Source organism: Streptomyces sp. NPDC034084 (genome assembly GCF_055575535.1).
This window is the reverse complement of the sequence record NZ_JBVISK010000001.1, coordinates 404,750-460,337: the sequence shown is the minus strand read 5'-3', so window position 1 is coordinate 460,337 and position 55,588 is coordinate 404,750. Positions and strand designations below refer to the sequence as shown.

General features: G+C 73.4%; 50 protein-coding genes (2 of these 50 cut by a window edge). 17 read left to right on the top strand and 33 right to left on the bottom strand.

What is annotated here, in order from left to right; translation table 11 throughout:
- From ACZ51I_RS02095 to ACZ51I_RS02080, 4 genes are all read right to left on the bottom strand, one after another.
- Positions 1 to 375 carry the beginning of a metal-dependent hydrolase gene (locus ACZ51I_RS02095; protein WP_468870899.1) on the bottom strand. 510 nt of this gene lie to the left of the window's left edge, so the window shows 375 of its 885 coding nt (coding positions 1-375); its start codon is at positions 373 to 375; the stop codon falls past the left edge of the window.
- Between the two features lie 102 nt (positions 376 to 477).
- Entirely contained in the window at positions 478 to 2,634 is a 2,157-nt protein-coding gene (locus ACZ51I_RS02090) for a hypothetical protein (RefSeq protein WP_468870898.1), read from the bottom strand.
- A gap of 51 nt (positions 2,635 to 2,685) precedes the next feature.
- Complete coding sequence (locus tag ACZ51I_RS02085) at positions 2,686 to 3,486, bottom strand: tyrosine-protein phosphatase (protein ID WP_468870897.1); 801 nt, start codon at positions 3,484 to 3,486, stop codon at positions 2,686 to 2,688.
- A 113-nt stretch (positions 3,487 to 3,599) separates the two neighbouring features.
- On the bottom strand, positions 3,600 to 4,598 hold the full coding sequence (locus ACZ51I_RS02080; RefSeq protein ID WP_468870896.1) for an NAD-dependent epimerase/dehydratase family protein: 999 nt from the start codon (positions 4,596 to 4,598) through the stop codon (positions 3,600 to 3,602).
- Positions 4,599 to 4,849: 251 nt separating this feature from the next.
- Here ACZ51I_RS02080 and ACZ51I_RS02075 point away from each other — a divergent pair, with 251 nt between their 5' ends.
- Both ACZ51I_RS02075 and ACZ51I_RS02070 read left to right on the top strand, forming a co-directional pair.
- Positions 4,850 to 5,476 (top strand): hypothetical protein, encoded by a 627-nt coding sequence (locus tag ACZ51I_RS02075; protein ID WP_468870895.1) that lies wholly within the window; start codon positions 4,850 to 4,852, stop codon positions 5,474 to 5,476.
- Positions 5,477 to 5,526: 50 nt separating this feature from the next.
- On the top strand, positions 5,527 to 6,939 hold the full coding sequence (locus ACZ51I_RS02070; RefSeq protein ID WP_468870894.1) for a PepSY-associated TM helix domain-containing protein: 1,413 nt from the start codon (positions 5,527 to 5,529) through the stop codon (positions 6,937 to 6,939).
- Here the strand turns inward: ACZ51I_RS02070 and ACZ51I_RS02065 are convergent, their stop codons facing one another.
- The 4 genes from ACZ51I_RS02065 to ACZ51I_RS02050 form a co-directional block, all read right to left on the bottom strand.
- Positions 6,940 to 7,488: a winged helix-turn-helix domain-containing protein gene (locus ACZ51I_RS02065; RefSeq protein ID WP_468870893.1), complete on the bottom strand. Its 549-nt coding sequence runs from the start codon at positions 7,486 to 7,488 to the stop codon at positions 6,940 to 6,942.
- A gap of 354 nt (positions 7,489 to 7,842) precedes the next feature.
- The gene (gene glnII / locus ACZ51I_RS02060; RefSeq protein WP_468870892.1) at positions 7,843 to 8,874 is read right to left on the bottom strand and encodes a glutamine synthetase; all 1,032 of its coding nucleotides are present in this window, start codon (positions 8,872 to 8,874) and stop codon (positions 7,843 to 7,845) included.
- Between the two features lie 156 nt (positions 8,875 to 9,030).
- Positions 9,031 to 10,182, bottom strand: a complete 1,152-nt coding sequence (locus ACZ51I_RS02055; protein WP_468870891.1) for an ARPP-2 domain-containing protein — start codon at positions 10,180 to 10,182, stop codon at positions 9,031 to 9,033.
- The gene (locus tag ACZ51I_RS02050) at positions 10,179 to 11,783 is read right to left on the bottom strand and encodes a hypothetical protein (RefSeq protein WP_468870890.1); all 1,605 of its coding nucleotides are present in this window, start codon (positions 11,781 to 11,783) and stop codon (positions 10,179 to 10,181) included. Before ACZ51I_RS02050 ends, ACZ51I_RS02055 begins: the two co-directional genes overlap by 4 nt.
- On the opposite strand from ACZ51I_RS02050, the gene ACZ51I_RS02045 reads away from it, so the two are divergent.
- A complete protein-coding gene (locus ACZ51I_RS02045) occupies positions 11,782 to 12,687 on the top strand; it encodes a Gfo/Idh/MocA family protein (protein WP_468870888.1) in 906 nt (301 codons plus the stop codon). The genes ACZ51I_RS02050 and ACZ51I_RS02045 overlap by 2 nt on opposite strands.
- A 189-nt stretch (positions 12,688 to 12,876) precedes the next feature.
- On the opposite strand, the gene ACZ51I_RS02040 is transcribed toward ACZ51I_RS02045, so the two are convergent.
- A complete protein-coding gene (locus tag ACZ51I_RS02040; RefSeq protein WP_468871670.1) occupies positions 12,877 to 13,323 on the bottom strand; it encodes a MarR family winged helix-turn-helix transcriptional regulator in 447 nt (148 codons plus the stop codon).
- A 75-nt stretch (positions 13,324 to 13,398) separates the two neighbouring features.
- On the opposite strand from ACZ51I_RS02040, the gene ACZ51I_RS02035 reads away from it, so the two are divergent.
- Positions 13,399 to 14,292 (top strand): alpha/beta fold hydrolase, encoded by an 894-nt coding sequence (locus ACZ51I_RS02035; protein WP_468870886.1) that lies wholly within the window; start codon positions 13,399 to 13,401, stop codon positions 14,290 to 14,292.
- A 2-nt stretch (positions 14,293 to 14,294) separates the two neighbouring features.
- On the opposite strand, the gene ACZ51I_RS02030 is transcribed toward ACZ51I_RS02035, so the two are convergent.
- On the bottom strand, positions 14,295 to 14,654 hold the full coding sequence (locus ACZ51I_RS02030) for an arsenate reductase family protein (RefSeq protein ID WP_468870885.1): 360 nt from the start codon (positions 14,652 to 14,654) through the stop codon (positions 14,295 to 14,297).
- Between the two features lie 149 nt (positions 14,655 to 14,803).
- Here ACZ51I_RS02030 and ACZ51I_RS02025 point away from each other — a divergent pair, with 149 nt between their 5' ends.
- Positions 14,804 to 15,079 carry a hypothetical protein gene (locus ACZ51I_RS02025; protein WP_468870883.1) on the top strand — a complete coding sequence of 92 codons (276 nt, stop codon included), beginning with the start codon at positions 14,804 to 14,806 and terminating at the stop codon, positions 15,077 to 15,079.
- Positions 15,080 to 15,135: 56 nt separating this feature from the next.
- On the opposite strand, the gene ACZ51I_RS02020 is transcribed toward ACZ51I_RS02025, so the two are convergent.
- From ACZ51I_RS02020 to glnA, 3 genes are all read right to left on the bottom strand, one after another.
- Complete coding sequence (locus ACZ51I_RS02020) at positions 15,136 to 16,329, bottom strand: cytochrome P450 (protein ID WP_468870882.1); 1,194 nt, start codon at positions 16,327 to 16,329, stop codon at positions 15,136 to 15,138.
- Positions 16,326 to 17,051, bottom strand: coding sequence for a cyclodityrosine synthase (locus tag ACZ51I_RS02015; protein ID WP_468870881.1), 726 nt, complete (start codon positions 17,049 to 17,051; stop codon positions 16,326 to 16,328). Before ACZ51I_RS02015 ends, ACZ51I_RS02020 begins: the two co-directional genes overlap by 4 nt.
- 236 nt (positions 17,052 to 17,287) lie before the next feature.
- Positions 17,288 to 18,712 carry a type I glutamate--ammonia ligase gene (glnA, locus tag ACZ51I_RS02010; RefSeq protein WP_468870880.1) on the bottom strand — a complete coding sequence of 475 codons (1,425 nt, stop codon included), beginning with the start codon at positions 18,710 to 18,712 and terminating at the stop codon, positions 17,288 to 17,290.
- Positions 18,713 to 18,934: 222 nt separating this feature from the next.
- On the opposite strand from glnA, the gene ACZ51I_RS02005 reads away from it, so the two are divergent.
- Positions 18,935 to 19,402 carry an RDD family protein gene (locus ACZ51I_RS02005; RefSeq protein ID WP_468870878.1) on the top strand — a complete coding sequence of 156 codons (468 nt, stop codon included), beginning with the start codon at positions 18,935 to 18,937 and terminating at the stop codon, positions 19,400 to 19,402.
- A 62-nt stretch (positions 19,403 to 19,464) separates the two neighbouring features.
- Here ACZ51I_RS02005 and ACZ51I_RS02000 read toward each other — a convergent pair whose 3' ends face one another.
- The 4 genes from ACZ51I_RS02000 to lipB form a co-directional block, all read right to left on the bottom strand.
- On the bottom strand, positions 19,465 to 20,169 hold the full coding sequence (locus ACZ51I_RS02000; protein WP_468870877.1) for a DUF4191 domain-containing protein: 705 nt from the start codon (positions 20,167 to 20,169) through the stop codon (positions 19,465 to 19,467).
- A 10-nt stretch (positions 20,170 to 20,179) separates the two neighbouring features.
- Positions 20,180 to 20,395, bottom strand: a complete 216-nt coding sequence (locus tag ACZ51I_RS01995) for an SCO2195 family GlnR-regulated protein (RefSeq protein ID WP_468870876.1) — start codon at positions 20,393 to 20,395, stop codon at positions 20,180 to 20,182.
- A 273-nt stretch (positions 20,396 to 20,668) separates the two neighbouring features.
- On the bottom strand, positions 20,669 to 21,637 hold the full coding sequence (gene lipA / locus ACZ51I_RS01990; protein ID WP_366038069.1) for a lipoyl synthase: 969 nt from the start codon (positions 21,635 to 21,637) through the stop codon (positions 20,669 to 20,671).
- 104 nt (positions 21,638 to 21,741) lie between these two features.
- The gene (gene lipB, locus ACZ51I_RS01985; protein ID WP_468870875.1) at positions 21,742 to 22,563 is read right to left on the bottom strand and encodes a lipoyl(octanoyl) transferase LipB; all 822 of its coding nucleotides are present in this window, start codon (positions 22,561 to 22,563) and stop codon (positions 21,742 to 21,744) included.
- Between the two features lie 288 nt (positions 22,564 to 22,851).
- On the opposite strand from lipB, the gene ACZ51I_RS01980 reads away from it, so the two are divergent.
- Positions 22,852 to 24,309, top strand: coding sequence for a regulator (locus ACZ51I_RS01980; RefSeq protein ID WP_468870874.1), 1,458 nt, complete (start codon positions 22,852 to 22,854; stop codon positions 24,307 to 24,309).
- Positions 24,310 to 24,398: 89 nt separating this feature from the next.
- Here ACZ51I_RS01980 and ACZ51I_RS01975 read toward each other — a convergent pair whose 3' ends face one another.
- Together ACZ51I_RS01975 and ACZ51I_RS01970 are read right to left on the bottom strand one after the other, a co-directional pair.
- Complete coding sequence (locus ACZ51I_RS01975; RefSeq protein WP_468870873.1) at positions 24,399 to 25,760, bottom strand: FAD-dependent oxidoreductase; 1,362 nt, start codon at positions 25,758 to 25,760, stop codon at positions 24,399 to 24,401.
- Positions 25,761 to 25,981: 221 nt separating this feature from the next.
- The gene (locus ACZ51I_RS01970) at positions 25,982 to 26,902 is read right to left on the bottom strand and encodes a TIGR01777 family oxidoreductase (RefSeq protein ID WP_468870872.1); all 921 of its coding nucleotides are present in this window, start codon (positions 26,900 to 26,902) and stop codon (positions 25,982 to 25,984) included.
- A 38-nt stretch (positions 26,903 to 26,940) separates the two neighbouring features.
- On the opposite strand from ACZ51I_RS01970, the gene ACZ51I_RS01965 reads away from it, so the two are divergent.
- Positions 26,941 to 27,474 (top strand): GNAT family N-acetyltransferase, encoded by a 534-nt coding sequence (locus tag ACZ51I_RS01965; protein ID WP_468870871.1) that lies wholly within the window; start codon positions 26,941 to 26,943, stop codon positions 27,472 to 27,474.
- A gap of 75 nt (positions 27,475 to 27,549) precedes the next feature.
- On the opposite strand, the gene ACZ51I_RS01960 is transcribed toward ACZ51I_RS01965, so the two are convergent.
- Positions 27,550 to 28,194 carry a TetR/AcrR family transcriptional regulator gene (locus ACZ51I_RS01960; RefSeq protein ID WP_468870870.1) on the bottom strand — a complete coding sequence of 215 codons (645 nt, stop codon included), beginning with the start codon at positions 28,192 to 28,194 and terminating at the stop codon, positions 27,550 to 27,552.
- 134 nt (positions 28,195 to 28,328) lie between these two features.
- Here ACZ51I_RS01960 and ACZ51I_RS01955 point away from each other — a divergent pair, with 134 nt between their 5' ends.
- Positions 28,329 to 29,123 (top strand): SDR family NAD(P)-dependent oxidoreductase, encoded by a 795-nt coding sequence (locus ACZ51I_RS01955; protein WP_468870868.1) that lies wholly within the window; start codon positions 28,329 to 28,331, stop codon positions 29,121 to 29,123.
- Positions 29,124 to 29,141: 18 nt separating this feature from the next.
- Here the strand turns inward: ACZ51I_RS01955 and ACZ51I_RS01950 are convergent, their stop codons facing one another.
- Positions 29,142 to 29,663 carry a DUF4240 domain-containing protein gene (locus ACZ51I_RS01950; RefSeq protein WP_468870866.1) on the bottom strand — a complete coding sequence of 174 codons (522 nt, stop codon included), beginning with the start codon at positions 29,661 to 29,663 and terminating at the stop codon, positions 29,142 to 29,144.
- Positions 29,664 to 29,762: 99 nt separating this feature from the next.
- Here ACZ51I_RS01950 and ACZ51I_RS01945 point away from each other — a divergent pair, with 99 nt between their 5' ends.
- Complete coding sequence (locus ACZ51I_RS01945) at positions 29,763 to 30,683, top strand: SDR family oxidoreductase (RefSeq protein ID WP_468870865.1); 921 nt, start codon at positions 29,763 to 29,765, stop codon at positions 30,681 to 30,683.
- 30 nt (positions 30,684 to 30,713) lie between these two features.
- Here ACZ51I_RS01945 and ACZ51I_RS01940 read toward each other — a convergent pair whose 3' ends face one another.
- The 6 genes from ACZ51I_RS01940 to ACZ51I_RS01915 all read right to left on the bottom strand — a co-directional run bounded on the left by ACZ51I_RS01940 (position 30,714) and on the right by ACZ51I_RS01915 (position 40,500).
- Positions 30,714 to 31,673, bottom strand: coding sequence for a helix-turn-helix transcriptional regulator (locus ACZ51I_RS01940; protein WP_468870864.1), 960 nt, complete (start codon positions 31,671 to 31,673; stop codon positions 30,714 to 30,716).
- 40 nt (positions 31,674 to 31,713) lie between these two features.
- Positions 31,714 to 34,419, bottom strand: coding sequence for a pyruvate dehydrogenase (acetyl-transferring), homodimeric type (gene aceE, locus ACZ51I_RS01935; protein ID WP_468870863.1), 2,706 nt, complete (start codon positions 34,417 to 34,419; stop codon positions 31,714 to 31,716).
- 303 nt (positions 34,420 to 34,722) lie between these two features.
- Entirely contained in the window at positions 34,723 to 35,346 is a 624-nt protein-coding gene (locus tag ACZ51I_RS01930) for a GntR family transcriptional regulator (protein ID WP_468870862.1), read from the bottom strand.
- A gap of 115 nt (positions 35,347 to 35,461) precedes the next feature.
- Positions 35,462 to 37,249, bottom strand: a complete 1,788-nt coding sequence (gene sucB / locus ACZ51I_RS01925; protein ID WP_468870861.1) for a 2-oxoglutarate dehydrogenase, E2 component, dihydrolipoamide succinyltransferase — start codon at positions 37,247 to 37,249, stop codon at positions 35,462 to 35,464.
- Positions 37,250 to 37,311: 62 nt separating this feature from the next.
- A complete protein-coding gene (gene lpdA, locus ACZ51I_RS01920; protein ID WP_086830968.1) occupies positions 37,312 to 38,700 on the bottom strand; it encodes a dihydrolipoyl dehydrogenase in 1,389 nt (462 codons plus the stop codon).
- A gap of 279 nt (positions 38,701 to 38,979) precedes the next feature.
- On the bottom strand, positions 38,980 to 40,500 hold the full coding sequence (locus ACZ51I_RS01915; RefSeq protein ID WP_468870860.1) for a leucyl aminopeptidase: 1,521 nt from the start codon (positions 40,498 to 40,500) through the stop codon (positions 38,980 to 38,982).
- Positions 40,501 to 40,804: 304 nt separating this feature from the next.
- On the opposite strand from ACZ51I_RS01915, the gene ACZ51I_RS01910 reads away from it, so the two are divergent.
- From ACZ51I_RS01910 to ACZ51I_RS01890, 5 genes are read left to right on the top strand one after another with little or no spacing between them, the layout of a single operon-like run.
- On the top strand, positions 40,805 to 42,889 hold the full coding sequence (locus tag ACZ51I_RS01910; RefSeq protein WP_468870859.1) for a hypothetical protein: 2,085 nt from the start codon (positions 40,805 to 40,807) through the stop codon (positions 42,887 to 42,889).
- A gap of 39 nt (positions 42,890 to 42,928) precedes the next feature.
- A complete protein-coding gene (gene pelF, locus ACZ51I_RS01905; RefSeq protein WP_468870857.1) occupies positions 42,929 to 44,461 on the top strand; it encodes a GT4 family glycosyltransferase PelF in 1,533 nt (510 codons plus the stop codon).
- Positions 44,458 to 45,903 (top strand): hypothetical protein, encoded by a 1,446-nt coding sequence (locus tag ACZ51I_RS01900; RefSeq protein WP_468870856.1) that lies wholly within the window; start codon positions 44,458 to 44,460, stop codon positions 45,901 to 45,903. The genes pelF and ACZ51I_RS01900 overlap by 4 nt, the downstream gene beginning before the upstream one ends.
- A gap of 7 nt (positions 45,904 to 45,910) precedes the next feature.
- Positions 45,911 to 46,531, top strand: coding sequence for a spherulation-specific family 4 protein (locus ACZ51I_RS01895; RefSeq protein ID WP_468870855.1), 621 nt, complete (start codon positions 45,911 to 45,913; stop codon positions 46,529 to 46,531).
- Positions 46,528 to 47,316 (top strand): endo alpha-1,4 polygalactosaminidase, encoded by a 789-nt coding sequence (locus tag ACZ51I_RS01890; protein ID WP_468870854.1) that lies wholly within the window; start codon positions 46,528 to 46,530, stop codon positions 47,314 to 47,316. Before ACZ51I_RS01895 ends, ACZ51I_RS01890 begins: the two co-directional genes overlap by 4 nt.
- Before the next feature lie 21 nt (positions 47,317 to 47,337).
- Here ACZ51I_RS01890 and ACZ51I_RS01885 read toward each other — a convergent pair whose 3' ends face one another.
- A complete protein-coding gene (locus ACZ51I_RS01885) occupies positions 47,338 to 48,102 on the bottom strand; it encodes an adenosylcobinamide-GDP ribazoletransferase (protein WP_468870853.1) in 765 nt (254 codons plus the stop codon).
- A gap of 77 nt (positions 48,103 to 48,179) precedes the next feature.
- Here ACZ51I_RS01885 and ACZ51I_RS01880 point away from each other — a divergent pair, with 77 nt between their 5' ends.
- Positions 48,180 to 48,947 carry a hypothetical protein gene (locus tag ACZ51I_RS01880; RefSeq protein ID WP_468870852.1) on the top strand — a complete coding sequence of 256 codons (768 nt, stop codon included), beginning with the start codon at positions 48,180 to 48,182 and terminating at the stop codon, positions 48,945 to 48,947.
- On the opposite strand, the gene ACZ51I_RS01875 is transcribed toward ACZ51I_RS01880, so the two are convergent.
- The 4 genes from ACZ51I_RS01875 to ACZ51I_RS01860 all read right to left on the bottom strand — a co-directional run bounded on the left by ACZ51I_RS01875 (position 48,887) and on the right by ACZ51I_RS01860 (position 53,792).
- Positions 48,887 to 49,597 (bottom strand): hypothetical protein, encoded by a 711-nt coding sequence (locus tag ACZ51I_RS01875; RefSeq protein ID WP_468870851.1) that lies wholly within the window; start codon positions 49,595 to 49,597, stop codon positions 48,887 to 48,889. The two genes, ACZ51I_RS01880 and ACZ51I_RS01875, sit on opposite strands and share 61 nt — an antisense overlap.
- Positions 49,594 to 51,357 carry a phosphatidylglycerol lysyltransferase domain-containing protein gene (locus ACZ51I_RS01870; RefSeq protein ID WP_468870850.1) on the bottom strand — a complete coding sequence of 588 codons (1,764 nt, stop codon included), beginning with the start codon at positions 51,355 to 51,357 and terminating at the stop codon, positions 49,594 to 49,596. Before ACZ51I_RS01870 ends, ACZ51I_RS01875 begins: the two co-directional genes overlap by 4 nt.
- 107 nt (positions 51,358 to 51,464) lie before the next feature.
- On the bottom strand, positions 51,465 to 52,541 hold the full coding sequence (gene cobT / locus ACZ51I_RS01865) for a nicotinate-nucleotide--dimethylbenzimidazole phosphoribosyltransferase (protein WP_468870849.1): 1,077 nt from the start codon (positions 52,539 to 52,541) through the stop codon (positions 51,465 to 51,467).
- Positions 52,542 to 52,589: 48 nt separating this feature from the next.
- Positions 52,590 to 53,792 (bottom strand): bifunctional adenosylcobinamide kinase/adenosylcobinamide-phosphate guanylyltransferase, encoded by a 1,203-nt coding sequence (locus tag ACZ51I_RS01860; RefSeq protein WP_468870848.1) that lies wholly within the window; start codon positions 53,790 to 53,792, stop codon positions 52,590 to 52,592.
- A gap of 82 nt (positions 53,793 to 53,874) precedes the next feature.
- On the opposite strand from ACZ51I_RS01860, the gene ACZ51I_RS01855 reads away from it, so the two are divergent.
- On the top strand, positions 53,875 to 54,081 hold the full coding sequence (locus ACZ51I_RS01855; protein ID WP_468870846.1) for a hypothetical protein: 207 nt from the start codon (positions 53,875 to 53,877) through the stop codon (positions 54,079 to 54,081).
- Positions 54,082 to 54,795: 714 nt separating this feature from the next.
- Here the strand turns inward: ACZ51I_RS01855 and ACZ51I_RS01850 are convergent.
- Positions 54,796 to 55,588: the 3' portion of a S1C family serine protease gene (locus ACZ51I_RS01850; protein WP_468870845.1), read on the bottom strand. Its footprint extends 278 nt past the window's final position; 793 of the gene's 1,071 nt are visible here — the last part of the coding sequence; the start codon falls outside the window, past its right edge; its stop codon occupies positions 54,796 to 54,798.

Sequence of the window (55,588 nt, the reverse complement as noted above, 5' to 3'; positions counted from 1 at the left end):
CAGGGTCCGGTCCCCGAGCAGCTTCTCGAAGAACCAGTCGACCTGCGCGGTGTACGGGGTGGGGTCGAGCCCCAGCTTCCGCAGGTGGGGGAGGACGTCGTCGTGGGCCTGGGAGTGGATGGCCTCCTGGCCGATGAAGCCGATGACGTCCTCGCGCAGCCGGTCGTCGGTGATGTACGGCAGGGCCTGCTTGTAGACGTGGACGAACCAGCGCTCGCCGGCCGGCAGCAGCAGGTGCAGCACGTTGATGGTGTGGGTGGTGAAGGGGTCGCCCGGTACCCAGTGGAGCGGCGTCTCCTCCCAGTCGAAGGAGACCTTGCGGGCCTTGAGTTCGACGCGCTCCGACGCCACCGGTGCAGGCTGCGTATTAGACATGACGTCAATGTACTGAGGGGTAAGGCGGTGGCAACAGGTCCGTGCGGCGTCTTTCTGCCACCGCCGCACGTGGGGGCCGCGCGGGGCGGCCCGGGTGGCCGGTCACCGCAGGGCGCCCAGCCGCCTCCCGTCCTTCAAGGTGCCCGTCAGATCCGCACGACTGCCCGCCGCCGCCCTCACCGCGAGCAGGGGGCCGTCGGACCGCCCCTCCACCCCGTGCGAGAGCTCCAGCGCGGCGAACTCCGCACTGCCGGCGGCCATCACGTACCAGCTCCCGCCCGGCGCCTGCCACAGCACGCCCGCGAGGACACGGGGGTCCCGGACGCCGCAGGCCGGTGAGCCCTCGGAACGGGCCGCGAGCGCCGCCGGGACCTCGGGGGACGGGACCAGGAACTGGGCGAGGACCCTGCTGCCCGTGCCCCGCCAGGTCTCCGCGCGCGTGCACACCCAGCTGGCCTCTCCGGCGCCCTCCGGCAGCGGCTGCCGCGCGAACCGCCAGGCGTTCACCGCACGCACCCCCTGCGCCCGCACCGCCGTCAGTCCGCACGCCGTGCGCGCCCAGGCCTCCCGCGCCTCCGTCCCCGTCGCGTCCACGGGCGCGGCGGGCGGCCCCCACAGCAGCCGGGCGGGCGCGAGCTCGCCCAGGTCGGTGAGGAGCCGCACCCCTTCGCGGTCCCGCACCTGGAGCGTGTTCCACCGGTCGCAGTCGCCGGCCCGCGCGCCGCTCGGCACGGGATCGGTCACCCCGTCGGCGTCCCGCACCAGTGGCCGCGGCTCCTTCGCGGGCGCGAGGAGGTCCCGTACGGCCGTGTCCCGCACCCAGGGCGCCGTCAGATAGCGGACGTTGCCCGCCGCGCGGGAGACGACGAGCGCCGCCGCACCGACCGCGTCGGCCGCGTCCGTCCGCGCGAAGTCGAGCACGGCGCCCGCCGTCCCCTCGACCGGCTCCGCGTACCGCACGGCCCGCAGCCCGTCGTGGAACAGCACCACCCGCATCGCGTCGACCCGGCCCGCGAACAGCAGCTGCGGCGGCCCCATGGGCGGCCCGACGGGCGTCCCTGGCGTGGCGGAGGACCGTACGGAGCCGCTGGGCCGGGCCCATACGGCGAGTGCCCGCCGCAGCAGGGCGCTGTCGCCGGCCAGCCCGCCGCGCGCGGGCCACACGGAGAAGTCCTGCCGGGTGGCGCCCGGCCACGCCGCCGGATCCACCCGCCTGACCGCGCCGGGGTCCAGGGCGGCCTCGGCGGCGGGGTTGCGGGCGTACGAGGGCGCGGCAGCACCGTTTCTGCCCCAGCCGTCCCCGGGCAGACCGAGCAGCGTCCCGCACACCACGAGCGCCGCGACGGCGACGAGCGCGGCCCGGGCGTGCTGCCGACGCCGCATCAGATCGGTCGGCCGCGCCTGCAGGGCGCACGGATCGAACTCGTCCGACTCGAGCAGCGCGGCACCGCTGAGGCGCGGGGGGAGGGCGGAGGTTCCTCCGGGCGCGGCGGTCCCGGCGCGGGGGGCGCTCTCGCCCAGGCCGTGGCCTCCGGCACCCGGGGCCGCGTCCGGGCCGGCGGCGCCACCCGGGGAACGGTGCCCGGGCCGGCCGGGTCCGCCCTGCTCGCCGACCCTGACCGAGCCGGGGGAACTCCCGGTGGGGCGCCCGGCACCGGCGGGCGCCTGTTCGTCGCTCAGGTCCGCCGCCTCGGCCGCGTCCACCGCGTCCGCCTCCGCCAGCGCCGCCGCCGGGTCCTCGACGCCCGCCGCGGCGAGCACGCGCAGGACCTCCGGGTCGCCCTGGCGCTCCAGGCCGCGCAGGACGTACGCGGCGCGGCCCGCACCCGAGAGCCGGGACAGCCGCTGGTCCAGGGCGAGTTCGTCGGCGCCGCCCACCCGGGGGAACAGCCGGAGCCCCCACACGTGCGGCAGCAGCGGCGGGAACTGCGCCCGGCGCGGCAGCGCGAGGCGCCGGAGCGGCAGCCCGGCGATCAGGGCCTGCCGCAGCACCTCACCCCGGACGTACGCGTAGCCGGGATCCACCGCGTCCTCGGCCGGCCGGGGCCCCGGCACCGCCGGCCCCGGTACCCGACGGCGCGGCAGGGACCGCTGGACGAGGGCGTGCGCGGTCAGCACCCGGCGGTTGCGGCCGAGCGCCGGCGGCAGGACGAGATAGGCCATGCGGACGAGCCGCGGATACCGCTCGACGAGCGCGGCCTCGGCCTGCTCGACGTCGACGGGGCCCACGGGCGAGGGGACGAGATCCTGGGTGCTCACGTTCAGCAGAACGAGCGATTCTTCCGATGGTCACCCCGGCCCCTTCGGGGATCAGGCCGCCGTGACCGTCAGCCGCTCGCGGATCAGCCCGGTCACCTCGTCCGGGACGCCGAGCCCCTCCCGTACGTACTTCTCCATCGACCCGTGGCGGAGAGCGACTTCGTTGAGCGCCGCGTCCAGGTACTCCGGCAGGACCCCGATCAGTTCGAGCGCGAGGTCGGGGTCGCCGCCCTGGGCGGTGAAGCCCTCGATCATGGGCGCGAACGCCACCCGCACGGCCGGGTTGACCGCCAGGTACTCGGCCCGCACGGTCTCCTCGTCCGCGCCGAGCAGCGAGAGCACGACCGTCGCCGCCCAGCCCGTACGGTCCTTGCCCGCCGAGCAGTGGAAGAGCACCGGCCCGGCGCCCGGCGTGCCGAGCTCGGCGAGCAGGGCGCGGTAGGAGGCGCGGGCGGAGTCGCCGGAGACGAAGGTCCGGTAGGTCCGGGCGAAGGCCGCCCGGACCCGGCCCCCGCCGAGGTGCTCCTCGGCGAGCGCGGGGTCCGCGAGCAGGGCCTTCAGACGCGCGGCGGGCGGCAGTCCGCTGCCGGCCAGGTAGTCGGCGAGGACGTCCGCGACGATCAGCCGGGCGCCGGCGGGCAGCCGGTCGGGGCGGTCGGCGCGCTCGGTGGCCGTCCGGAAGTCGACGACGGTACGGATGCCCAGGCCGGCCACGGCGGGCTCCTCCGGGTCGAGCCGGTCGAGCGGCGCGGAGCGGAGGACGAGACCGGTCCGGACCGAGCGACCGTCACCGAGGGGCAGGCCGCCGAGATCGCGGAGGTTGGCGACGGAGGTGGCGGGGATGGCGGGCATGGCGTCGAGTCCTCCGATTCGTGCACGTTCGTCTCGACCGTAGTGGATCGCCCCTCTACGGGCAGGTCAGAACTCCGCTCCAGCCCCCGTGCGGGGCACGCGCGTGGGGGTCTTCACCCCTTCGCGAGCGCCGCCAGGACCTCCGCCTCGCGTTCGGGGGAGAGGCCGGCGCCCTGGCGGTCCGGGCGTTGGGGCGCGACGCCGCCGAGGGACTGGAGCCACGTCCAGGTGTCCGCGACCGTCTCCTCCACCGGCCGGCACCGCAGCCCGGTCGCGAGCGCCCGTGAGACGTCGGCCGTGTGCATCGCGTCGTACGTCTCGCCCGGCGGCAGCCACACCGGCAGCTCCGTCCAGGGCTCCGCCCCGGCCGCGAGGAGCGCCTCCGGGTCCGTCCAGCGCAGTTCGGCGCCGGCCCCCGTCGCCCGGACGCAGGCGTCGAGCAGCCCGCCCATCGTCGTGTGCCCGGACGGCGAGACCAGGTTGTACGGCCCCGAGAGCCCCGCCGCCACCGCGTCCAGCGTCCACGCGGCGAGGTCGCGGGCGTCGATGTACTGGATCGGCGTCTCCCGCGGCCCGGGGGCGAGGACGGACCCGCCGCGCGCGATCCGGCCCAGCCACCAGGGGAGCCGGCCCACGTTCTCGTACGGCCCGAGGATCAGGCCCGCGCGGACGAGGAGCGTCCGGTCGGGCCCGAACGCGGCGGTGGCGGCGAGTTCGCCGCCCCGCTTGGCCTCCGCGTACGGCACGTCCCCGTCGTCCGCGGAGCCCTCCACCAGCGGGCCGTCCTCCGCGAGCCCGGCGGCGGGCGGCCAGGCGTAGACGGAGCGGCTCGACACGTACGCGTACCGACCGGCCCGGTCCGCGAGCAGCCGGGCCGCGTCCCGCACCGCCGAGGGCGCCGCCGACCAGGTGTCGACGACGGCGTCCCAGGACCCGCTGGCGAGCGCGGCGAGGCCGTCGGGGGCGGTGCGGTCCCCGATCAGTGACGCGGCTCCCGCCGGAACCGGGTGGCGGCCCCGGTGGAAGACCGTCACCTCCCAGCCCCGTTCGAGCGCGGCCTCGACGAGCGCGCGGCCGACGAACTCCGTACCTCCGAGCATCAGCAGTCTCATGATCCGAGCCTGCCCGCCGGGGACGCCCGGGGCCACAGCGTTCCGCTCCCGGAGGATTCCGCCAGGGGAGGAACGGCGCCGGGGGAGCGGGGTATCGGAGGGGAGGTGCCGGAGGCGAGGGGGTTGTCCGGCCATTCGGCCGGGATGACACCATGGCGGCGATGACGGATGCCCGGTCGCCCCTGCGCGCCCTGCGAGCCGCGCTCTTCGCGGTCGTGTGCGTGACGTTGGCCGCTGTGGGGCATTCGTCCATGTCTGCGCACCGGCTTCCGGCGGCCATGCTGTTCGCCGCGTTCGCCGTGACGGCGGCGGCCGCCTGGGCCGCGGCCGGCCGACGCCGGGGCGCCCCCACCCTCGCGGGGGCGCTGGTGGCTGCTCAGGGCGCGCTGCACCTGCTCTTCTCGACGGCCGGTCACGTGACGACGCGGCACCACCCGCGGGGGACGCACCCCGCGATGCCCGGCATGCACCACACCGACGCCATGGACGCCATGGACGCTATGGACGGCATGGACGCCATGGACGGCATGGACGCCATGGACGGCATGGTCATGGTCACCGCCGACCCCGTGAGCTCCGGATCCGGATCCGGCATGCTCACCGTCCACCTCCTCGCCGCCCTGCTCTGCGGCCTCTGGCTGGCACGCGGCGAGGCCGCGTTCCTCGCGCTCGCCCGCGCCGCCCTCGCGTACGCCTGCACCCCGCTGCGCCTGCTCCGCGCCCCCGTCCCCGTCCCCGAGACCCCGCGCCGCCCGGTCCGCCGGGCGCGGCGGAACGCCCGCCGCCCGCACGCCGTCGTCCTCGCGCACACCCTCTCCCGGCGCGGCCCGCCCCGGCTGTCCGTACCCCGCGCCACGGCCCTCGGAGCACACGTCTGACCCGGGGGCCGCCTCCCCCTGTCGGCATACGACTCCAAGGACAGTCCGTCATGACCATCGATGATCTCGCGCGCCCGGAAACCCCCGACGCGCCACCGGCACAAGCCGCCCCGTCCCGGCCCGGCACCTGGAGCGCCCTGCGCCCCCTCGTCCTGCGCCTCCACTTCTACGCGGGCGTGCTCGTCGCCCCGTTCCTGCTCGTGGCCGCCGTCAGCGGCCTGCTCTACGCCCTCTCCTTCCAGGCGGAGAAGATCGTGTACGCGCACGAGCTGGAGGTTCCCGTCGGCGACAGCACCCTCCCGCTCTCCCGGCAGGTGCAGACCGCCCGCGAGGCGAATCCGGACGGCACCGTCACCGCCGTCTGGCCCGGCGCCGAACCCGGCGCGACCACACGGGTCCTGATGGCCGACCCCGACGTCCCCGAGGGCACCTCGCTGGCCGTCTTCGTCGACCCGTACACCGGTGACGTACGGGGACAGCTGCCCAGTTACGGCAGCTCCGGCGCCCTTCCGCTGCGGACCTGGACCGACGGTCTCCACCGCGATCTGCACCTCGGCGACCTCGGCCGCAACTACAGCGAACTCGCGGCGAGCTGGCTGTGGGTGATCGCGCTCGGCGGTGTGCTCCTCTGGACCGGACGCCGCCGGAAGAACCGGCGCTCCCTCGTCCTGCCCGAGCGGGGCCCCAAGTCCCGCCGCCGCACGCTGTCCTGGCACGGCTCGGTCGGTCTGTGGGCGGCGGTCGGACTGGTCCTGCTCTCCGCCACCGGCCTGACCTGGTCACGGTACGCGGGGGAGAACATCGGCACCGTCCAGGACGGTCTCGGCGGCGCGACCCCCACCCTGTCGGCGGGACTGTCCGCGGGACCCGCCGCGTCCTCGGAGCACGAGGGCCACGGCGGCGCCCACCACGGCGGTACGAGCCCGCAGGGCCCGGACATCGGCCTCGACAAGGCGGTCGAGGCGGCCCGTGACGCGGGCATCGACAGCCCGCGGATCTCGGTGGTGCTGCCCGCCGAGGGCAAGGGGTACGTGGTGAAGGAGACCGACACGCAGTTCCCGGTCCAGCTGGACTCGGTGGCGCTGGACCCGGCCGACGGCGCTGTCCTCGACCGGCTCGCCTTCGCCGACTACCCCCTGCTCGCGCGGCTCACCCGGACAGGCATCGACGCGCACACCGGTGTCTTCCTGGGCCTGTTCAACCAGCTGGCGCTCGCGGCCCTCGCGCTCGCCCTGGTCCTGCTGGTCCTCTGGGGCTATCGCATGTGGTGGCTGCGCCGCCCGGGCCGCCCGGTGGCGCGCGGGGCCTGGCGGAAGGTGCCGGTGACGCTGCTGCTGCCGCTCGCGGCGGCGACGGCGCTGGTGGCCTGGTTCGTACCGCTCCTCGGACTCAGCCTGCTGCTGTTCCTGGCCGTGGACCTCGCCCTGGCACTGGTCTCCAGGGCGAAGTCCCGAACGGCCTGATCAGGGGGTGTACTTGTAGCCGACCCGCCGCACGGTCTGGATCGTGTGGCGGTGCTCGGCGCCCAGCTTGCGGCGCAGCCGGGCCACGTGCACGTCGACGGTCCGGCCGTCACCCACGTGCCCGTACCCCCACACGGTGGTGACCAACTGGTCGCGGGTGTGGACCCGGTGAGGGTGTGCCACCAGGTGCGCGAGCAGCTCGAATTCGAGGTAGGTGAGGTCCAGCGCCTGCCCGTCGACGAGGGCGATCCGCCGGACGGCGTCGATGGTCACTGGCCCCTGCTCCTCCGCCGCGACGGCGGCCGGGGCGGGGACGGCCGTGGGCAGGTGCGGCTGCTGGTCGGCCGGGACGAGGACGAGGTACCCGACCATCGGGGGACGCCCCGGCAGCGTCGGCAGCGCGTGCTGCGGCGCGGGCAGCAGGGTGGCGCCGGGCGGCAGGAAGTCCGCCACCTGGGAGAAGTCGACGACCTCGTTGGGGTCGACGGCGCGCAGTCGGTGCCGGCCGGGACGGACGGCCGTGAGGGAGGCGCTCTGGGTGTGGGCCATGACAGGTCAGCTCTTTCGCGCGGGGAACGGACGGAGAGGTCTCGTACGTCGTGCGCGTCGGCCGAAGGCCGCGGGACCGGCATAGGAGCCGGTCGGGGCTTTAGAGGGCCGACGCGTTCCTCACGCGTCGACAGCACCGGTCGAAGTCGTGGTGCTGCCGGGAGGGCCAGAACGGCTCGAGGTCGTGACGACCCGTCGCGATGTCGTTCTGCATGATGGCCATATCCCTATTGAACCAGAAGGGAAAGCTGCGGACGACCCTCCGGAGCCCGAAACCCGTGTCATTCATCCCACATGGCGAGAGGGGCGCCCACCGTGTGAAACGGCGGGCGCCCCTCGGAAACGCGGTGCGGATCAGACCTGGCCGGCCTTCTCCAGGGCCTCGCAGCAGGTGTCCACGATCAGGCGGGTCACCACGTACGGGTCCACGTTCGCGTTCGGGCGGCGGTCCTCGATGTAGCCCTTCTGGTCCTGCTCGACCTGCCACGGGATGCGGACCGAGGCGCCGCGGTCCGAGACGCCGTAGGAGTACTCGTCCCACGGGGCGGTCTCGTGCAGACCCGTCAGGCGCTCGTCGATGCCGGCGCCGTAGTTCTTGACGTGGTCGAGCGGCTTCGAGCCCTCACCGAGCGACTCGCAGGCGGTGATGATCGCGTCGTAGCCCTCGCGCATCGCCTTCGTGGAGAAGTTGGTGTGCGCGCCCGCGCCGTTCCAGTCGCCCTTCACCGGCTTCGGGTCCAGCGTCGCGGCGACCTCGAAGTCCTCGGCCGTGCGGTAGAGCAGCCAGCGGGCGATCCACAGCTGGTCCGAGACCTCCAGCGGGGACAGCGGGCCGACCTGGAACTCCCACTGGCCGGGCATGACCTCGGCGTTGATGCCGGAGATGCCGAGACCGGCCGTCAGGCAGTTCTCCAGGTGCGCCTCGACGATCGGACGGCCGTGGATCTCGTCCACGCCGACGCCGCAGTAGTAGCCGCCCTGCGGGGCCGGGAAGCCGTTGACCGGGAAGCCGAGCGGGCGGGTGCCGTCGAAGAAGGTGTACTCCTGCTCGATGCCGAAGATCGGCTCCTGGGCGGCGTACTTGGCGGCCACCTCGGCCAGCGCGGCGCGGGTGTTGGAGGAGTGCGGCGTCATGTCCGTGTTGAGGACCTCGCACAGCACCAGGATGTCGTTGCCACCGCGGATCGGGTCCGGGCAGGAGTAGACCGGCTTGAGGACGCGGTCCGACGCGTGACCCTCGGCCTGGTTGGTGCTGGAACCGTCGAAGCCCCAGATCGGCAGCTCCTCGAGGGCGAGACCCTCGCCCGCGATGATCTTCGTCTTGGAGCGAAGCTTCGCGGTCGGCTCGGTGCCGTCGATCCAGATGTACTCAGCCTTGAAGGTCACGGGTCTCATCCTTTGGCGTGCTGCTGCGGGTGTCCGCTGCGGCTCGCGGCACTGCGAGAAGCTGCGGTCTCTGCGCTGACTGCGCTGTTGGTGTTCGACCGCAGCTTCGCAACACGGGATTTCCCGTCGGTTGCCCGTTTGTGAACCCCGTGTTACTCAGCCTTCCTGATCTTCCCGCGCCCGCCGTGCGACCCGGTGCGCGTCCAGGAGCGAACCGAGACCCGCTCCCCGCAGCCGCCGGACCACCTCGGCGTACGAGGTTCCGAGCGCCTCCGCCGTCCGCCCGAGGTGCCAGTCGTACTCCGCGAGCCGGTTCAGGAGGTACCCCTTCCGGATCTGGTTCTCGGAGAGCCGGAAGGTCTTCAGATAGGCCGCCCGTCCCTTCCGGTCGGTGATCACCTCGCCGATGTGCTGCTCCCGTCCGCCCCGCTCGAACGGCGGAAGGAACCGGTACAGGCCGAACTGGCCCATCCGCCGCACTCGCTCGAAGGAGTACGGGGTCTCCAGGAGGTCCCGCGCCATCACGCCGTCGTGCGCCACCGCCCAGGCCCGCTCCTGCTCCAGGGCCGCCGCCCGCAGGTCCGCGAGGTCCCGGATGCCGCCGGCGCCGTCCCGGATCCGCGCGGTGAACTCGGGCACGGGGGCGCCGTAGTACGCGTACTGGTGGACCAGCTCCCCGTACAGGTCCTCCACCAGCGTCGGGTGCAGTAGCCGGTAGTCGTCCGGGTGCGGCACCACGAAGACCGCGGCCAGCGCGTCGGCCACGTACAGGAGCAGCCCGCACTGCCCGGGATGCAGCTCGAAGATCCGCAGCGCCTCCCCGAGCCCGGGTACCGCCCACCCGGCGTACGCCGCCTCGGCCCGCGGCGAGAGCCCGCGCCGCAGGGCCTCCCGGGACCAGTCGTCCCAGACCACGGACGGTCCGCCGAAGTGCAGCGCGAGGTACCCCTCCAGGGCGAGGTGCAGGGGCAGGAACCGCACCCGGTCCTCCCTCCGCCGCCGCTTGGCCATCCGGTGGATCCGGCGCACGGGCACGGTCGCCGGCTCCTCGTCACCCCCGAGCCGGGTCCCGTACGCGGCGGCCTCCGCCCCCGTGCCCGTCCAGTCGGCGACGAAGCCGTGCGGGATGTACGAGGTGTACGTGGTGCGGTCGCCGAGCTCGACGGAGGCGGCGCCCCACCCCTCGTACACCTCCCGGCGCAGCCGCAACCCCGCCACCGGTTCGTCCCGCACGAGCGGCACCAGCCGCACCCCGCCCCAGACCTGCGCGGGCCGCACGCGAAGCCCGGCCAGATCGATCCGGCTCACCCTTCCGCCCCCTTCAGGAACAGCTCGACCCGGCGGTCCAGATACGCCCGCAGCTCCGCGAACCCCGTCCGGCCCTCCGCGAACTGCGCGATCTCCACCAGGGCCGCCAGGTCCTCCGCGTCCCTGATCCCCGCCACCGGCACGCTCGGCGCCAGCCGGCGCACGTCGAAGCCCTCGGCGTCGTATACGGGGTTGAGGTGCACCACGCTGGTCGACCGCTCCGGATCCAGCCGCGACCGCCACACCCGCAGCACCTCGCCCGCCAGCCCCGGAGGCGCGTTGTCCCAGCCGTCCGAGACGATCACCACACGCTCGGGGCCGGTCTCCAGGGCGTCCAGGATCCGCAGGCCGAGCGGGGTCGGGCCGTAGGGCCGGACGAGGAGCGGGTCCTGACCGCCCGACGTCCACAGCGGGGTGTACGCCCCCGGGGAGGCGAGGGCCTCCAGGAGGAAGTGGCAGCCGAGGGCCACGGCCAGCGGACGGCGCCGCTTCACCGCCGAACCGGAGGAGGAGAAGCTGTCGTCGAGCACGGCCGCCACCCGCCCCCACGTCCCGGCGTACGGCCCGGCCGCGCGCCGGGCCGCCGCACGCAGCGCACCCGTCAGCTCGGCACGCCGCTCCACCCGCACGCCGAACGGGAGCGCGAGCACGTACAGGGCGAGCCGGGTGAGCGGCATGACCGACAGATCGGCGGCCCGGTCCGTACGCAGCCGTTCGAGCCGGGTCATCCGGGGCGCGATCCGCTCCAGGAACACCGCGCGGGGTATCCCGTGCTTCGCGGCGAACCCCTCCGCGACCGTGAACGGCAGCTCGTACAGCGCGCCCTGCTCGTAGTGCGCCCGCCGGTGCGCGTCGAGCGTGGCGTTCTCGTACCGGACCCGGCGGCCGGGAGCGAAGAGGAAGTCGCCCGTCTCGGGGTCGGCCGGCCGCGCGTGCACGTGCCGGAGGGCGGTCTTGAAACCGGTCCGGTACTTCACCGCGTCCAGCGCGGGGTCGGGGCGGGCCGCGAGCCACGCGCGCACGATCGCGCGCGTGCGGCGGTTGTTGACCCCGGCGGCGCGCAGAGCGCCGAAGAGGCGGTAGACCCGCTGCGGCGGCAGCAGCGCGAGCCGCGCGGCGATCAGCCGGCCCTCGCCCGGCTCCGCCTCCTTCGGGGTGCGGAGCAGGTGCTCGATGACGAGCGCGGCGTTGTGGTCGTTGATGTCGAGCGCGAGGGCGGCGGCGTACACGGGCCGGTAGTTGACCCGTACGTACTCGTGGAGGAAGGCGAGCGAGAAGCGCTGCTCGGCGGCGGAGGAGCGGAACTCCCGCTGGCCGGTGGCGGTCACGGCGGCGTTGACGAAGAGGAGCACGTCCTCGGCGGCGACGAGCTCGGACACGACACCCTCCCCTTCCCACACCTGGGTGCCGGCCGGGGAATGAGGGCGCGAACAGCGAAGACGTTGCTTCATAGGCAGGTTCCGGAAGTCGCACCGGAGTCCCGCGGCCGGCGCGGAAACGCTAACACCGGCCCGGGGGAGGACCGCCAGCGGATTACGGGCCGCCGGAGACGAGCCGGCCGGCACCGTCGTTGTCGGTGGCGCCCGGCAGACTGGGGGCATGGCGAAGCACCTGGGCGTCAAGCCCCGTATCGGACTCCTCGGCACCGGCCCCTGGGCCGCCCGCACGCACGCGCCCGCGCTCGCGGGGCATCCGGGCGTCGAGTTCAGCGGGGTGTGGGGCAGACGCCCCGAGGCGGCCGCCACGCTCGCCGCCGCGTCCGGCACGCGGGCGTACGAGGACGTGGACGCCCTCTTCGCCGCGAGCGACGCGGTCGCCCTGGCCCTGCCGCCGGACGTCCAGGCCCCTCTCGCCGCGCGGGCGGCGGCGGCCGGCTGCCATGTCCTGCTCGACAAGCCGGTCGCCACGACGGTGGCGCTCGCCCGCGAGGTGACCGATGCGGTCGAGGCGGCCGGGGTCGCCTCGGTGGTCTTCTGCACGCTGCGGTTCGCGGAGCCGACGGCCCGCTGGATCGAGGAGCGGGCGGCGGCGGGCGGCTGGTTCCTGGGCGAGGCCCACTGGCTGGGCTCGCTCTACGGCCCCGGCTCCACCAGCGCGTACGCGGCCTCGCCCTGGCGGCGGCAGAAGGGCGGCCTGTGGGACGTCGGCCCGCACGTCCTCTCCGTCTACCTGCCGGTCCTCGGCGACGTCACCGGCGTCACCGCCGCCCCGGGCCCGGACGACACCCACCACCTGGTGCTGCGTCACGACTCGGGCGCGAGCAGCACGGCCACGCTGACCCTGAGCGCGCCCCCGGAGGCGGCGGAGGCGGCCCTCACCCTGTACGGCACGAAGGGCCGTGCCGAAATGCCCCGCTGGGACGGCGCGGTGGGCGCCTTCGGCGCCGCCGTCGACGCCCTCGTCACGTCGGCCCGCACCGGCGAACCCCACCCCTGCGACGCCCGCTTCGGCCTCCGCGTGACGGAGATCCTGACGGAGGCGGAGGAGCGTGCGGCGGGCGGCTGAGGGGGCTAGCCGACGAACAGGCAGTCCGGGGGGTCGGGTGCAGGGCGTCGGGGTGGCGGCAGGAGGCGAGGCCCTCCGTGGCGACCCCGCCCCGCACGGCCTCGCGCAGGCCGCGGGTGAGCCCGGCCCGGCGGCTGCCGCCGGCGGCGAGGTCCAGACGCAGGTCCTTCCCGAACGCGCCGGTGCCGCTCACCGCCCGCCGCCCCCGCCCTCCCCGCCGTCCATGAGTTCCCGTACCCCCGTCAGGAAACGCCGTACCGCACGGGTCTCGTCCTCCGTGAAGCCGCCGAGCAGCGCGACCGTTCCGTCGATGAGCGGCCCGAAGTGCGCGCGTCCCAGTTCCTTCGCCCGGTCCTCCACGGAGAGCAGCACGCGCCGCCGGTCGCGGGGGTCGCGCGTCCGGGCCACGTACCCGAGCCGCTCCAGCCGGTCGACGACGGAGGTCGTGCCCGCCGAGTTGAGCCCGAGGCGCTCGCCCAGCCATCCGGCGGTCGCGTCCGTGCCGGCGCGTTCGGCGTCGAGGAGGCAGATGAGGGCCCGTACGTCCGTGGGGTGCATACCGTTGCGGGCGGCGAACTCGGCCTGCCGCAGGCCGTACGCGACGGTCACCTCGCGCAGCTGGTGAAAGATCCGCATCTCCGGTGACTCGGCCACCGCAACCTCCTATTATCTCGCTCAGCGAGATTATCGCCGAACGAGAGGACTCGTGTCATGCCGCATGCCCTGTCCCGCGCGTCGAGGGCGACCCGCACCGGCGCTCCGCACACCGCCGCCCACACCGCCGCCTACGACGCACTCCTCGCCCGATGGCCCCGCCCCACCACCACCTCGGAACTCCGCACCCCCCACGGCACCACCCACGTCCTCCACCACGGGCCCGAGGACGGCCCACCGGTCGTCCTCCTGCCCGGCGGCGGGGACACCGCCTGCTCCTGGCGGACGACGGCCGCCGCGCTCGGCACGACGCACCGGGTCCACGCCGTCGACCTCGTCGGCGGGCCGGGCCGCAGCCGGGCGGACGGCCGCCCGATCCGTACCGCCGGGGACCTCACGGCCTGGCTCGACGCCCTGCTCGACGGACTCGGACTCACCTCGGCGGCCTTCTGCGGCCACTCGTACGGGGGATGGATCGCGCTCCGGTACGCCCTGGCCGCCCCCGGCCGGAGCGACCGCCTCGTCCTGCTCGACCCGACCGGCTGCTTCACCGGCTTCCGGCCCGGCTACCTCCTGCGTGCCCTGCCCGTGCTGCTGCGCCCGACGCCCGCCCGGACGGAGGCCCTGCTCGCCTGGGAGACCGGCGGCGCGGAGCACGATCCGGCGGTACGGCGCCTCGACGTCCTCGCGGCGGAACCGCCCCGCCACCGCCCGGTCACGGGCCCCCGCCCGACCCCCGCCGAACTGGCCGCCCTGCGGCCCCCGACGCTGCTGTTCCTCGCCGGGCAGAGCCGCGTCCACGACGCGGCCAAGGTGGCCGCCCGGGCCGCGGCGACCGTCCCCGGCATCGTGACGGAGTGCCTGCCCGCCGCGACCCACCACACCCTGCCGGCGGACCTTCCGCCCACCGCGCTCTCCCGGATCGGGCACTTCCTGACGGGCCGGCCCTGACCTCAGCGGGACAGCGCGTCCCGCACGGCCTCCTCGGTCCGGCCCACGACCGCCGTGCCGTCCTCCGCCGTGATGATGGGCCGCTGGATCAGCTTGGGGTGCGCGGAGAGCGCCTCGATCCACCGCTCCCGGTTGTCCGCGTCCCGGGGCCAGTCCTTCACCCCGAGCTCCTTGGCGACCGCCTCCTGGGTCCGCGTGATGTCCCAGGGCTCGAGACCGAGCCGCTCGAGCACGCCCCGGATCTCCTCGGGCGAGGGCACGTCCTCCAGATAGCGGCGCACCGTGTAGTCGGCGCCTTCCGCGTCGAGGAGGGTGAGGGCGCTGCGGCACTTGGAACAGGCGGGATTGATCCAGATCTCCATGGCCCCCACGGTACCCCCCACACCCCCCTCCACCACCCCCCAAACCCCATCTGGCCAGGGGCGATTGTCAGTGGGGGTCTCTAAAATAGGGAGTGAAGGTGAGGGTCCCGGGGAGGGCCCGCACCCCCCCGTTCGCCAGGAGGTAGCCCATGGCTCTCGCCGTGATCCGGACGCCGTCCCTCGAACCCTGGAAGCCGCTCCAGAAGAAGCCGCTCCCCGCGGGCCGCCCCCGCGAGTGGTACGTGACGCACAACCGCCGCCTGAAGGCCATGCGCCTCGCGATCGCCCTCCTCGACGCCGGCGTCTACGTCCCGTCGAAAGCCACGAACGCGACGATACGCACGACCGCCGAGACCCTCGGCATCCACCCGCCCTCCGACACCACCTGCCGCATGGTCCGAGCCCTGATCCGCTACGGCCGCTGACACCGGAGGGGCGCTGCCCGGCGTGTGCCGGGCAGCGCCGTCGCGGATCCCGTCGGCTACCAGGCCACCGGCAGCCGTTCGGGGAGCCGCTTCATGAAGTTGGTGCGCCACACCAGCTGTTCGACCGGCACCGCGAGCCGCAGCCCCGGCAGCCGGTCGAGCAGCGTCTCCAGGGCGATCTCGGCGTGCCGCTTGCCGAGCGCCGTCGCCGGGCAGTAGTGCCGCCCGCCGCCGAAGGAGAGGTGCTCGGAGGCGTTCTCCCGGTCCGGCCGGAACGCCAGCGGGTCCGGGAAGTGCTCCGGATCGTGGTTCCCGGCCTCCACGAGCACCAGGACGAGTTCACCGGCCCGCACCTCGACCTCGCCGAGCCGCACGTCCTCCAGGGCGAGCCGCGGCAGCCCGTCGCCGATCGACAGATTCACCCGCAGCAGCTCGTCCATGGCACCGGCGACCCCGCCCGCGCCGCCGGCGGTCAGCGCCTCCCGCACGTCCGGCCGGGTGAGCACCGACACCAGGGCCATCGTCAGGAATCCGGCGGTGGAGATCACCCCCGCCCCGAACAGCGTCACGCCCACCGTCGCCAGCATCTCGTCCGTCAGATGCGCGTATTCGGGATCCTCGCGCAGCGCCGCGAGCTCCGCCATCAGGCCGCCCGTCGCCGGATCGTCCAGACGCTCGGTCATGTAGGCGATGTCCCGGTCCCAGTGGAGCCGGGCCGCCTCGATCTCGCGCGGTGCGTTCATGAAGGCCACGTCCAGGCTGCGCAGCAACCGCGGCCCGTCCTCCTCCGGGATGCCCAGCATCCGGCAGTGCAGTCCCGCCGAGTACGGATCGGCGTAGGCGCCCCGCAGCTCCCCGGGCGCCCCCTCGGCGACCAGCGCGTCCACCAGGGCTCCGGCCCGGGCCCGCAGCCACTCCTCCAGGCCGGGCGCCTTCGGGTTGATCGCCTTCATGACGGCCTTGCGCAGCCCGGCCCCGGTGATGTTGCCCATGTTGTTCACCACGTGCGGCGGGATCGTCAGCGCGTACTGCCGCGGCGCTCCCGGCGCCGAGGTGTCCTTCAGGCTGAACCGCGGGTCCTCCAGGACCTGCCTGCACAGCTCGTACGAGGAGACCAGCCAGGCCTCGGCCCCGGCGATCGTGCGGACCCTCCGGACCGGTTCGGCGCGCAGCGCGTCGATCTCGGCGGGCAGCCGGGTCCCGTCCCAGTCGAAGGGGAAGGCCGGCAGGGTCTTGACGGCGACGCTCATCGCGCGGTTCCTTCGAAAGTGGTGTCGGTGGGGGTGAGGATGCCGTGGCCCTGGTTGCGCGAGGCCCGGAGCCCGGACCCCCGCCCGTACAGCAGATCGGCCAACGGCAGTGCCTGGTGGTAGCAGTTGAGCGAGGACGGCACCCCGAGGATCGCGGGCGTGTCCAGGAACAGCGGCACCTCCGCGCAGATGTACGCCCGGCACACCTCCCGCTGCCGCTCGTCGGTCCGCTGCCCAGGCGCCAGCTTCCCGGCCAGGAAGATGCCGGTCAGCGCGTCGCAGGTCTCCCGCACCACCGGGTCCGCCGCGACCGCGTCGAGCACCGTGCGGTGCAGCTCGCGGTAGGCCGGGACGTCCCGGAACTCCGACATCCCGCGGGCCCGTACCCGTACGCCCGTGGGGTCGGCCTCCGCCACGGCCGTCCCGACCTTGGCCCGCACCCCCCGCAGGTTCTTGACGGCCTTCCGCCGCGCCTCGTCGGCCCCGTACCCCAGCGCCTCGTACATGTCGGCGACATGCAGATCGGTGTAGACGAGATCGACCTGATCGAAGTGGTCCAAGCCCCAGCGCGTCAGCTCGCGCAGCCGCTGGGCGGTGAAATAACTGTTTCCCGGGGAGACGCCGATGACCACGTGCGCGCCCTCGTCGGCGATGACGCGGCAGTGATCGGTGTACGGCTGGAGTCTGAGCGTCTCCGCAGGGGCGAATGCCGCCTGAGTCACGTAGGCAGTCCTCATCGCGCCAGCTAGTCCCAGCGGAGCCCAGTGCTCCGGGTGTGGCGGCAGCGACGACGAGACGCTACCGGCCGGTCGCGGAACGTGAACCCCCTACTCGTAGGTACACGCGATAGTTCGTCAGTTGTTCGCGTGATCGTGATCTTGGTCGGAAAGCGGCGAGGCCCGCCGCCCCCTCGAAGGGGACGACGGGCCTCGGCGGAACCTCGCTCGCGAGGTACGGCTTAGAGGTCGAAGTAGAGCTCGAACTCGTGCGGGTGCGGGCGGAGCTGGATCGGGGCGATCTCGTTGGTGCGCTTGTAGTCGATCCAGGTCTCGATCAGGTCCGAGGTGAAGACGCCACCGGCCTGGAGGTACTCGTTGTCCTCCTCCAGGGCGGAGAGGACGGCCTCGAGGTTGGTCGGGACCTGCGGGACGTTCGCGTGCTCCTCGGGAGCCAGCTCGTACAGGTCCTTGTCGATCGGCTCCATCGGCTCGATCTTGTTCTTGATGCCGTCGAGGCCCGCGAGGAGCAGCGCCGAGAAGGCGAGGTACGGGTTCGAGGACGGGTCCGGCGCGCGGAACTCGACGCGCTTGGCCTTCGGGTTCGAGCCCGTGATCGGGATGCGCATGGCGGCGGAGCGGTTGCGCTGCGAGTACACCATGTTGACCGGGGCCTCGAAGCCCGGGACCAGGCGGTGGTACGAGTTCACCGTCGGGTTGGTGAAGGCGAGCAGCGACGGGGCGTGCTTGAGGATGCCGCCGATGTAGTAGCGGGCGGTGTCCGAGAGGCCCGCGTAACCCGTCTCGTCGTAGAACAGCGGGTCGCCGTTCGACCAGAGCGACTGGTGGACGTGCATGCCCGAGCCGTTGTCACCGAAGATCGGCTTCGGCATGAAGGTCGCGGTCTTGCCGTTGCGCCAGGCGACGTTCTTCACGATGTACTTGAAGAGCATCAGGTCGTCGGCCGCGGCGAGCAGCGTGTTGAACTTGTAGTTGATCTCGGCCTGGCCGGCGGTGCCGACCTCGTGGTGCTGGCGCTCGACCTGCAGGCCGACGTTCTCCAGCTCCAGGGAGATCTCCGAGCGCAGGTCGGCGAAGTGGTCGACCGGCGGGGCCGGGAAGTAGCCGCCCTTGTAGCGGACCTTGTAGCCGCGGTTGTTCTCCTCCGCACCGGTGTTCCAGGCGCCGGCCTCGGAGTCGATGTGGTAGAAGCCCTGGTTCGCCGAGGTCTCGAAGCGCACCGAGTCGAAGACGTAGAACTCCGCCTCGGGGCCGAAGTAGGCGGTGTCGGCGATGCCGGTGGAGGCGAGGTACGCCTCGGCCTTCTTCGCGATGTTCCGCGGGTCACGGCTGTACTGCTCGCCCGTGATCGGGTCGTGGATGAAGAAGTTGATGTTCAGCGTCTTGTCGCGGCGGAAGGGGTCCACGCGGGCCGTCGACAGGTCGGCTCGGAGCGCCATGTCGGACTCGTGGATGGCCTGGAAACCGCGGATCGACGAGCCGTCGAAGGCGAGCTCCTCCGCCGGGTCGAAGGCCGTCGCCGGGATCGTGAAGTGCTGCATCACACCCGGAAGGTCGCAGAACCGGACGTCGACCATCTTGACGTCGTTGTCCTTGATGAACTTCTGGACCTCGTCGGCGTTCTGGAACCCGTTGTTCTGGGACATCCAACTCCTCCTACTCCCGGCCCGGGGAGGGGCGGGGTTGCAGCTCGTTCGTGCGGCCAGTGCGGTGGCACACGCTGGACCCGACCATAGGCAGACGGGATTTCTCAAGCATGACCCATTTGTTTCGTCGAAGTTAACCGGGCCGGGTGCCTCGCCGCCTTGTCGGAGTCGTTCGCGTACCCGGGCCGAAGTGATCGAAAACGGGCGCAGTACCGTGGTCGGGTGGACAACAGGCAAGCACTCGGATCTTGGCTCTCCGGCCCCCGCGCGGCGGCCGAGGACGCAGGCGTCGACTTCGGCTACCGCGGTGAGCAGCTCGGGCTGCCCGAGACGGGCCCCGGCTCGATCGCCCGCCCCGGGCGGCGCCTCGGCGCCCTCGCCGTCGACTGGGCCCTGTGCCTCCTGATCGCATACGGCTTGATCACCGACGGCTACAACCAGGCGACGGGGAACTGGGCGCTCCTCATCCTGTTCGTCCTGGGCGTCCTGACGGTCGGCACGGTGGGCTCGACGCCCGGCAAGCTCCTCTTCGGGCTGCGGGTCGTCTCCGTGAACGGCGGCCGCCTCGGCCTGTTCCGCGTGGCGCTCCGCTCCCTCCTGGTCTGCCTCGCCGTCCCGGCCCTCATCTGGGACCGCGACGGCCGCGGCCTCCACGACCGCCTCTCCGCCGCCGTCCAGGTGCGGATCTGAGGACCGGGGACACGAGAAGGGCCCCGGACCACTCGGTCCGGGGCCCTTCGGGTTCCGTGGTGTCAGCGCATCTTTCCGCCGCGTGGCATCCGCATGCCCTTCGGCATGGGGCCCTTCGGCAACGGCATGTTGCTCATCAGGTCGCCCATCGCCCGGAGCCGGTCGTTGGCCGCCGTCACCTGCGGGCCGGTGAGCACGCGAGGCATCTTGAGCATGGTCGTACGGAGCTTCTTCAGCGGCACCTGGCCCTCGCCGTCGCCGACGATGATGTCGTGCACCGGCACGTCCACCACGACGCGGTTCATCCGCTTCTTCTCGGCCGCGAGCAGGGTCTTGACCCGGTTCGGGTTGCCCTCGGCCACCAGGACGATGCCCGCGCGGCCGACCGCGCGGTGCACGACGTCCTGGCTGCGGTTCATCGCGACCGCGGGGGTCGTCGTCCAGCCGCGCCCGACGTTCTGCAGCACCGCCGCCGCCGCGCCCGGCTGGCCCTCCATCTGCCCGAAGGCCGCGCGCTCCGCGCGCCGCCCGAAGACGATGGCCGCCGCCAGGAGCGCCAGGACCAGGCCCAGGATGCCCAGGTAGACCGGATGACCGATGAGGAAGCCGATCGCGAGGAGGACACCGAGTACGACGATGCCCACGCCCGCGACGACCAGACCGACCTTCGGGTCCGCCTTCCGGGTCATCTGGTACGTGAGGGCGATCTGCTTCAGTCGCCCGGGGTTCGCAGCGTCAGCGCTGCTCGTGTTTGCCTTCCTCGCCATGTCCTGAAGTTTACGTGGCCCGGGAAGCGCGGCCGGACGCGACCTCCATCACGCGCTGGGCCTCCACCCGGTCCTTGGCGCGGCGGCGGTCCTCCAGGACGGAGTTCCAGGCGTTGCGCCGGGCGGTGCGCTGCCCGGCGCCCAGGAGCAGCGACTCCACGGCCTTCAGGGCGTCGGTGACGGACGGGATCGCGGTGACGCGGACGTGCGTCGGTGCGGCCGGCATGGCGGGGTCCTCCCTCGATTGCGGGTGAGACGAGGTGGGGTGTGAGCGGGTGGTGGCGGTGTGTGAAACCAGGCTCACAGATCGGTGTTACCAGGGCGTGACCCGGTGGTCAAACACTGGTGAAGCGTGGGCGCGGCCAGGTGGCGGACCGCGCGGACGCCGACGCGGCCCGTACGGCCCCGCTGAGCTGCGGAGGCGTACGGACCGCGCCGGATTCGGCCAGTACCGGCCGGTAACTACTTGTGCGGCGATTCACACGGCCCGGGGAGGGGTTCAGACCGCCTGGGTCGCGTTGTCGACGGCGCCGCGCTTCTCGATCGCCTGCTGGAACAGCCGGCCCGCGCGGTAGGAGGAGCGGACGAGCGGGCCCGACATCACGCCGGAGAAGCCGATCTCGTCGGCCTCCTCCTTCAGCTCCACGAACTCCTGCGGCTTCACCCAGCGCTCCACGGGGTGGTGCCGGACCGAGGGGCGCAGGTACTGGGTGATCGTGATGAGCTCGCAGCCCGCGTCGTGCAGCTGCTGGAGCGCCTCGCTGATCTCCTCACGGGTCTCGCCCATGCCGAGGATCAGGTTCGACTTCGTGACCAGACCGTAGTCGCGGGCCTGGGTGATGACGTCCAGGGAGCGCTCGTAGCGGAAGCCGGGGCGGATCCGCTTGAAGATCCGCGGGACGGTCTCGACGTTGTGCGCGAAGACCTCGGGGCGGGAGTCGAAGACCTCCTTGAGGAGCTCCGGCACCGCGTTGAAGTCGGGGGCGAGCAGCTCGACCTTGGTCCGGCCGTCGGCGCGGTCCGCCGTCTGCTGGTGGATCTGGCGCACGGTCTCCGCGTACAGCCAGGCGCCGCCGTCCTCCAGGTCGTCGCGCGCGACGCCCGTGATGGTGGCGTAGTTCAGGTCCATCGTGACGACCGACTCGCCCACCCGGCGCGGCTCGTCACGGTCGAGGGCCTCGGGCTTGCCCGTGTCGATCTGGCAGAAGTCGCAGCGCCGGGTGCACTGGTCACCGCCGATGAGGAAGGTCGCCTCGCGGTCCTCCCAGCATTCGAAGATGTTGGGACAGCCCGCCTCCTGGCAGACCGTGTGCAGGCCCTCGCTCTTCACGAGGCCCTGCATCTTCGTGTACTCGGGCCCCATCTTCGCCCGGGTCTTGATCCACTCGGGCTTGCGCTCGATGGGGGTCTGGGCGTTCCGGACCTCCAGGCGCAGCATCTTGCGTCCGTCGGGTGCGACTGCGGACACATCGGCTCCTGTAGCTTCGATTCTTCGGCGCACACCAGGGTACGCCCGTTGCTTCCATGCCTTGCTCTACGCCTGGCCAACCCGTGGCCAGAGCCCGGCATTCCTCAGGCCGAAGCCGGGGCCGAGGCCCGCTCCGTCTCACGCTCGATCACCCGCGGCTTCAGCTCCGCGTTCTCCAGCACGTCCCGCAGGTGCTTCTCCGCGACCGGCAGCACCTCCGCGATCGTGAGGTCCCGGCCCAGTTCGTTGGCGAGCGAGGTCACCCCCGCGTCGCGGATGCCGCACGGGATGATCCGGTCGAACCAGGCGTTGTCCGGGTTCACGTTCAGGGCGAAGCCGTGCATGGTGACGCCCTTGGCGACCCGGATGCCGATCGCGGCGAGCTTGCGGTCCTCGCGGCGCTGGCCGGCGTTGGACGGGGCGTACTCGGGGCCGTTCAGCCGCGGGTCGAACTCCTCGTCGTTCAGCCGCGGGTCGAAGTCGAGGGACAGACCGCCGAGCGACGGGCGCCGCTCGACCGGGTCGCCGAGGACCCACACCCCGCTGCGCCCCTCGATCCGCGTCGTCGCCACACCGAACTCGGCGGCCGTACGGATCAGGGCCTCCTCCAGGCGGCGCACGTGCGCGACGACGTCCACCGGGCGGGGCAGCTTCATGATCGGGTAGCCCACCAGCTGGCCGGGGCCGTGCCAGGTGATCTTGCCGCCGCGGTCCACGTCCACGACCGGCGTCCCGTCCAGCGGCCGCTCGTTCTCCTGCGTGCGCCGGCCGGCCGTGTAGACGGGCGGGTGCTCGAGCAGCAGGCAGGTGTCGTCGATCTCGTCGGCGAACCGTGCGGCGTGCACGTCGCGCTGCCTGTCCCAGGCCACCTGGTAGTCGACGGCTTCCTCGCCGAACCCAAGGCGGACGAATCGCAGCTCACTCACGGCCATGCCTCCTCCTGGGTGCCGGACGCCGGGGACCGGGGATCATCCCGGGCCGGCTCGGCACCGTGCGTCATTCGCGCCCCTGCCACTGTACGGCGGTGCGGGGGACACCCCTCCGGCAGGTGGACGGGGCCGCCTACGTCAGCGGTGCCATCAATCCTCACACGATCGGATGAATGTGGGGCGAAGCTGGCGGTACGGGCCGTGAGGACCGCTAAATTCGCGCCGTTCCATGAGGGTCCGACGGGGCTGCCGCCCGGACCCGGAAGGCAGGAGACCGCACAGCTGATGACGGAACGACCACCGCAGCGCATCCCGAACCGCCAGCTCGCCGCGCTCATCGCCGAAGCCGGGTTCTCCAACGCGGGGCTCGCCAGACGGGTCGACCAGCTCGGTCTGGAACACGGGCTCGACCTGCGGTACGACAAGACCTCCGTGACCCGCTGGCTCCGCGGCCAGCAGCCGCGCGGCACCACCCCCGCCCTCATCGCCGAGGTCTTCACCCGCCGCCTCGGCCGCCGTCTCTCCGCCCAAGACCTCGGTCTCGACGCCTGCGCGCCCGTCTACGCGGGCCTGGAGTTCGCCGCCACGCCCGAGGAGGCCGTCGACATCGTCAGCGGCCTGTGGCGCAAGGACTCCGGCAGCCACGCCGAACTCCGCAAGATCGCCTTCACCCCGGCCGGGCTCGTCGTCCCCAGCCGCGACTGGCTGATCGGCCGCGCCGACGAGCGGGTCGCCCGCGGCGAGCCGTCCTCCGCGGCGGCGTCCCCGCACGACCCGCGGGTCCCGTCCCAGGGGCGGTTCTCCGTGCCCCGCCAGCGCGGTACGGACCGGGCCCCCGGCCAGCGGGTCTCCAGCGGCGACATCGCCGCCCTCCGCTCCGTCGGCGAACTCTTCCGCACCCTCGACCACGCCTACGGCGGCGGCCACGCCCGCCAGGCCCTCGTCCGCTACTTGGAGCACGAGGCCGAGCCCATGCTGCGCGGCACGTACGGGGAGTCCACCGGCCGCCGTCTCTTCGCCGCCGCCGCCGACCTCACCCGGCTCGCCGGCTGGACCTCGTACGACATCGCCGCCCACGGCCTCGCCCAGCGCTACTTCGTCCAGGCGCTGCGCCTCGCCCAGGCGGCCGGAGACCGGGCCTACGGCTCGTACGTGCTCCTCACCATGAGCTGCCAGGCCGTCTACCTCGGCCACGGGCGCGAGGCCGTGCAGCTCGCCCGGGTCGCCCAGCAGGGCGTCGGAACCGTCGCGCCGCCCGTCGTCCAGGCGATGCTGCACGCCGTCGAGGCGCGCGGCCACGCGGTCCTCGGCGAGGCGCGGGCCTGCAGCGCCTCCCTGGCCCGTGCCGAGCGGGCCCTGGAGGCGGCCCGGCCCGGCGACGAGGTGCCGTACTGGGCCCGGACGTTCGACGAGGCCCAGCTCGCCGACGAGCTCGGGCACTGCCACCGGGACCTCCAGCAGTACCGGCCCGCCGCGCAGCACGCCGAGCGCGCGCTCCAGCTCCGCGCGCCCGGCTTCGCCCGCAGCCGCCTCTTCTGCCGGGTGGTCCTGGCGACGTCGCGCCTCGCCCTGGGGGAACTGGAGCAGGCGTGCGCCCTGGGCGCGGAGGCGGCGCAGCAGGCCTCCGAGATGCGGTCCGCGCGGGCGCTCGAGTACGTGCGCGACTTCGAGCGCCGCCTGGAGCCGTACCGCGACGCGGCACCGGCCCGCACGTACCGCGACCGAGTGTCCGCCCTCGGCTGACCCGCGGTGCCCCGGGCGGGCCGCGCCCGACCGGGCCCAGCGGGGGCGCTGCCCACACCCGGCCGGCAAGGGCACGGCCCGCAGCAGGGTCACGCCGCCTTGGCGTGTGGCCGGCGTGGCGACGGGAGGTTCAGGTCCGTCAGGAGGGCCTGGGTGGCGCGGTGGGCCGACGTCAGCGCCCCCTGGAGCGTGCTCGTGTCGCGGTGGTCGCCGCACACGTACAGCCCGGCAAGCAGCCGGACCGAGCGCTGGGCGTCGTGCGGCGCCCGCATCGCCGGGACCGCGTTCGGGGTGTGGTAGAGGCCGAGGAGTTCCCAGTCGTCCGTGGACGTGCCGTACAGCGTGGCGAGGTGTTTGCGGACCCGCCGTTCCGTGTCGTCCGGCGGCGTGCCGAGGACCGTCGAGGTGATGAGGGCCCGCCCCGCCGGAGCCCGGGACGGATCGACCGCGCTCATCACCGTCGTGTGGGCCACCGGCCCCCCGGCGTCGGACTCCAGGAGCAGGGTGGGGTCCGCCGTGGGCGCCACGGGCGCCGTGTGGTGCAGGACGGTCACCGGGTGGAAGCCGGGGACACGCAGGCCCGGCAGCAGTTCCGCCGCCGAGCGCGCGCCCGTCGCCAGGAGCACCGAGCGGCAGCCGATGACACCGTGCCCGGCCGTCGCGACCCGGGACACCGACACGTCCGTGACCCGGACCCCCGTGCGCACCGTGCCCGGCGGCAGCGCGGCGGCGAGCCGCTCGGGGAGCGCCGCCGAGCCGCCCTCGGGGACGGCCGGCCGGGCCCGGGCGAAGGCCCGCAGCGCCAGGTCCGCCTGACGGCTCGACATGCCGAGGTCCGGGTCGGCGAGGAGCGCCGCGAGCAGCGGCCGCAGCACCCCCTGGACGGTCCGGGCGGGGAGGCGGGCACTCAGGGCCTCCCGGGCGGTCCGCTCGGGGCGGGCGAGCAGCCGCCCGGCCGGGGTCGCGGCGAGCCGGACGAGGGACGCGCCGAGCCGCGCCTGGTCCAGCGAGGCGGCCGGATTTCGGGGGGCGCTCGCGAGGGCGCGCGCCATGCTGAACGCTCCCCCCACGCCCCGGTGGACCCCGCCGCTCCGCTGTCCGGCCGTCCGGCGCGGGTGCGGGACGCCCCACCGCGCGTACCGCCCGTCGCTGTGCACGAGCACCCCGGGGGCGAACGGGCGGAGCGCCAGACCGCCGAGGCCCGGCGTGGTCCGCAGTTCCTCGGCCGAGAGGGTGAGCAGCGGGCCCACCCGGTCGAGCAGGAAGCCGTCGACGAGGTCGGTGGCCAGTCGGCCGCCGACCCGCGGCTCCGCCTCCAGGACGGCGACGGCGAGCCCGGCGCAGGTCAGCCGGTGCGCGGCCGCGAGGCCCGCCGTCCCTGCTCCTACGATGACGACGTCGACGGCCTCCACGACGTCCCTGTGCTGTGCGCTGCTTGCGGTGCTGAGCACGTGCCCCTCCCCAGGTCGGCGCCGCCGGTGGGAGGCGTTATGCCCCCAACAGGCCCCCGGAATGCCCGAGTTCGCGTTCGTATCGAACAGTGGGCATCGAGCCTAGGCAGCGCTCCCGTGGATTCGGCCCGCGCGCGCCGGGGTGCACGCAGCACGGGGAGCGCAGGGACCCGCGGGGGAGGGGTGACGAGGAGGGGGCGGCCCCGTCGGCGCCCCCGCCGTCAGTGCGCCGCCGCCCGGATCGCGTCGTCGATCGTCGGGAAGGCGAAGTCGAAACCGGTCTCCAACAACCGTCCCGGCAGCACCCGCTGACTGCCCAGCACATCCTGCGCGAAGTCGCCGAGGACGAGCCTCAGGGCCGGCGCGGGGACGGTGAAGAGGGTCGGGCGGCGCAGCACCCGGCCCATCGCCGCCGTCACCTCGCGGTTGGTGACGGGCTCGGGCGCCGTCAGGTTCACCGGACCCGAGAGGGACGGGGTGTCGACCAGGTGCCGCAGGGCGGCCACCTCGTCGTGGAGGGAGATGTACGACCAGTACTGGCGGCCGTCGCCCATCCGCCCGCCGAGCCCGGCCCGGAAGAGGGGGAAGAGCCGCCCCCACGCGCCGCCCTCGCGGGCCACCACCAGGCCCGTGCGGGCGTAGGTGACCCGGATGCCGGCCTCCTCGGCGCGGGCGGCCGCCGCCTCCCACTCCACGCAGACCGAGGGCAGGAAGCCCGTCCCGGCGGGGGCGCTCTCGTCCACCGCGCGCGTGCCGGTGTCCCCGTACCAGCCGAGCGCCGTGCCGCAGACCAGCGCCTCCGGCGGGTCGGCCAGCGAGGCGAGCGCCTGGGAGATCGCCGTCGTGCCGAGGACCCGGCTGTCCCGGATCTCCTTCTTGTGCGCCTCGTCCCAGCGGCGCTCGCCGACGCCGGCGCCCGCCAGGTGCACGACGGCGTCGACGCCGACGAGCCCGGCGGCGTCCACGTACAGCCGCTTCGGGTCCCATTCGACCTCGTCGGCGGTCCGGGCGGGGCGGCGGACGAGGCGGAGGACGTCGTGGCCGTCGGCGCGCAGGGAGCGGACCAGGGCCGAGCCGATGAGCCCGGAGGCGCCGGTGACGGCGACACGCTTGCGGGTGGCGGAACGCTGCATGGTCCCCATCCTGCCCTCCCCGGCCGGTGCGTGGCACAGTGGCCGCCATGTTCGAGCCGGAGACACAGACGGAGTCGGAGACGCCGCCAGGGACGCGGATACGGATACGTGCCGCGGTACCGGACGACGACGCCGCTCTCGCCGAGCTCGACCGGGCCACCTGGTCGACGCTCCACGCGGTGCAGCCCGCCCCCGTGCCGGGCGAGCCCTTCTTCGACGCGCGCCATCCGCCGGGGGACTATCTCGTGGCGGTGCGCGGCGGAACGGTCGTCGGGTACGTCCGGGTGGTCCCGCCGACCCCGCTCGCCGCCACCGCCCACGTACGCCAGATCCAGGGCCTCGCGGTGGCCGAGTCCGCCCGGGGCGAGGGCGTCGCCCGGAGGCTGCTGCGGGCGGCCATGGGCCGGGCCAGGGAGGAGGGCGCCGTACGGATCACCCTGCGGGTCCTCGGGCACAACGCGCCGGCCCGCGCGCTCTACGCCTCCGAGGGCTTCGTGGTCGAGGGGGTGCTGCCGGGGGAGCTGTTCCTCGCCGGAACGTACGTGGACGACGTCCTCATGGGCCGCTCGCTCCTCGCCTGACGCGCTCCGATGGGCCGCTCGCTCCCCGCCTGACGCGCTCCGGTGGGCCGCTCGCTCCTCGCCTGACGCCCTCCGTCACGCCTCCCGCAGCAGCCTCATCCCGCCCATCAGTTCGCGCAGGCAGCGGACCGCGAGGGTGGCCGGTGCGCCCTCTCCGTGCTCCGTTGCCTCCGTCTCCGCCCAGCTCTCCAGGGCGATCCGGATGGCGTCGGTGGCCGCCGCCGCCGCGAGCCGTACCTCCAGCGGGTCGGCGTCAGGTCCCGCGAGTCCGGCGACGACCTCGCGCAGCCGCTCCTCGGACTCCTGGTTGACCCGGTACCAGACGGCCCGGAGGGCGGGGTCCTCGGCGGCGGCCCGCAGCAGTCCGCGCGTCCAGCGCAGGCCCTCCGCCTCCGCCCCGGTCTCCGGGGTGAGCGACGCGGCGATCGAGCGCTCCAGAGCCTCGGGCAGGCCCGCGCCCGGTTCCGTCGCCGCGAGGAGCTCCCGCCAGCGGTCGGCGCCGCCCGCGAGGAGCGGGGCGACGGCGTCCTGCTTGGAGCGGAAGTAGCGGTAGAAGGTGCGCAGGGCGACACCGGCCCGCTGGGCGATGTCCTCGGCCGTGGTGCCGTCGGGGCCGCGCTCGGTGAAGAGCTCGGCGGCGGCGCGGGCGATGTCCAGCTGGGTGGCGGCCTTGCGGCGCTCCGTGAGGGAGGGGGGTGGAGGGGGTGTCTTGTCGCTCACCCCACGAAGCGTACGCCTGCGGCTGCCGAACGTGCATGACGTGCAGGTGTGGCAAAACGTGCCACGTGGGCGTACGGTGGCGTGCGCTTCCCCAGCGTTTCCCCGGAAAGCCCGACATCGAGAAGGTGGCCGCCATGACCCAGCCGACCCGTTACGAAGGACGCCGCGCCCTCATCACCGGCGGGGGCTCCGGCATCGGCCAGGCGACCGTCCTGCGCATGCTGGCCGAGGGAGGCAGGGTCGTCGCCGCCGACGTCAGCGAGGACGGCCTCAAGGACACCGCGGCCAAGGCCGGCGAAGCCGCCGACCGCCTCACCACCGTCGTCCTGGACGTCGCCGACGAGGACTCCGTACGGGCCGGCGTCGCCGCCGCCGTCGAGGCGCTCGGCGGCCTGGACGTCCTGGTCAACGCCGCCGGCATCCTGCGGTCCTCGCACACCCACGAGACGAGCCTGGACTCCTTCGAGCAGGTGATCCGGATCAACCTCACCGGCACCTTCCTCGTGATCCGCGAGGCGATACCGGCGCTCCTGGAGGGCGACGGCTCGGCCGTCGTGAACTTCTCCTCCACCTCCGCGATGTTCGCCCACCCCTACATGACCGCCTACGCGGCCAGCAAGGGCGGCATCCAGTCCATGACGCACGCGCTCGCCGCCGAGTACGCCAAGCAGGGCATCCGCTTCACCGCCGTCCAGCCCGGCTCCATCTCCTCCGGCATGACCGACGGCACCGGCGCCAGCCGCCAGAGCGTCGGCCCCGGCCTCCCCGAGGACGCCGACCTCTCCCTCTTCATGAAGCTCGCCCCCGCGCTCGGCCAGGGCTTCGCGGGCCCCGAGACCGTCGCCGGCGTCGTCGCCATGCTCGCCTCCGAGGACGGGAGGTTCATCACCGGCACCGAGGTCCGCATCGACGGCGGCACCCACTTCTGACGCGCCCAGGACCCCGGGTCACCCCGAACCGAAGCGCTCCCACAGCCGGGGGAAGCGGGCCGCGAGCACCTCGTCGTCCTCCAGGTCGAAGGGGGTGCCCAGCGGCTCCCCGCCCGGCATCGGAATGCCCAGGTCCGGGGTCTCGGCGCCGGTCAGCCGCTCGTACGCCTCGTCCGCCGCGAAGCCGATCTCCTCGCCGTCCCCGTCGATCTCCACGTCGAAGTCGCCGAGCAGCTCCGCCAGCGCGTCCGGATCGTGCACCCCGCCCTCGTACACCTCCCGGCCCTGGCCGATCAGCCAGCAGCGGAACGAGTCGAAGGTCTCCTCGCCCGCCCCGTCGAAGAGCACCGCCGCGACGCCCCACAGATCCCAGAGGTACGCGCGGTTGAAACGGGCCTCGAAATGGCGCGCGTAGTCGAGCACCGAGTCGGGGTCCAGCCGGGTCAGCCGCTCCACGAGCAGATCGGCCTGCTCCTCGGGGTCGCCCTCGGCTTCCTCGCGGCTGGCGTCGATGAGCTCCCAGAACTCGGTCTCGTCCATCACCGCTCCAGCATCACGGCTCGCGGAGTCCGACGCACCCGGAAAGCCCGAAAGGAATCCGGACAGAAGATGTCGGGTTTTTCTGCCAGCCTGGTGATCATGACATCTGAGACCGCACCTCTCCACGGACGCGTATGCCTGGTCGCCGGGGCCACGCGGGGCGCCGGACGGGCCATCGCCGTCGAGCTAGGCGCCGCCGGAGCCACCGTCTACGCCACGGGCCGCACCACCCGCGACAAGCTCAGCGAGGTCGGCCGGGCCACCGAGACCATCGAGGAGACCGCCGAACTGGTGACGGCCGCCGGCGGCGAGGGCATCGCGATCCCCACCGACCACCTGGAGCCCGAACAGGTCCGCGCCCTCGTCGACCGGATCGACCGGGAGCGGGGGCGGCTCGACGTCCTCGTCAACGACGTCTGGGGCGGCGAGCACCTGGTCACCTTCGGGAAGAAGACCTGGGAGAACGACCTCACCGGCGGTCTCAGGATGCTCGAACTCGGCGTGCGGACCCACGCCATCACCTCGCACTTCGCGATCCCGCTGCTGATCCGCAACCCCGGCGGCCTCGTCGTCGAGATGACCGACGGCACGGCCGCGTACAACAACACCCGATACCGCGAGAACCTCTACTACGACCTCACCAAGAACGCCCCGATCCGGATGGCGTTCGGCCTCGCGAAGGAGCTGGAGGAGTTCGGCGGCACCGCCGTCGCCGTCACGCCCGGCTGGCTCAGGTCGGAGCAGATGCTCGCCGGCTTCGGTGTCACGGAGGAGAACTGGCGCGACGCCACCGAGAAGATCCCCGACTTCGGCGTCTCGGAGTCGCCGGTGTACGTCGGCCGGGCCGTCGCCGCCCTCGCGGCCGACCCCGACCGGCACCGCTGGACCGGTCAGTCCCTCTCCAGCGGGGATCTCGCCAAGGAGTACGGCTTCACCGACGCCGACGGCTCCCGCCCGGACGCCTGGGGCTACATCGTCGCGGGCGAGACGGGGAAGCCGGACGTGGCCGACTACCGGTGACCTGTGGACCGGTGACGTGAGGACCGGCGGCTACCGGTAGCGCTCGGCCGTGCGCCGCGCGGCCTCAGCGAACCGCTCGCGCAGGGAGGCGGGGGCAAGGACCTCCGCCTCCGGGCCGAGGCCGAACAGCTGGCCGAAAGCCACCTCCTCGCTCTCCACCCGGAGCGTCACGGTCACCCGTCCCCCCTCGGCCACCCCCGCCGCGAGCGCCTCCTCGGCCGCGGTCCGGTCCGTCACGAAGGGCAGCCTGGCCGACCCCGCCTCCGTCAGCCGCAGGACGACCTCGGCGCGCAGGATCGACCGGGCGAACTCGGCCGCCCGTTCCTCCCAGAACGCGGACAGGTCGAAGCCCTCCTCCCGCGCGAATCGCTCCCCGCCGACCGCGACCGCCGTGAAACGGTCCACCCGGTACGTACGGAACGAGACGCCGGCCCGGGCGCAGACGTACCAGACGCCCGCCTTCAGGACGAGTCCGTACGGCGCGAGTTCGCGCTCCACCTCGGAGTCACCGCGCCGGTAGCGGGCCCGGATCAGCAGGTCGCCCCAGACCGCCTCCGCGATCGGAGCGAGCAACTCCGGCGTCTCCGGCTCCTGGTACCAGCCAGGGGCGTCCAGATGGAAGCGCCGCGCCGCCGCGGAGGGGGCGTCGCGCAGCGAGGGCACCAGGGCCGCGCTGACCTTCAGCCGGGCCGAGGAGGCCGCGTCCGCGAGCCCCATGTCCCGCAGCGCGCCCGGGAGCCCCGACAGGAACAGCGCCTCCGCCTCGCCGCGCTCCAGACCCGTGAGGCGCGTACGGTACCCGCCGACGAGCCGGTACCCGCCGGCCCTGCCCCGGTCCGCATACACCGGAACCCCCGCCTCCGAGAGGGCGAGGGCATCACGGGTGACGGTCCGCTCGGACACCTCCAGCTGCTCGGCCAGTTCGGCCGCCGTCATCGAAGGACGGGACTGGAGCAGCAGGACCATCTTGATCAGTCGGGCGGCACGCATGAACCCATCATGCGTGCCCGCGCCGACAACCGGTCGCGGCCTACAGGCCGTAGCGCTCGCGCGCCTCCTTCACGGCCGACGCCTGGACCTCGCCGCGGCGGGCGAGCTGGGCCAGGGCCGCGACGACGATCGACTGGGCGTCGACGCCGAAGTGGCGGCGCGCCGCGTCGCGGGTGTCCGAGAGACCGAAGCCGTCGGCGCCCAGCGAGGTGTAGTCCTGCTCGACCCACTGCGCGATCTGGTCCGGGACCTGGCGCATGTAGTCGGAGACCGCGAGGACCGGGGAGTCGACACCCTCCAGGGCCCGGCGGATGTACGGCACCCGCTCCTCGCCGCGCAGCAGCGCCGCGTCCGCCTCCAGGGCGTCGCGCCGCAGCTCCGTCCAGGAGGTCGCGGACCACACGTCGGCGGCCACGCCCCACTCGGCCGCGAGCAGCTTCTGCGCCTCCAGGGCCCAGTGGATGGCCGTACCCGAGGAGAGCAGCTGGATCCGCGAGGGGTTCGCCGGAAGGTCGAGACCGGCCGACTCCGCCGTGTTGAAGCGGTAGAGGCCCTTGACGATGCCCTCGTCGATCCCGGCCGGCTTGGCCGGCTGCGGCATCGGCTCGTTGTAGACGGTGAGGTAGTAGAAGACGTTCTGGTCCTCGCCCTCGGCGGCCTCGCCGTACATCCGGCGCAGACCCTCCTTGACGATGACCGCGACCTCGTAGGCGAACGCCGGGTCGTACGTCAGCGCCGCCGGGTTGGTGGCCGCGATCACCGGGGAGTGGCCGTCGGCGTGCTGGAGGCCCTCACCGGTCAGGGTCGTACGGCCGGCGGTGGCACCGACGAGGAAGCCGCGGCCGAGCTGGTCGCCGAGCTGCCACATCTGGTCGGCGGTCCGCTGCCAGCCGAACATCGAGTAGAAGATGTAGAACGGGATCATCGCCTCGCCGTGCGTGGAGTACGCGGTGGAAGCGGCGATGAAGTCGGCCATCGAACCGGCCTCGGTGATGCCCTCGTTCAGGATCTGGCCGTTGACGGCCTCCTTGTAGTACATCAGCTGGTCGCGGTCGACCGGCTCGTACGTCTGGCCCTTCGGCGAGTAGATGCCGAGCGAGGGGAACAGCGACTCCATACCGAAGGTACGGGCCTCGTCCGGGACGATCGGGACCCAGCGCCTGCCGGTCTCCTTGTCGCGGATCAGGTCCTTGATGAGCCGTACGAACGCCATCGTCGTGGCCATCGACTGCGAGCCGGAGCCCTTGTCGAACGCGGTGAACGCCTTGTCGGCCGGGGCCGGCAGCGGGGCGAGCGGGTGGGTGCGGCGGGCCGGGGCCGGGCCGCCGAGGGCCGCGCGGCGCTCCTGGAGGTAGCGGACCTCGGGGGAGTCGGCGCCGGGGTGGCCGTACGGCACCTGTCCGTCGACGAACTGCGCGTCGGAGATCGGGAGTTCGAGAAGGTCACGCATGTTCTTGAACTCGTCCGTCGTGAGCTTCTTCATCTGGTGGTTCGCGTTCTTCGACGCGAAGCCCTCACCCAGGGTGAAGCCCTTGACGGTCTGCGCCAGGATGACCGTCGGCGCGCCCTTGAACTCCAGGGCGGCCTTGTACGCGGCGTACACCTTGCGCGGCTCGTGACCACCGCGGGAGAGGTGGAAGCACTCGATGATCTTGTCGTCGCTGAGCAGCTTCGCCATCTCGACGAGCGCCGGGTCCTTGCCGAAGAAGTCCTGGCGGATGTAGGCGGCGTCGCGGGTCTGGTACGTCTGGACCTGCGCGTCCGGCACCTCGCGGAGGCGGCGGACGAGGGCGCCGGTGGTGTCGAGCGCGAACAGCTCGTCCCAGGCGTTGCCCCACAGGGACTTCACGACGTTCCAGCCGGCGCCGCGGAACTGGGCCTCCAGCTCCTGCACGATCTTGAAGTTGGCGCGGACCGGGCCGTCGAGGCGCTGCAGGTTGCAGTTGATGACGAAGGTCAGGTTGTCCAGACCCTCGCGGGCCGCCAGGGCGAGGGCCGCGGTCGACTCGGGCTCGTCCATCTCGCCGTCACCGAGGAACGCCCACACGTGCGAGGCGGAGACGTCCTTGATGGCGCGGTTGGTCAGGTAGCGGTTGAAACGCGCCTGGTAGATCGCGGAGAGCGGGCCCAGACCCATGGAGACGGTGGGGAACTCCCACAGCCAGGGGAGGCGGCGCGGGTGCGGGTAGGAGGGCAGGCCGTTGCCGCCGGACTCCTGCCGGAAGTTGTCGAGGTGGGCCTCGTTCAGCCGCCCGTCGAGGAAGGCGCGGGCGTAGATGCCGGGGGAGGCGTGACCCTGGATGTAGAGCTGGTCGCCGGAACCGTCGGCTTCCTTGCCCTTGAAGAAGTGGTTGAAGCCGGTCTCGTAGAGCCAGGCCGCGGAGGCGAAGGTGGCGATGTGGCCGCCGACGCCGTGCTTGGAGCCGCGGGTGACCATCGCGGCCGCGTTCCAGCGGTTCCACGCGGTGATCTTCCGCTCCATCTCCTCGTCGCCGCCGAACTCGGTGACCGAGGGCTCGGCGGAGGTGGGGATGGTGTTGACGTAGTCCGTCTCCAGGAGCTTGGGCAGGGCCAGGCCCGCGCCCTCGGCGTGCTGGAGGGTGCGACGCATCAGGTAGGCGGCCCGGTGGGGGCCGGCGGCCTTGGTGACGGCGTCCAGGGAGGCCGCCCACTCGGCGGTCTCCTCGGTGTCACGGTCCGGGAGCTGGTCGAGCTCGCTCGGAATCTTGCCTACGGGATCGGTCATGATCGCCGCCTTCCGGACAGGTGGGGGTGGAGATAAGGGGGCCTTGTCTGGCAGGACAGGGCGAAGGGCCGGGTGACGGCCCGCCGAAGACTGTAAACCGGCGATCGATGATCGATCAAAGGGTTGAAGCGGAAAACCTCTTCAGATCGAGAAAGTCGGCACAGGGTGCCAGGGCAAAGGGCACCCGGTGCCTTGTTTTCTGGCCTGTTTTCGCAGGTGAGGCCGGTGGAATGAGGGCGGGCCCGCACGAATGAGCGGGCCCGCTGGTGGGGCGGACCCGCTCACTGTGCGTACAGTCGTGGTTCAGGCGCGCGGCGCGCAGCCCAGCACGTGCGCCTTCACCAGGGCGCCGATGTTCGGGTCGCCCCGCCGGAAGGCCTCCACCAGCTCCTGGTGCTCCTCCGCGTATGACTTCTGGACCGTGCCCAGCCAGCGGATCGACAGGGCGGTGAAGACCTCGATGCCGAGCGTCTCCCAGGTGTGCAGCAGCACCCCGTTCCCGGCGGCCTTCACCAGCTCCCGGTGGAAGGCGACCGTGTGCCGGACCTGCGCCGTCCCGTCCGACGCCGCGTCCGCCTCGTACAGCGCCGCCACGTGCGGCTCCAGGGCCGAGCAGTCGGCCGCGAGCCGCCTGGCCGCCAGCTCGGCCGCGATCTGCTCCAGACCGGCCCGGACGGGGTAGCTCTCCTCCAGGTCGGCCGCGGTGAGGTTGCGGACGCGGACGCCCTTGTTGGGTGCCGACTCGATCAGCCGCAGCGACTCCAGCTCGCGCAGGGCCTCGCGGACGGGCGTCTGGGAGACCTCGAGCTCGGTCGCGATCCGGCGCTCCACGATGCGCTCGCCCGGCTTCCAGCGGCCGCTGACGATCCCCTCCACGATGTGCTCGCGGATCTGCTCGCGCAGCGAGTGGACGACGGGGACGGTCATGAAGCGGCTCCTCCGGGAGTGTTGACCCCTAGACAATACGGCGGCGCCCCCGTCCGGAAACACTTCCGGACGGGGGCGCCGCAGGTGAGGCTCGTTACGTTGCGCCTCGGGGGACTCAGAGACCGAGGTCGACCTCGAACTCGCCGGCCTCCAGGATCGCCTTGACGGCCGTCAGGTAACGGGCGGCGTCGGCGCCGTCCACCAGACGGTGGTCGTAGGACAGCGTCAGGTAGGTCATGTCGCGGATGCCGATGACGGTGCCCTCGGCGGTCTCGATGACGGCCGGACGCTTGACCGTGGCACCGATGCCCAGGATGGCGACCTGGTTCGGCGGCACGATGATCGTGTCGAACAGCGCACCGCGCGAACCGGTGTTGCTGATCGTGAAGGTCGCACCGGACAGCTCGTCCGGCGTGATCTTGCCGGCGCGGACCTTGCCGGCCAGGTCGGCGGTGGCCTTGGAGATGCCGGCGATGTTGAGGTCGCCCGCGCCCTTGATGACCGGGGTCATCAGGCCCTTCTCGGAGTCGACGGCGATGCCGATGTTCTCCGAGTCGAAGTACGTGATGGTGCCCTCGTCCTCGTTGATCCGGGCGTTGATGACCGGGTGGGCCTTCAGCGCCTGGGCCGCCGCCTTCACGAAGAACGGCATCGGGGAGAGCTTGACACCCTCACGGGCGGCGAAGGCGTCCTTCGCCCGGGCGCGCAGCTTCATCAGCTTGGTGATGTCGACCTCGACGACCGAGGACAGCTGGGCCTGGCCGTGCAGCGCCTTCATCATGTTGTCGCCGATGACCTTGCGCATGCGGGTCATCTTGACGGTCTGGCCACGCAGCGGGGAGGCCTCCAGGGCGGGGGCCTTCGGCGCGGCGGCGGCCGGAGCGGCGGCGGGGGCCGGGGCGGCCTTCTTGGCCTCGGCGGCCGCGAGGACGTCCTGCTTGCGGATGCGACCGCCGACGCCGGAGCCCTTGACCGACGCCAGGTCGACACCGTTCTCGGTGGCGAGCTTGCGGACCAGCGGGGTCACGTACGCGCCGTCCTCGGCGGGAGCCGCCGGGGTGGCCGGAACCGGGGTGACCACGGCGGGGGCGATCGACGGGGCGGCGGCGGCCGGGGCCGGAGCCGGGGCGGGCGCCGGAGCCGGAGCGGCCGGAGCGGGCGCCGGAGCCGGGGCGGCCGGAGCGGCGGCGGGAGCCGGAGCGGGGGCGGCGGCCGGAGCCGGGGCGGCCGGGGCGGCGGCGGGGGCCGGGGCGGCACCCGCGGCGCCGATGACGGCCAGCTTGGCGCCGACCTCGGCGGTCTCGTCCTCGCCGACGACGATCTCCAGGAGAACGCCGGAGGCGGGGGCGGGGATCTCGGTGTCGACCTTGTCCGTGGAGACCTCGAGCAGCGGCTCGTCGGCCTCGACGGTCTCGCCGACCGACTTCAGCCAGCGGGTGACGGTGCCCTCGGTGACGGACTCGCCGAGCGCCGGCAGGACGACATCGGTGCCCTCGGCGGAACCGCCACCGGCGGTCGCCTCGGCCGTCGGAGCCGGAGCCGGCTCCTGGACCTCGGTGGACGGGGCGGCCTGCGGGGCCTCGGGGGCCGGAGCCGGAGCGGCCTCGGCAGCGGGGGCCGGAGCGGCCTCGGCGGCCGGAGCGGCCTCGGCGGCGGGGGCGCCGGAGCCGTCGTCGATGATCGCGAGCTCCGCGCCGACCTCGACGGTCTCGTCCTCGGCGACCTTGATGGAGGCCAGGATGCCCGAGGCGGGGGCGGGGATCTCGGTGTCGACCTTGTCGGTCGAGACCTCGAGCAGCGGCTCGTCGGCCTCGACACGCTCACCCTCGGCCTTGAGCCAGCGGGTGACGGTGCCCTCGGTGACGCTCTCGCCGAGCGCCGGCAGGGTTACGGAAACCGACATGGTTTCAGTTGCTCCTAACGAATTGCGGAATGTGGTCGTCGCGCCCTGTGATGACGTGAGCGTCAGTCGTGGGAGTGCAGAGGCTTGCCGGCCAGGGCCAGGTGGGCCTCGCCGAGCGCCTCGTTCTGCGTCGGGTGGGCGTGGATGAGCTGCGCGACCTCGGCCGGCAGCGCCTCCCAGTTGTAGATCAGCTGCGCTTCGCCGACCTGCTCGCCCATGCGGTCACCGACCATGTGGACGCCGACCACGGCACCGTCCTTGACCTGGACGAGCTTGATCTCGCCCGCGGTCTTGAGGATCTTGCTCTTGCCGTTGCCCGCGAGGTTGTACTTCAGGGCGACGACCTTGTCCGCGCCGTAGATCTCCTTGGCCTTGGCCTCGGTGATGCCGACGGAGGCGACCTCGGGGTGGCAGTACGTCACCCGCGGCACGCCGTCGTAGTCGATCGGCACGGTCTTCAGGCCCGCGAGCCGCTCCGCGACGAGGATGCCCTCGGCGAAGCCGACGTGCGCGAGCTGGAGCGTGGGGACGAGGTCGCCCACGGCCGAGATCGTCGGCACGTTGGTACGCATGTACTCGTCGACCAGGACGTAGCCGCGGTCCATCGCGACGCCCTGCTCCTCGTAACCGAGGCCGGCGGAGACCGGGCCGCGGCCGATGGCGACCAGGAGGACCTCGGCCTCGAAGGTCTTGCCGTCGGCCAGGGTGACCTTGACGCCGTTGTCGGTGTACTCGGCGGACTGGAAGAAGGTGCCGAGGTTGAACTTGATGCCGCGCTTGCGGAACGCGCGCTCAAGAAGCTTCGAGCTGTTCTCGTCCTCGACCGGTACGAGGTGCTTCAGGCCCTCGATCACCGTCACGTCGGTGCCGAAGGACTTCCACGCGGAGGCGAACTCGACGCCGATGACGCCGCCGCCGAGGATGATCGCGGACTCCGGGACCCGGTCCAGGGTCAGCGCGTGGTCCGAGGAGATGATCCGGTTGCCGTCGATCTCCAGACCGGGCAGGGACTTCGGCACGGAACCGGTGGCCAGCAGGACGTGACGGCCCTCGACGCGACGGCCGTCCACGTCGACGGAGGTCGGGGAGGACAGGTGGCCGGTGCCCTCGATGTACGTCACCTTGCGGGAGGCGACGAGACCCTGCAGACCCTTGTACAGGCCCGAGATCACGTCGTCCTTGTACTTGTGCACGGCCTTGATGTCGATGCCCTCGAAAGAGGCCTTGACACCGAACTGCTCCGCCTCGCGCGCCTGGTCGGCGACCTCGCCGGCGTGGAGCAGGGCCTTCGTCGGGATGCAGCCGTTGTGCAGGCAGGTGCCGCCGAGCTTGTTCTTCTCGATCAGTGCGACGTCCAGGCCCAGCTGCGCTCCGCGCAGCGCCGCGGCGTAACCGCCGCTACCGCCGCCGAGAATCACTAGGTCGAAAACGGTGCTGGCGTCGTTCGCCACGTCACGTCCTCCATGCATGTGCGCTCGTCGCCGGTCGTCGACGACCTGGCGGCGGCTGGTGTCCGGCCGCTTTATTTCGGCCCTGTGGTGGGGGCCCTGTCCTGCCGAGAACCCATCTTCGCACTTGTTGACGGGCGGCGGGACGCGGGGCCGGTGTGTGAGACCGGCCGATCGTCCGTACGCACCCTTGATCAGCGTGTACGAACGTACGGATTTCGTCGCGGGCGAACGGTACGGTCCCGGGGGCGGTGCCCCGGGGCCGTACCGTCACCGCACCGCTCAGAGCTCGCCGGCGGCCGTGCGCTCGGCCAGCTTCACCAGGGTGCGCACCGAGGAGCCGGTGCCGCCCTTCGGGGTGTAGCCGTACGGCGCGCCCTCGTGGAAGGCCGGGCCCGCGATGTCCAGGTGGGCCCAGGTGATGCCCTCGCCCACGAACTCCTGGAGGAAGAGACCGGCGACCAGGCCGCCGCCCATCCGCTCGCCCATGTTGGCGATGTCGGCGGTGGGGGAGTCCATGCCCTTGCGCAGGTCCGCCGGGAGCGGCATCGGCCAGGACTGCTCGCCGACCTCGTCCGCGATCTCGTGGATCGCGGTCCGGTAGTCGTCGTCGTTGGCCATGATGCCGAAGGTGCGGTTGCCGAGCGCCAGGACCATCGCGCCGGTCAGGGTCGCGACGTCGACGATCGCGTCCGGGTGCTCCTCGGAGGCCCGGGTCAGCGCGTCGGCGAGGACGAGCCGGCCCTCGGCGTCGGTGTTCAGGACCTCGACGGTCTTGCCGCTGTACATGCGCAGGACGTCACCCGGGCGGGTGGCGGAGCCGGACGGCATGTTCTCCGCGAGGGCGAGCCAGCCGGTGACGTTGACCTCCAGGCCGAGGCGGGCCGCGGCGACGACGGAGGAGAACACGGCGGCGGCGCCGCTCATGTCGCACTTCATCGTCTCGTTGTGGCCGGCCGGCTTCAGGGAGATGCCGCCCGAGTCGTAGGTGATGCCCTTGCCGACCAGGGCGAGGGTCTTCTCGGCCCTCGGGTGGGTGTAGGCGATCCGGACCAGGCGGGGCGGGTTCACCGAGCCGGCGCCGACGCCGAGGATGCCGCCGTAGCCGCCCTTGGCGAGCGCCTTCTCGTCGAGGATCTGGACCTTGAGGCCGTGCTCCTTGGCGGCGGCCTGGGCGGCGGCGGCGAAGGCGGCCGGGGTCAGGTCGTTCGGCGGCTGGTTGATCAGGTCGCGGGCGCGGTTGATCTCCTCGGCGACGGCCTGGGCGCGCTCGGCGGCGGCCTTGAAGGCCTTGTCGCGCGGCTTGGCGCCGAGCAGGGCCACCTCGGCGAGGGGCTTCTTCGCGTCCTTGTCCTTCGCGTCCGGGGCCGCCTTGTACGCGGTGTAGGCGTACGCGCCGAGCAGGGCGCCCTCCGCGATGGCGGCGGCGTCCTCGGCGGTGACGATCGGCAGCGCGAACGCGGCCTTCTTGCTGCCGGTGAGGACGCGGGCGGCGGTGCCGGCGGCGCGGCGCAGGGTCTCCGCGTCGAAGGACTCGCCGTCCTCGGGGGCGGCGCCCAGGCCGACGGCCAGGACGACGGGGGCCTTGAGACCGGCGGGGGCGGGCAGCTTCGTCGCCTCACCCTCGGCACCCGAGGCGCCCAGGGTCTCCAGGACGGCGGCGAGCCGGCCGTCGAAGGCCTTGTCGACGGCCTCGGCGCCCGGGGCGGCGACCAGCGTCTTCCCGGACCTCGCGACGCCGACGACGAGGGCGTCGGCGCGCAGCGTCGCCGCGCCGGCAGTGCTGAGAGTGAGAGCAGTCACGGTGGTGAAATCTCGCTTCCATTGAGTTCTGTGGCGGTCGAGGGATGGGCCGACCGTGCCCGCCGCATCGTATTTCGGCCCGGAGAGCGCCGAGAACGAGCCTACGCTCGCTCAACCCGTTCGCTCACGGCGGCGGTGATTCACTCATCCGTGGTGTCTCTTTCATGTTTACCCTTCCGGCCTCTGTCACCCGGTCACACTCGCCTCAGTCACGCAAGGACGACACACCGTCCTTCGCCTCATCTGCGACATCTCCACGGGACCCGCCGGTTCGGGCGGGTCCCGTCGAGGGGGGACACCAGCCATGGACTCCGGCCGAATCCGTACGCCCAGAACCGCACCCCGCGCCGCCCGCACCGCACCCCGCACGGGCCGGATCGCGGCTCTCGCCGCCGCCGCGCTGCTCGCCACCGTCGTCCCCTCCGCGCAGGCCGTCGCCGCGACGGCGCCCCGCGTGGACCTCACCGTCCTCGTCGTCGACGACGGCGGCAGCGCGGTCGGGGCGATCACCGCCGAGCTGAAGGGCTCCGGCGTCCCGTACCGGACGATCGACCTCGCCGACCCGAACCGGCCGGTGCTCGACCCGGCCTTCCTCAGCGACACGGTCGACGGGCGGCCCCGCGCCAAGTACCAGGGCGTCGTCCTGCCCCACGAGAGCGCCTTCGGCCCCGACTCCGCCGAGGCCACCGCCCTCCAGGCGTACGAACGGACCTTCGGGATCCCCCAGGTCGACGCGTACACCTGGTCCCACCCCGGCGTCGGCCTCGACTACACCGACCAGGGCGGCTGGTCCGGCGTCCTCGACGGGACCACCGCGGGCGTCACCGACGCCGGGCGGGCGGGCCCCTTCCGGTACCTCGCCGGCGCGCTCACCTTCGAGGACAACGACCCCTCGATCGCCGAGAGCTACGGCTACGCGGGCCGCCCCCGCGCCGGCTACACCAGCTACCTCGACGTGCCCCTTCCCGGTGGTGGCGGCCGGGCCAGCCTCGTCGGCGAGTACGCCGCCGACGGACGCCGCGAACTCGTCGTCACCTTCGCCTACAACCAGTACCAGCGGCAGTTCCGCGCCCTCGCCCGAGGCATCGTCGACTGGCTCACCCAGGGCGTCCACCTCGGGCAGAGCCGCAACTACCTCTCCGTCCACGTCGACGACGTCTTCGCCCCGGACGCCCGCTGGGACGCAACGCTCAACTGCACCCCCGGCGACTTCGACTGCGCCGGCGACGACGGAGAGGGCGTCAACCCGATCCGTATGACCGCCGCCGACGCCCAGTACGCCGCCGCCTGGCAGAAGGCCTCCGGCTTCACCCTCGACATGGTCTACAACGGCGGCCAGGGCGAGCAGTGGAAGACCGAGCACGGCGGCACCGACCCGCTCACCGACCGGCTCGTCGCCGACCGCGCCCAGTACCGGTGGATCAACCACACCTACACCCACCCGTTCCTCGGCTGCGTCCAGGACAACAGCGTCGTCCCCTGGAGCTGCGCCAAGGACACCGCCGGCAACACCCTCTGGGTCAGCCGCTCCGAGCTCTCCGCGCAGATCCGCGACAACCACGCATGGGCCGTCGCCAAGGGCATCTCCGTCGACCGCTCCGAACTCGTCACCGGCGAGCACTCCGGTCTGAGGACGCTGCCCCAGCAGCCCGTCGACAACCCCAACCTCGCCGGCGCCCTCGCCGACAACGGCGTGAAGTGGACCGCGAGCGACAACTCCCGCGAACCCCAGCAGCGCCCGGTGGGGACCGGCGCCGCGAAGACCGTGCCCCGCCACCCGATGAACGTGTACTACAACGTGGGCACCGCCGCCGAGATGGCCGACGAGTACAACTGGATCTACACCTCCCGCGCCGACGGCGGCAGCGGGATCTGCGAGTCCAACCCCGCCTCCACCTGCCTGCCCGCCCCGCTCCCCACGGCCACCGGCTACGCCGGCCACATCGTGCCGCAGGAAGCCCGCACGGCCCTCTCCCACGTCCTGGGCAACGATCCCCGGCCGCACTACGTGCACCAGTCCAACCTCGCCGAGGAACGCCTCCTGTACCCCGTCCTCGACCGCGTACTGGCCGACTACCGGGCCCTGTTCGCGGCGAACGCCCCCCTGGTCAACCCGGCCCAGCGGGACGTCGGCACCGAACTGAACCGCCGCGCCGCCTGGGACCAGGCCGTCGCCGCCGGCAAGGTCACCGCCTACCGCGTCGGCACCGCGGTCACCGTCAAGGCGCCCTCCGGCGTCGCCGTGCCCCTCACCGCCCCCGAGGGCACCCGCAAGAAGCTCCTCCTCGGCACCACCGCCTTCGGGGCGCCCTACGCGGGCACCCGCTCCGCCTGGACCACACCCGAACCGCTCCAGACCGCCGTCACCCTGACGCTCCCGACCGTCTGACCAGCACGCCCGACCTGCACGTCCTGGGGGGAACCGTTCATGCCGAGCCGTGGCCGTCACGTCACCATGCTCACCGAAGGCACCTATCCGCATGTCCACGGCGGCGTCAGCACCTGGTGCGACCAGCTCGTCCGCGGCATGCCCGAGGTCGACTTCGAGATCCTCGCCCTCACCGGCAGCGGCCGTGAACCGGTCACCTGGGAGCTGCCGCCCAACGTCACCCGGCACACCGCCTACCCCCTCTGGGGATCCCCGCAGGGTCCGGCCGTGCGCCGGCCCCTGCGCGGGCGCGAACGCCGCCGCTTCCTCGACGCCTACGAGCGTCTCCTGCTCGCCCTCCTCGACCCCGAGGCGGGCTGCGACTTCGGCACCGGCTTATTCGAACTCGCCGAACTCGCCCGGCAGGGACGGCTCACCGCCGCCCTCCGCTCCGAGCGGGCCCTGCGCTCCCTCATGTGGATCTGGACCATGCCGCACCTGCCGACCCTGGCGGCCAGGCCCACCGTCCACGACGCCCTCACCGCCACCGACCTGCTGGAACACGCCCTGCGCCCGCTCGCCGCCCGGATATCCAGCGGCGGCGTGGCGCACGCCGTCTCCAGCGGCCTCGCCACCCTGCCGGCGCTCACCGCGCAGCACTTCGAAGGGGTGCCCTTCCTGCTCACCGAACACGGCATCTACCTCCGTGAGCGTTACCTCGGCTACCGCACCGAAGCACAACGCTGGCCCGTCAAGGCCCTCATGCTCGGCTTCTACCGCGAGCTCAACACCCTCGGCTACCGCAAGGCCGACCTCATCACCCCCTGCAACCAGTACAACCGGCGCTGGGAGGAGCGCGGCGGCGCCCCCGCCGACCGCATCCGCACCGTCTACAACGGCGTCGACCCGGCCCTCTTCCCCGAAGCCGGACCCGAACCCGAGACACCCACCCTCAGCTGGTGCGGCCGCGTCGACCCCATCAAGGACCTGGAGACCCTGATCCGGGCGTACGCGATCTGCCGCGCCGAACTTCCCCCGCTCAGGCTCCGGTTGTTCGGCCCGGTCCCGTCCGGCAACGAGGACTACCTGACCCGCCTGGAGAAGCTCGCCGCCGAACTGGGCGTGGCCGACGGCGTCTCCTTCGAGGGCCGGGTCAGCGACGTCCCCTCCGCCTACGCCGCCGGCAGCGTCGTCATGCTCTCCTCCATCAGCGAGGGCTTCCCCTTCTCCCTCATCGAGGCCATGTCCTGCGGCCGCGCCACCGTCTCCACCGACGTCGGAGGCGTACGGGAAGCGGTCGGCGACACCGGGATCGTCGTCCCGCCCCGCGAACCGGCCGTCATGGCCGCCGCCGTCTCCAGCCTCCTCCAGGACGGCGCCCGCCGCGCCGAACTCGGCCGCCGCGCCCGGCAGCGGGTCATCGACGAGTTCACCCTGCACCGCTCGGTGGACGGCTTCCGGCAGATCTACCGCGAACTGGCGGGCGCCCGCGAACCGCGCCCGGCCCCGCTGCCCCAGGAACCCCTGCGCCTCAGCATTCCCTCCCCGCGCCGCACCTCCCCGGCCCTCGTCCCCGGAGGCACCCCGGCATGAGCGGCTCCCTCTGGCTCAAACCCCCGACGACGCGGACCCCGCTCCCCGGGATCCCGCGTCCACGGCGGGAGGACCACGCGCTGCACGCCACACCCCCGGCCCCCGCCGGAGACGAGCTCGCCGCCGATCCGCTCGACGAACTCGCCGAGCGGCTCGACGGGTTCGCCGCCGCCGCCGTGCACCCGGACGAGATCGCCGCGATCCTCGAGTCCGACGGCATGACCGACGAGCACATCCGGCTCGTCTACGGCCGCGACGACTCCTTCTCCCTCGCCGAGGACCTCTACGCGCGCGTGGAGCGGCGCCACCCCGAACCGTCCGCGCCGCCCGCCCCCGCCTGGCACAGCGAGCTCGCGGGCTGTCTCCTGCGCGGACTCGTCTTCGCCTTCCCCGGCCTGGCGTACGTGCTGGCCGCGCCGCTGCTCGCCGGGGAACACGGCCGGTTCGGTCTCCCCGCCGGAACCGTCCCCCTCCTCGCCGGGGCCGTCACCGGCTGGGTGTGGAACCAGGCCCTCGCCCACCGCGCGTACACCTGGCTCGGGCTCGGCGACCGGCCCGCCGCCGCCCGCGCCCTGCTCACCGGCGCCCCGGCCGGCGCCCTCGCCGGGACGGCCGTCGCCCTCGCGAGCGCCGGGCCGGGCGAGATCCCGGCCGCCGTCTTCGCCGCCGGGCAGTCGCTCTACCTCGCCGCCGCGACCGTGCTCCTCGTCCTCGGCCGCGAACGGGCCCTGTTCTGTGCCCTGCTGCCGCTCGCCGGCGCGGTCCCGGCCTTCCGCTGGGACCTGCCGGACGCGCTGCGCGCCGGGCTGCTCCTCGCCTCCCTCGCCGCGTCCGTCGCCTTCGCCGCGTCCGTGCTCCGGCCGGACCTGCTGCGGGGCGCCGGAGGCCGCGGCGGCCCTCCGCGCGCCGCCTCCCTCCCGTACGGACTCTTCGGCCTCGGCAGCGGACTGCTCGTCCTCCACGCGGGCGTGGGCGACACGCTGGTGAGCGGGGCGGGGGCGGTCGTCGCGCTCACCCTCTCCATGGGGCCCGCCGAGTGGCTCCTGCACCGCTTCCGGGGCGAGAGCCTGACCCGGCTGCGGACCCTCACCACCGCCCGCGGGTTCCGCCGGGCCGTCACCGGCACCCTCGTGCTCTGCCTCGGCGGCTACCTCGGCGTCCTCCTCGCCCTCACCCTCACGACGACCCTGCTCTGGCCCGGGGCGCCCTGGCCGACGCTCCCGCGCCTGGTCACCCTGCTCCTGATCGGAACCGTGCTCTGGCTCGGGCTGCTGCTCCAGGCCTTCGGCGCGGTGCTCAGCGCCGCCACCGTCTGCCTCCTCGCGGCGGCGGCGCAGACCGTGGAACCGGCGGCGGCCCCGGTGGCCGCCGGGGGAGCGGCGGCGGTGCTCGCCGCCCTGACCTGTGCCCTACTGGTACGACCGACCGCCCACCGGCCCTAGGGATGCCATGACGAACATCTCCCTCCTGGTGCCGTACTACGAGCACCCCGCCGAACGCCCCGAGGCCTGGTCGGCCCTCGTCGACGCGGCGCCGTCCCTGTACGGCGTCGTGCTCAACCCGGCGAGCGGCGCCGGCGAGGCGCCCGACCCGGCGTTCGCCGAGGCCGCCGGGCGCCTGCGGGCAGCCGGGGCACGGGTCCTCGGCTATGTGGACACCGCCTACGGGCGCCGCCCGCAGGCCGAGGTCGTCGCCGAACTGATACGCCACCGCGACTGGTACGCCGCCGACGGCGCCTTCCTGGACCAGGTGGCGACCGCGCCCGCCGCCCTCGCCCACTACCGCCGCGTCGCGGTCGCCGCCCGGGCCGCCGGGGCCGGGACGCTCGTCTTCAACCACGGCGCCCACCCGGACCCGGGCTACGAGGCCCAGGCCGACCTCCTCGTCACCTTCGAGGGCCCCTGGGACACGTACCGGACCCTCGACCTGCCGGTCGCCGCCCACTACTGCCACCTCGTCTACGCGGCCCCCGCCGACTTCCGCCCGGCCACCCCCGTGCACTGCGCGGTCCCCGGCACCGGCACCCACCCCTGGGGCACCCTTCCACACCCCCTGGAGCCCGCCCGATGAGACGACCGCTCCCGCTCCTCGTGGGGCTGCTGCTCCTCGCCACGGCCTGTACGGCGGCGCCCGAGCCGGATCCGAAGCCCAGGCAGGACCGCTGGCGCCCGGCGCCGGGCCTCGCCTGGCAGTGGCAGCTCAGCGGCAGGCTCGACCCGGCCGTCGACGTCCCGGTGTACGACATCGACGGCTTCGACCACCCGGTCGCGACGGTCGCCGACCTCCACCGCCGGGGCCGCAAGGTCATCTGCTACCTGTCCACCGGCGCCTGGGAGGACTTCCGGCCCGACGCCGGACGGTTCCCGAAGGCCCTGCTCGGCAGGGGCAACGGCTGGGAGGGCGAGCGCTGGCTCGACATCCGCCGCACCGACCTCCTCGGCCCCCTGATGGCGGAGCGCCTCGACATGTGCCGGGACAAGGGCTTCGACGCCGTCGAACCCGACAACATGGACGGCTACGAGAACCGCACCGGCTTCCCCCTCACCGCCGCGGACCAGCTCCGCTACAACCGTCTCATCGCCGCGATGGCCCACGAGCGGGGCCTCGCCGTCGGCCTCAAGAACGACCTGGACCAGATCCCGAAGCTGCTCCCGGACTTCGACTTCGCGGTCAACGAGCAGTGCGCGCAGTACGACGAGTGCGGAAGCCTCACCCCGTTCGTCGCGGCGGGCAAGGCCGTCTTCCACGTCGAGTACGAGCTGACGACGGACCGCTTCTGCCCGCAGACCGGGAAGCTGGGCCTCAGTTCCATGCGGAAGCGGTACGAGCTGGACGCCTGGCGCCGGCCCTGTTAGGAGTCGCCGAGGCCGGAACGGTCACCCCAGGGTCAGCGCGACCAGCGTCACCGTCGCCGCCGTCTCCTCCACCGCGCCGAAGACGTCGCCCGTCACCCCGCCGAAGCGCCGTACGCACCGTCGGAGCAGCAGCGCCGCCGCCCCGAGGCCCGCGCCCGCCGCCAGGACGTCGCGGACGGCGTCGTACGGGGAGAGGAGGAGGCCCGTCGCGGCGCAGAGGACCAGGACCAGGGCGGTCGTGAGGGTCGCGGAGCGGGTCGGGACCGTCGCCGCGACGATCGCGCCGAGGCCCTCGGGCCGGGCCGCCGGGACGCCCTGGCGGGAGGCGTGGGTGAGGGCGAGCCGGGCCACGGTGGCGGCGAGGGCCGCGCCGGCGGTGCCGCGCGCCCAGCCCTCCCCGTACAGCTCGGACACCGCGGCGACCTGGGCGAACAGGACGAGGACCAGGGAGATGACGCCGAACGGGCCGATGTCCGACTGCTTCATGATCCGCAGCGCGTCCTCGGCCGGCTTGGCGCTGCCGAGCCCGTCGGCGGTGTCCGCGAGTCCGTCGAGGTGGAGGCCCCGGGTGAGCAGGGCGGGGACGGCGGTGGCGACGACGGCGGCGAGGAGCGGGCCCGCGCCGAGCAGCAGGAGCAGACCGCCGGCCGCGGCGGAGCAGAGCCCGACGACGAGACCCGCGAGCGGGGCGCAGAGCATGCCGGCGCGCGCCGCGTCCCGGTCCCAGCGGGTGATGCGGGCGGGGAACACGGTGAGGGTGCCGAAGGCGAAACGCAGGCCGTCCATCCGGGCAGGGTAATCGCCGCCTCCGGACGGTAGATTGCGCGTACCGCGCATACCGTGCATTCCGGAAGGGGGGTGGCATGGGTCACTGGTTCTCCCGGAACATCGTCGAGCCGGGCAAGCTCCCGATGCTGCTCGCGCTGACCTCCTTCGTCCTGACGTTCCTGGTCACCCGTACCGTCACCCGGCTCATCCGGGCGGGGAAGGGCCCCTTCCGGAACGTCTCCTCCGGAGGAGGCCTGCACATCCATCACGTCGTGCCGGGCGTGGTCCTCACCGTCATCGGCGGGTTCGGCGCGGTGGGCAGCGACCGGCACGGCATCGGCGGGGCCGTCTTCGCCGTCGTCTTCGGAATCGGCGCCGGGCTCGTCCTGGACGAGTTCGCGCTCATCCTCCATCTCGACGACGTGTACTGGTCGGAGGACGGCCGCAAGAGCGTCGAGGTCGTCGTGCTCACCGCCGCCCTCGTGGGCCTCGCACTCAGCGGCTTCTCACCACTCGGCGTGAACGACATGACGCCCGGCGAACGCCAGGACCGGGTCACCTTCCTCCTCACCCTGGCGCTGAACTTCCTCCTCATCCTGGTGACCCTGGTGAAGGGGAAGTTCCGGATGGCCGTGATCGGCGTCCTGGTCCCGTTCGTGGCGATCGTCGGCGCCGTCCGGCTGGCCCGCCCCGGCTCCTGGTGGTCCCGGCGCTTCTACCGCCGCCGCCACCGGGCCAGGGCCCGCTCCCGGATCCGTACGTACCGCCACGACCGGCGCTGGACCAAGGTGCGGCGCCGCGTTCAGGACCTGATCGGCGGTTTCCAGGAGCGCGTCCCCGGGCGGGGCTCGACGCCCTCCTGACCCCGGCCGCGCCAGGCCTGGACCGCGATCAGGACGAGCACGGCGGCGATCGCCGCGAGGTGCTCCTTGCCCGCCAGGTTCGCCTTGATCATCACCTCGACGACCATCGCGACGACCACGAGCGCTCCCGTCCAGTACGCCCGGTAGCGCCAGCAGACGTACACGGCGAGGCCGACCACCGCGGCCGACGGGCCCGTGTCGACGACCTGCGCGTCGGAGGCGGGCAGCCCGAAGGGGCTGTCCGGGCCGAGGGCGATGCCCACGCGCGCGTAGAGCGTGCCGGCCAGGGTGGCGAGGTACGCGACACCGAGCGTCCGCCACCGCCCGAGGCAGATCTCGGCGATCCCGAACACCAGCAGGACCTGCGCGAGGGCGCCCCACACGGGCAGGTCGAGCGCGGGGACGAACAGCGAGAGCGGGGTCCGGGGCAGCGCGAGCCACAGGGGGTCCACGGCCCGTACCGAACCGATGTCCTGGACCGGCTGATAGCCCCAGTCCTGGTTCTGCACGACCTGGAACAGGGCGGTGAGGCAGACGGCGGCCAGCGTCATCGGGACCGCCCGCCACCTCCTGGTGACGAGCGCCGTCCGCACGGTGGTGAACAGCGGCCCCCACTCACGGCGGGCGAACCCCCTGACGGAGCGTCTCAACGGCCGCTCTCCAGATGCCGGCGGTGCAGCCACTTCGGCAGCCCCGGGGCTTCCAGGAAGCCCTCGGCGCGGCCGGCGGCGAGGCCGATGCGCAGCAGGTCGGCGCTCTTCTCGAAGAGCATGAATCGGGGCTCCCAGATCGGTCGGTACTTGGCGTTGGCGCGGTACAGCGACTCGATCTGCCACCAGCGGGAGAAGAAGCTGAGCAGCGAACGCCACATGCGCAGCACGGGCCCCGCCCCGAGCTTCGAGCCACGTTCGAAGACGGAGCGGAACATCGCGAAGTTGAGCGAGACCTGGGTGATCCCGATCTCCTCGGCGCGCTGGAGGAGTTCGATGACCATGAACTCCATCAGGCCGTTCTCGGAGTCCCGGTCACGGCGCATCAGATCCAGCGAGAGCCCCTTCGGCCCCCAGGGGACGAAGGACAGCAGGGCCCGCAGCTCGCCCTGCCCGTCGGTGCACTCCAGCATCACGCAGCGGCCGTCGCGCGGGTCGCCCAGCCGGCCGAGCGCCATCGAGAAACCGCGCTCGGTGGCCCCGTCCCGCCAGTCGTCCGCCTTGCGGAGCAGCTCGGCCATCTCGTCGGCGGGGATGTCCTCGTGGCGCCGGATCCGGACCTCGTACCCCGCCCGCTTCACCCGGTTGAAGGCCTGCCGGACCGTCCGCATGGCCCGGCCGTCCAGGGTGAACTCGTCGGTCTCCACGATGGCCTCGTCACCCAGCTCCAGGGCGTCCAGACCGTGCCGGCCGTAGATGACCCCGGCCTCCTCGCTCGCGCCCATCACCGCCGGGATCCAGCCGTGCTCGCGGGCCTCGGCGAGCCAGGGCTCGATCGCGCCGGGCCAGGCCTCGGGGTCGCCGATCGGGTCGCCCGAGGCGAGCGAGACCCCGCCGACCACCCGGTAGGCGATGGCCGCCTTCTCGCTCGGCGACCACACGACGCTCTTCTCGCGGCGCAGCGCGAAGTAGCCGAGCGAGTCGCGCTCCCCCTGCTTGTCGAGCAGGAGCCGCAGCCGCTCCTCGTCCTCCTCGGTCAGCGGGTCGACGGCCCGCCGGGAGCGGAAGGCGGCGAAGAGCACCGCGAAGAGCAGCAGCGTGGACATCACGTTGATGGTGACGTCCACCCAGCCGGGAGTGCGGATGCCGGTGAAGCCGGAGTCGTCGGAGGCCAGCGTGACCAGCCGCATCAGGCCGTACTTCCAGCGGTCCAGAAAGGTGGACCGGCCGGTGGACTCGTTGGTGACGGTCACCAGGACGGCGGCGAGCAGCGAGGTGACGAGCAGTCCGCCGACCGCCACCCCCGCCGCCAGCTTCGGGTTGGAGCGGTCGCCCTTCGCGTAGAACTCCTTGCGGCCGACCAGCAGCGCGAGCACGAAGCCGGCGGTGAGGACCAGGGAGATCCAGTTCTGGGCGTGCTGCCGGATCTCCGGGAAGAACATCACGAGGGCGAACAGCAGCAGGAACAGACCGCTGAGCACCAGGTTGAGGATCCACGCGGCCCGCTTGCGGCGCCGCATCGTGATCGCCAGGAAGAGCGTGAAGACCCCCGAGGCGAAGCCCGCGGTGAGCATGTACGGGGTGAAGTAGTCGTCCTCGTTGTGGCGGCGCAGGTCCTGCCCGAACGAGACCCAGACGGCGCTCAGGAAATTGATGAACGTGACGACACGCAGGTACCAGACGGCGAACGCGGCGCCGCGCCGCGAACGGGCGGTGGTGCCCCGGGGTGCTGCTTCGGCAGACAAGCGGACTTCTCCCATGAAAAGCGATCATATGGGGCGGTTCTTGCCGTACGGAGACGCCGGAGGCGGTCACGCGCGCGTCGCGCGTGGCCGCCCCGGAGTCGGTCGTTCCGTCCCGCCCGTGCTCAGGCCTCGGCAGCGCCGGCGGCGTCCGGAGTGGTCGGATCCGGACGCTCGGGCAGCTCGGCGGCGAAGGCCGCCGCGGCCTGGACGAGGGGGAGTGCGAGCAGTGCCCCGGTTCCCTCACCCACATGGACGCCGTGATCGAGCAGCGGGTTGAGCGCCATCCGGTCCAGCGCCTTCGCCTGCGCCGGCTCCCCGCTCACCTGACCCGCGAGCCACCAGTCCGGCGCCCGGAACGCCGCCCGCTGCGCCACCAGCGCGCACGCCGCGCCCACCACACCGTCCAGGATCACCGGCATCCGGCGCACCGAGGCCTGGAGCAGGAAACCGGTCATCGCCGCCAGGTCCGCCCCGCCGACCGCCGCGAGCAGCTCCAGCTGGTCGCCCAGGACCGGCCGGGCCCGCCGCAGCGCGTCGCGGATCGCCGCGCACTTGCGCATCCACGCCAGATCGTCGATCCCGGCACCGCCCCGGCCCGTCACCACCGAGGCGTCCGTCCCGCACAGTGCCGCGACCAGCGTGGACGCCGGAGTCGTCCCGCCGACGCTCAGATCCCCGAGGACCACCAGATCGGTGCCCGAGTCCGCCTCCTCGTCGGCGATCGCGATGCCCAGCCGGACCGCCGCCTCGGTCTCCTCGACCGTCAGCGCGTCCGCCACGTCGATCCGGCCGCTGCCGCGCCGCACCCGGTGGCGCACCACGTCGGCGGGCAGCAGCTCCGGATCACAGTCCAGGCCGGCGTCCACGACCCGTACCGGCACGTCCATCGAGCGGGCGAGCACCGCCACCGGACTCACCCCGTCCAGCACCGCGCGCACCAGCTCGTACGCCGTGCCCGCCGCGCGCCCCGACACATCGAGCGAGGCCACCCCGTGGTCGCCCGCGAACAGCACGACCTTCGGCTGCTCGATCGCCCGCACCTTGACCGAGGCCTGCGCCGCGGACAGCCACTCGCCCAGCTCGTCCAGCCGGCCCAGCGCCCCCGGCGGCACGGTCAGCCGCTCCCGGCGCTCCTCGGCGTCACGCCGTATCCCGCCGTCGGGGCGCTCGATCAGATCGGAGAAGTCGTCCAGGTTCACGGGTTCCGCCTAGTGACAAGTCGCGAGGTCCATTCAGCGATCGGAACCCTACCCGCGCAGCACCAGAGCCTGCCCCGCGACCACGAGGACGACCTCCTCGCACTCGTCCCCGAAGGCCGCGTTCAGCCGGCCCAGCTCGTCCCGGAACCGGCGCCCCGCCGCCGTCGCAGGCACCACCCCCGAGCCGGCCTCGTTCGTCACCGCCACGACCGTACGGCTCGTCGCCCGCACCGCCGCCACCAGCTCCGCCGTCCGCTCCCGCAGCGCCGCCTGCCCGCCGGCCCGCCACCGCTCGTCGTCCCAGGCGCCCACCCGGTCCATGGCGTCCGTCAGCCACAGCGACAGACAGTCGACGAGCAGGGCCGGGCCCTCCTCCGCGAGCAGCGGTACGAGCTCGCAGGTCTCCGCCGTACGCCACGCACCCGGCCGCCGCTCCCGGTGCAGCCCGACCCGCTCGGCCCACTCCGGGTCCCCCTCCCTGGTCCCGCCCGTCGCCACGTACAGCACCTCGGGGAAGGTCTCCAGGCGCCGCTCGGCCTCCACCGACTTCCCCGACCGGGCCCCGCCCGTCACCAGGGTCCGCCGGGGAACCTCCGGCACCTCGTGGTAGTCGCCGATGTACAGCGTCGTCCCGTCCGGCACCGCCCGCGCCCCCGCCGCCGCGAGCCGCCGGTCCAGCTCGGGGCCCGTCGGCACGTCGTGGTCCAGGTGCACCGCGATCACCTCGGTCGCCGGGCCGACGGCCCCGGCCGCCCGCAGCCGGGCCAGCCCGTCGGGCCGCCCGGTGACGTCCCCGACCACCATGTCGTACGGCGCGCGGTGATCATCCGCGATCCCCGCGGGCGAGCCCCCCGGCGGCAGGTAGAGCAGCCGCTCACCCTCGGCCGAGGTCACCTCGTACCCGGTCCCGGGGGAGTCCATCGACACCGCCCGCACCCGGTGCCCGCTGATCAGCGTCAACTCCCGTCCGTCCGGCACCCGCCCCGCCGTCGGCAGCCCGGCGGGCACCTCGACGGCGGGCCCGTCGTGCGGATGCGTCAGCAGCACCTGCCGCACCCCCACCAGGGAATGTCCCGACCGGGCCGCCGCGAGCGCGGCCCCCGGGGTCAGATCGAGCAGCAGCGCCCCGTCCACGAGCAGCGCGGTCGCGGCCCGCGCGCGGGTCCCGCGGGATTGCGCGCACACGGCGCAGGGGCAGTCGGGGCGGGGGAGCCCGAGGGGGGCACCGGTGCCGAGCAGAGTCAGTTCCACCCTCAGATCCTCCCGCGCCCCCGCGAGGCGTGCGCGCCCGGCTACGCTGCGGGGGCAGGAAACCGATCATCCGGAGGCTGACATGGCATGGACGTGGCGGTTCGAGAAGTCCGACGGCACGGAGGTCGAGCCGGTGGTGACCCCCGAGGAGTTCACCACCCAGGGCGACGCGGAGAGCTGGATCGGCGAACACTGGCGTGACCTCCTGACCGGAGGCGCGGACCAGGTGACCCTCTCGGAGGACGGCACGAAGATCTACGGCCCGATGCCGTTGAACGCGGAGGGCTGAGGCGGTCGCGGGCCCGGCCGGGGCGGCGCCTTGCAGCGGACGCCTGCCCCGCCGGGCGGTGCCCCCGCTGTGGGCGCCTGTCCCACCGGGCCGGTGCCCGCCCGTAGTGGGCGCCCGCTCCGCCGGGGCGGTGCCCCCGTTGTGGGCGCCCGCTCCGCCGGGGCGGCGCCCGCCCTTCGCCGCGCCGTCGTGGGCGGTCGTCCCGCTGGGGCGGCGCCCACCCGCGCGCCTACCCCGTTGCGGTGGCCGTTTCGCCCGGGGCGGTGCCCCCGCCCCCGCCGTTGTGGGCAGTCGTTCCGCAGGGCGATGGGGGTCCCCCCTGCTCGAGCGGAGCCGAGAGCTTGGGGGAGGGTGGGCACAACGGACGGCGCCCCTTGCCGGGCCTGGGCTCCCGCGCCCTGACCCGCACCGGGACCGCGCCCGCCTCGTGGTGCGGGTCAAGGCGCGGAAGGCGGAGGCGCCGCCGTGGGCGCCGTCCCGTGTGCCCACCCGTCCCGCCCTGCGGGACGCCTGCCCACACGGGGGGGGGCACCGCCCAGCACGGGCGCGGGGCGCGGGCCCAGGCGGGGGGCGGGTCCCCAAGGGCGGCGGGCGCGGACCCCACGCGGGCGTGGCGCGGACCCCACGCGGGCGGGGCGCGGGTCCCACGCGGGCGGGGCGCGGGTCCCACGCGGGTGCGGCCCCGCACGGGCGAGGGCGCGGGCCACGCGCGGGCTACAGCTCGCCCAGGGTGACCTTCGTCCTGCGTGTCTCCGTCCCCCGGACATACACCACCGTCACCCCCGCCCCCGGCTTCAACGCCGCCAGCGCCTCCGAGAGTGACGTGATCGTCGTGATCTCCGCGTCACCGAGCCGCGTGATCACGTCACCCGGCCTCAGGCCCGCCTTCCCGGCCGCCCCGTCCGCCGGCGCCTCGACCACCGCCACCCCCGCCGGCTCGTAGTCGTCGTTCAGGACCGTACGGCCGGTGATGTTCAGGGCCGCCCGCCCGGAATCCGTCACCTTGCCGTTCTTGACGATCTGGTCCGCCACCGTCCGCACCATCGACGCGGGGATGGCGAAACCGATGCCGGGCGCCGAGCCCCCGCCCAGCTCGGGGTCGGTCGCCGCGAGCGTCGGGATGCCGATGACCTCGCTGTCGAGGTTCACGAGCGCGCCCCCGCTGTTCCCGGGGTTGATCGCCGCCGACGTCTGGACCATGTTCGCGATGGTCGCGCCCGTGCCGCCCCCGGTCCGCCCCTCGCTGACCGTCCGCCCGGTCGCCGAGACGATGCCCTGGGTCACGCTGCCGGACAGGCCCAGCGGGGATCCCATCGCGAGCACGATCTGCCCCATGTCGACGGCGGCGGAGTCGCCGAACTTCGCCGCCTTCAGCCCTTGCGGCACACTGTCCAGTTTGAGCACCGCGAGGTCCTGCTCGGGGTACGAGGAGACGAGCCGCGCCGTCACGGGCTGCCCGCCGGTGGCCGCCGTGACCGTGAAGGTCCTCTCCCGGCCGACCACGTGC

Bases quoted from the DNA above. Each gene is read 5' to 3' on its own strand.
- ACZ51I_RS02040 (WP_468871670.1), bottom strand. From the start codon at position 13,323: ATGCGGATCTTTCACCAGCTGCGCGAGGTGACCGTCGCGTACGGCCTG.
- ACZ51I_RS02025 (WP_468870883.1), top strand. From the start codon at position 14,804: ATGGCTCTCGCCGTGATCCGGACGCCGTCCCTCGAACCCTGGAAGCCG.
- ACZ51I_RS02065 (WP_468870893.1), bottom strand. From the start codon at position 7,488: ATGGCCCACACCCAGAGCGCCTCCCTCACGGCCGTCCGTCCCGGCCGG.
- ACZ51I_RS02030 (WP_468870885.1), bottom strand. From the start codon at position 14,654: ATGGAGATCTGGATCAATCCCGCCTGTTCCAAGTGCCGCAGCGCCCTC.
- ACZ51I_RS01950 (WP_468870866.1), bottom strand. From the start codon at position 29,663: ATGGACGAGACCGAGTTCTGGGAGCTCATCGACGCCAGCCGCGAGGAA.
- ACZ51I_RS02070 (WP_468870894.1), top strand. From the start codon at position 5,527: ATGACCATCGATGATCTCGCGCGCCCGGAAACCCCCGACGCGCCACCG.
- ACZ51I_RS01955 (WP_468870868.1), top strand. From the start codon at position 28,329: ATGACCCAGCCGACCCGTTACGAAGGACGCCGCGCCCTCATCACCGGC.
- aceE (WP_468870863.1), bottom strand. From the start codon at position 34,419: ATGACCGATCCCGTAGGCAAGATTCCGAGCGAGCTCGACCAGCTCCCG.
- ACZ51I_RS01940 (WP_468870864.1), bottom strand. From the start codon at position 31,673: ATGCGTGCCGCCCGACTGATCAAGATGGTCCTGCTGCTCCAGTCCCGT.
- ACZ51I_RS02085 (WP_468870897.1), bottom strand. From the start codon at position 3,486: ATGCCCGCCATCCCCGCCACCTCCGTCGCCAACCTCCGCGATCTCGGC.
- ACZ51I_RS01885 (WP_468870853.1), bottom strand. From the start codon at position 48,102: ATGGACGGCCTGCGTTTCGCCTTCGGCACCCTCACCGTGTTCCCCGCC.
- ACZ51I_RS01970 (WP_468870872.1), bottom strand. From the start codon at position 26,902: ATGGGGACCATGCAGCGTTCCGCCACCCGCAAGCGTGTCGCCGTCACC.
- ACZ51I_RS02075 (WP_468870895.1), top strand. From the start codon at position 4,850: ATGTCTGCGCACCGGCTTCCGGCGGCCATGCTGTTCGCCGCGTTCGCC.
- ACZ51I_RS01910 (WP_468870859.1), top strand. From the start codon at position 40,805: ATGGACTCCGGCCGAATCCGTACGCCCAGAACCGCACCCCGCGCCGCC.
- ACZ51I_RS02020 (WP_468870882.1), bottom strand. From the start codon at position 16,329: ATGAGCGTCGCCGTCAAGACCCTGCCGGCCTTCCCCTTCGACTGGGAC.
- ACZ51I_RS02045 (WP_468870888.1), top strand. From the start codon at position 11,782: ATGGCGAAGCACCTGGGCGTCAAGCCCCGTATCGGACTCCTCGGCACC.
- ACZ51I_RS01945 (WP_468870865.1), top strand. From the start codon at position 29,763: ATGACATCTGAGACCGCACCTCTCCACGGACGCGTATGCCTGGTCGCC.
- sucB (WP_468870861.1), bottom strand. From the start codon at position 37,249: ATGTCGGTTTCCGTAACCCTGCCGGCGCTCGGCGAGAGCGTCACCGAG.
- ACZ51I_RS02000 (WP_468870877.1), bottom strand. From the start codon at position 20,169: ATGGCGAGGAAGGCAAACACGAGCAGCGCTGACGCTGCGAACCCCGGG.
- ACZ51I_RS01890 (WP_468870854.1), top strand. From the start codon at position 46,528: ATGAGACGACCGCTCCCGCTCCTCGTGGGGCTGCTGCTCCTCGCCACG.
- ACZ51I_RS01965 (WP_468870871.1), top strand. From the start codon at position 26,941: ATGTTCGAGCCGGAGACACAGACGGAGTCGGAGACGCCGCCAGGGACG.
- ACZ51I_RS02080 (WP_468870896.1), bottom strand. From the start codon at position 4,598: ATGAGACTGCTGATGCTCGGAGGTACGGAGTTCGTCGGCCGCGCGCTC.
- pelF (WP_468870857.1), top strand. From the start codon at position 42,929: ATGCCGAGCCGTGGCCGTCACGTCACCATGCTCACCGAAGGCACCTAT.
- ACZ51I_RS01880 (WP_468870852.1), top strand. From the start codon at position 48,180: ATGGGTCACTGGTTCTCCCGGAACATCGTCGAGCCGGGCAAGCTCCCG.
- ACZ51I_RS01995 (WP_468870876.1), bottom strand. From the start codon at position 20,395: ATGCCGGCCGCACCGACGCACGTCCGCGTCACCGCGATCCCGTCCGTC.
- ACZ51I_RS02035 (WP_468870886.1), top strand. From the start codon at position 13,399: ATGCCGCATGCCCTGTCCCGCGCGTCGAGGGCGACCCGCACCGGCGCT.
- ACZ51I_RS01980 (WP_468870874.1), top strand. From the start codon at position 22,852: ATGACGGAACGACCACCGCAGCGCATCCCGAACCGCCAGCTCGCCGCG.
- ACZ51I_RS01855 (WP_468870846.1), top strand. From the start codon at position 53,875: ATGGCATGGACGTGGCGGTTCGAGAAGTCCGACGGCACGGAGGTCGAG.
- ACZ51I_RS01895 (WP_468870855.1), top strand. From the start codon at position 45,911: ATGACGAACATCTCCCTCCTGGTGCCGTACTACGAGCACCCCGCCGAA.
- ACZ51I_RS01900 (WP_468870856.1), top strand. From the start codon at position 44,458: ATGAGCGGCTCCCTCTGGCTCAAACCCCCGACGACGCGGACCCCGCTC.
- ACZ51I_RS01870 (WP_468870850.1), bottom strand. From the start codon at position 51,357: ATGGGAGAAGTCCGCTTGTCTGCCGAAGCAGCACCCCGGGGCACCACC.
- ACZ51I_RS01930 (WP_468870862.1), bottom strand. From the start codon at position 35,346: ATGACCGTCCCCGTCGTCCACTCGCTGCGCGAGCAGATCCGCGAGCAC.
- ACZ51I_RS02050 (WP_468870890.1), bottom strand. From the start codon at position 11,783: ATGCCCCCAGTCTGCCGGGCGCCACCGACAACGACGGTGCCGGCCGGC.
- glnA (WP_468870880.1), bottom strand. From the start codon at position 18,712: ATGTCCCAGAACAACGGGTTCCAGAACGCCGACGAGGTCCAGAAGTTC.